General features: G+C 63.4%; 44 protein-coding genes and 2 pseudogenes (1 of these 46 running past the window's edge). 24 read left to right on the top strand and 22 right to left on the bottom strand.

From position 1 onward, the window contains the following. The 4 genes from Q2941_RS18245 to Q2941_RS18230 form a co-directional block, all read left to right on the top strand. A protein-coding gene (locus Q2941_RS18245) for an ethanolamine ammonia-lyase subunit EutB (protein ID WP_458193324.1) crosses the window boundary here: on the top strand, positions 1 to 541 show its final stretch. The gene continues 842 nt to the left of window position 1, outside the view; only the last 541 of its 1383 coding nucleotides appear in the window; its start codon lies off the left edge, out of view; its stop codon occupies positions 539 to 541. Between the two features lie 174 nt (positions 542 to 715). Then, entirely contained in the window at positions 716 to 2302 is a 1587-nt protein-coding gene (locus tag Q2941_RS18240; RefSeq protein ID WP_027528203.1) for a B12-binding domain-containing radical SAM protein, read from the top strand. 6 nt (positions 2303 to 2308) lie between these two features. After that, positions 2309 to 3091: an ethanolamine ammonia-lyase subunit EutC gene (gene eutC, locus Q2941_RS18235; RefSeq protein WP_027528202.1), complete on the top strand. Its 783-nt coding sequence runs from the start codon at positions 2309 to 2311 to the stop codon at positions 3089 to 3091. 205 nt (positions 3092 to 3296) lie between these two features. After that, the gene (locus Q2941_RS18230; protein ID WP_027528201.1) at positions 3297 to 5663 is read left to right on the top strand and encodes an efflux RND transporter permease subunit; all 2367 of its coding nucleotides are present in this window, start codon (positions 3297 to 3299) and stop codon (positions 5661 to 5663) included. 27 nt (positions 5664 to 5690) lie between these two features. Here Q2941_RS18230 and Q2941_RS18225 read toward each other — a convergent pair whose 3' ends face one another. Together Q2941_RS18225 and Q2941_RS18220 are read right to left on the bottom strand one after the other, a co-directional pair. Next, positions 5691 to 6524: a hypothetical protein gene (locus tag Q2941_RS18225; protein ID WP_027528200.1), complete on the bottom strand. Its 834-nt coding sequence runs from the start codon at positions 6522 to 6524 to the stop codon at positions 5691 to 5693. Positions 6525 to 6593: 69 nt separating this feature from the next. Next, the gene (locus Q2941_RS18220; RefSeq protein WP_027528199.1) at positions 6594 to 7091 is read right to left on the bottom strand and encodes a hypothetical protein; all 498 of its coding nucleotides are present in this window, start codon (positions 7089 to 7091) and stop codon (positions 6594 to 6596) included. A 459-nt stretch (positions 7092 to 7550) separates the two neighbouring features. On the opposite strand from Q2941_RS18220, the gene Q2941_RS18215 reads away from it, so the two are divergent. The 6 genes from Q2941_RS18215 (at position 7551) to Q2941_RS18190 (ending at position 13688) form a co-directional block, all read left to right on the top strand. Next, entirely contained in the window at positions 7551 to 7793 is a 243-nt protein-coding gene (locus Q2941_RS18215) for a hypothetical protein (RefSeq protein WP_027528198.1), read from the top strand. A gap of 182 nt (positions 7794 to 7975) precedes the next feature. Next, the gene (hpnC, locus tag Q2941_RS18210; RefSeq protein ID WP_027528197.1) at positions 7976 to 8860 is read left to right on the top strand and encodes a squalene synthase HpnC; all 885 of its coding nucleotides are present in this window, start codon (positions 7976 to 7978) and stop codon (positions 8858 to 8860) included. Further along, the gene (gene hpnD / locus Q2941_RS18205; protein ID WP_027528196.1) at positions 8850 to 9689 is read left to right on the top strand and encodes a presqualene diphosphate synthase HpnD; all 840 of its coding nucleotides are present in this window, start codon (positions 8850 to 8852) and stop codon (positions 9687 to 9689) included. The genes hpnC and hpnD overlap by 11 nt, the downstream gene beginning before the upstream one ends. Continuing rightward, complete coding sequence (hpnE, locus tag Q2941_RS18200; protein WP_027528195.1) at positions 9689 to 10945, top strand: hydroxysqualene dehydroxylase HpnE; 1257 nt, start codon at positions 9689 to 9691, stop codon at positions 10943 to 10945. Before hpnD ends, hpnE begins: the two co-directional genes overlap by 1 nt. 53 nt (positions 10946 to 10998) lie before the next feature. Continuing rightward, the gene (shc, locus tag Q2941_RS18195; RefSeq protein WP_458193323.1) at positions 10999 to 12957 is read left to right on the top strand and encodes a squalene--hopene cyclase; all 1959 of its coding nucleotides are present in this window, start codon (positions 10999 to 11001) and stop codon (positions 12955 to 12957) included. Next, positions 12954 to 13688 (top strand): phosphorylase, encoded by a 735-nt coding sequence (locus Q2941_RS18190; protein ID WP_027528193.1) that lies wholly within the window; start codon positions 12954 to 12956, stop codon positions 13686 to 13688. Before shc ends, Q2941_RS18190 begins: the two co-directional genes overlap by 4 nt. A gap of 97 nt (positions 13689 to 13785) precedes the next feature. Here Q2941_RS18190 and hpnH read toward each other — a convergent pair whose 3' ends face one another. Both hpnH and ispH read right to left on the bottom strand, forming a co-directional pair. After that, a complete protein-coding gene (hpnH, locus tag Q2941_RS18185) occupies positions 13786 to 14934 on the bottom strand; it encodes an adenosyl-hopene transferase HpnH (RefSeq protein WP_254106952.1) in 1149 nt (382 codons plus the stop codon). A gap of 35 nt (positions 14935 to 14969) precedes the next feature. Further along, positions 14970 to 15896, bottom strand: coding sequence for a 4-hydroxy-3-methylbut-2-enyl diphosphate reductase (gene ispH, locus Q2941_RS18180; RefSeq protein ID WP_027528191.1), 927 nt, complete (start codon positions 15894 to 15896; stop codon positions 14970 to 14972). 430 nt (positions 15897 to 16326) lie between these two features. Between ispH and hpnN the strand changes: the two genes are divergently transcribed. Further along, positions 16327 to 18915, top strand: a complete 2589-nt coding sequence (hpnN, locus tag Q2941_RS18175) for a hopanoid transporter HpnN (protein WP_027528190.1) — start codon at positions 16327 to 16329, stop codon at positions 18913 to 18915. Here the strand turns inward: hpnN and Q2941_RS18170 are convergent. Next, complete coding sequence (locus tag Q2941_RS18170; RefSeq protein ID WP_027528189.1) at positions 18883 to 19488, bottom strand: DUF2147 domain-containing protein; 606 nt, start codon at positions 19486 to 19488, stop codon at positions 18883 to 18885. The two genes, hpnN and Q2941_RS18170, sit on opposite strands and share 33 nt — an antisense overlap. A gap of 124 nt (positions 19489 to 19612) precedes the next feature. Here Q2941_RS18170 and hpnO point away from each other — a divergent pair, with 124 nt between their 5' ends. Both hpnO and Q2941_RS18160 read left to right on the top strand, forming a co-directional pair. Then, a complete protein-coding gene (gene hpnO / locus Q2941_RS18165; RefSeq protein ID WP_458193322.1) occupies positions 19613 to 21004 on the top strand; it encodes an aminobacteriohopanetriol synthase HpnO in 1392 nt (463 codons plus the stop codon). A 29-nt stretch (positions 21005 to 21033) separates the two neighbouring features. Further along, positions 21034 to 21768 (top strand): DUF1444 domain-containing protein, encoded by a 735-nt coding sequence (locus Q2941_RS18160; RefSeq protein ID WP_458193321.1) that lies wholly within the window; start codon positions 21034 to 21036, stop codon positions 21766 to 21768. A gap of 51 nt (positions 21769 to 21819) precedes the next feature. Here Q2941_RS18160 and Q2941_RS18155 read toward each other — a convergent pair whose 3' ends face one another. The 8 genes from Q2941_RS18155 to Q2941_RS18120 form a co-directional block, all read right to left on the bottom strand. Beyond that, a complete protein-coding gene (locus tag Q2941_RS18155; RefSeq protein ID WP_458193320.1) occupies positions 21820 to 22125 on the bottom strand; it encodes a HigA family addiction module antitoxin in 306 nt (101 codons plus the stop codon). A 14-nt stretch (positions 22126 to 22139) separates the two neighbouring features. Further along, complete coding sequence (locus Q2941_RS18150; protein WP_458193319.1) at positions 22140 to 22421, bottom strand: type II toxin-antitoxin system RelE/ParE family toxin; 282 nt, start codon at positions 22419 to 22421, stop codon at positions 22140 to 22142. A 61-nt stretch (positions 22422 to 22482) separates the two neighbouring features. Next, complete coding sequence (locus Q2941_RS18145) at positions 22483 to 23250, bottom strand: anti-sigma factor family protein (protein WP_458193318.1); 768 nt, start codon at positions 23248 to 23250, stop codon at positions 22483 to 22485. Beyond that, positions 23247 to 23798, bottom strand: coding sequence for a sigma-70 family RNA polymerase sigma factor (locus tag Q2941_RS18140; protein ID WP_458193347.1), 552 nt, complete (start codon positions 23796 to 23798; stop codon positions 23247 to 23249). The genes Q2941_RS18145 and Q2941_RS18140 overlap by 4 nt, the downstream gene beginning before the upstream one ends. Positions 23799 to 23901: 103 nt before the next feature. Next, on the bottom strand, positions 23902 to 24225 hold the full coding sequence (locus Q2941_RS18135) for a cupredoxin domain-containing protein (RefSeq protein WP_027528185.1): 324 nt from the start codon (positions 24223 to 24225) through the stop codon (positions 23902 to 23904). A 24-nt stretch (positions 24226 to 24249) separates the two neighbouring features. Then, positions 24250 to 25188 (bottom strand): metallophosphoesterase family protein, encoded by a 939-nt coding sequence (locus Q2941_RS18130; RefSeq protein WP_027528184.1) that lies wholly within the window; start codon positions 25186 to 25188, stop codon positions 24250 to 24252. A gap of 236 nt (positions 25189 to 25424) precedes the next feature. Continuing rightward, positions 25425 to 26303 (bottom strand): alpha/beta fold hydrolase, encoded by an 879-nt coding sequence (locus tag Q2941_RS18125; RefSeq protein WP_458193317.1) that lies wholly within the window; start codon positions 26301 to 26303, stop codon positions 25425 to 25427. 12 nt (positions 26304 to 26315) lie between these two features. Next, entirely contained in the window at positions 26316 to 27935 is a 1620-nt protein-coding gene (locus tag Q2941_RS18120; RefSeq protein WP_458193316.1) for a GMC family oxidoreductase, read from the bottom strand. Between the two features lie 209 nt (positions 27936 to 28144). Here Q2941_RS18120 and Q2941_RS18115 point away from each other — a divergent pair, with 209 nt between their 5' ends. Then, positions 28145 to 29317: a M20 aminoacylase family protein gene (locus Q2941_RS18115; protein ID WP_254106949.1), complete on the top strand. Its 1173-nt coding sequence runs from the start codon at positions 28145 to 28147 to the stop codon at positions 29315 to 29317. 76 nt (positions 29318 to 29393) lie between these two features. On the opposite strand, the gene Q2941_RS18110 is transcribed toward Q2941_RS18115, so the two are convergent. After that, positions 29394 to 31016: an inorganic phosphate transporter gene (locus tag Q2941_RS18110; protein WP_458193315.1), complete on the bottom strand. Its 1623-nt coding sequence runs from the start codon at positions 31014 to 31016 to the stop codon at positions 29394 to 29396. A gap of 108 nt (positions 31017 to 31124) precedes the next feature. Further along, positions 31125 to 32522: a UdgX family uracil-DNA binding protein gene (locus Q2941_RS18105; protein WP_458193314.1), complete on the bottom strand. Its 1398-nt coding sequence runs from the start codon at positions 32520 to 32522 to the stop codon at positions 31125 to 31127. Between the two features lie 167 nt (positions 32523 to 32689). Between Q2941_RS18105 and Q2941_RS18100 the strand changes: the two genes are divergently transcribed. From Q2941_RS18100 to Q2941_RS18090, 3 genes are read left to right on the top strand one after another with little or no spacing between them, the layout of a single operon-like run. Then, a complete protein-coding gene (locus Q2941_RS18100; protein WP_254106947.1) occupies positions 32690 to 33481 on the top strand; it encodes an ImuA family protein in 792 nt (263 codons plus the stop codon). Beyond that, the gene (locus Q2941_RS18095) at positions 33372 to 35024 is read left to right on the top strand and encodes a Y-family DNA polymerase (RefSeq protein WP_458193313.1); all 1653 of its coding nucleotides are present in this window, start codon (positions 33372 to 33374) and stop codon (positions 35022 to 35024) included. Before Q2941_RS18100 ends, Q2941_RS18095 begins: the two co-directional genes overlap by 110 nt. Then, positions 35021 to 38506 carry an error-prone DNA polymerase gene (locus Q2941_RS18090; protein WP_458193312.1) on the top strand — a complete coding sequence of 1162 codons (3486 nt, stop codon included), beginning with the start codon at positions 35021 to 35023 and terminating at the stop codon, positions 38504 to 38506. The genes Q2941_RS18095 and Q2941_RS18090 overlap by 4 nt, the downstream gene beginning before the upstream one ends. Positions 38507 to 38588: 82 nt before the next feature. Here Q2941_RS18090 and Q2941_RS18085 read toward each other — a convergent pair whose 3' ends face one another. After that, positions 38589 to 39359: an SDR family NAD(P)-dependent oxidoreductase gene (locus Q2941_RS18085; RefSeq protein ID WP_458193311.1), complete on the bottom strand. Its 771-nt coding sequence runs from the start codon at positions 39357 to 39359 to the stop codon at positions 38589 to 38591. Between the two features lie 165 nt (positions 39360 to 39524). Continuing rightward, positions 39525 to 39812: a hypothetical protein gene (locus Q2941_RS18080; RefSeq protein ID WP_027528174.1), complete on the bottom strand. Its 288-nt coding sequence runs from the start codon at positions 39810 to 39812 to the stop codon at positions 39525 to 39527. Positions 39813 to 39868: 56 nt separating this feature from the next. Here Q2941_RS18080 and Q2941_RS18075 point away from each other — a divergent pair, with 56 nt between their 5' ends. From Q2941_RS18075 to Q2941_RS18055, 5 genes are all read left to right on the top strand, one after another. Further along, entirely contained in the window at positions 39869 to 41269 is a 1401-nt protein-coding gene (locus Q2941_RS18075) for a CoA transferase (protein ID WP_254106943.1), read from the top strand. A gap of 155 nt (positions 41270 to 41424) precedes the next feature. Further along, positions 41425 to 42666 (top strand): efflux RND transporter periplasmic adaptor subunit, encoded by a 1242-nt coding sequence (locus Q2941_RS18070; protein ID WP_254106942.1) that lies wholly within the window; start codon positions 41425 to 41427, stop codon positions 42664 to 42666. Between the two features lie 57 nt (positions 42667 to 42723). Continuing rightward, positions 42724 to 45840, top strand: coding sequence for an efflux RND transporter permease subunit (locus Q2941_RS18065; RefSeq protein WP_027528171.1), 3117 nt, complete (start codon positions 42724 to 42726; stop codon positions 45838 to 45840). A gap of 113 nt (positions 45841 to 45953) precedes the next feature. Further along, entirely contained in the window at positions 45954 to 47366 is a 1413-nt protein-coding gene (locus Q2941_RS18060) for a hypothetical protein (RefSeq protein ID WP_458193310.1), read from the top strand. A gap of 16 nt (positions 47367 to 47382) precedes the next feature. Beyond that, positions 47383 to 48267, top strand: a complete 885-nt coding sequence (locus Q2941_RS18055) for a methylenetetrahydrofolate reductase (RefSeq protein ID WP_458193309.1) — start codon at positions 47383 to 47385, stop codon at positions 48265 to 48267. On the opposite strand, the pseudogene Q2941_RS18050 reads toward Q2941_RS18055, so the two are convergent. Together Q2941_RS18050 and Q2941_RS18045 are read right to left on the bottom strand one after the other, a co-directional pair. Continuing rightward, positions 48255 to 49210 (bottom strand): annotated as a pseudogene (locus tag Q2941_RS18050) (amidohydrolase family protein). The gene Q2941_RS18055 and the pseudogene Q2941_RS18050 overlap by 13 nt on opposite strands. A 51-nt stretch (positions 49211 to 49261) precedes the next feature. Continuing rightward, positions 49262 to 49819, bottom strand: coding sequence for a P-loop NTPase family protein (locus Q2941_RS18045; protein ID WP_458193308.1), 558 nt, complete (start codon positions 49817 to 49819; stop codon positions 49262 to 49264). Positions 49820 to 49912: 93 nt separating this feature from the next. On the opposite strand from Q2941_RS18045, the gene Q2941_RS18040 reads away from it, so the two are divergent. Continuing rightward, a complete protein-coding gene (locus Q2941_RS18040) occupies positions 49913 to 51511 on the top strand; it encodes an FAD-binding oxidoreductase (protein WP_458193307.1) in 1599 nt (532 codons plus the stop codon). A 426-nt stretch (positions 51512 to 51937) separates the two neighbouring features. Here Q2941_RS18040 and Q2941_RS18035 read toward each other — a convergent pair whose 3' ends face one another. The 3 genes from Q2941_RS18035 to Q2941_RS18025 are packed head-to-tail and all read right to left on the bottom strand — an operon-like array spanning position 51938 to position 56436. Beyond that, a complete protein-coding gene (locus tag Q2941_RS18035) occupies positions 51938 to 53083 on the bottom strand; it encodes a tetratricopeptide repeat protein (RefSeq protein ID WP_458193306.1) in 1146 nt (381 codons plus the stop codon). Then, the gene (locus Q2941_RS18030; protein WP_458193305.1) at positions 53080 to 54588 is read right to left on the bottom strand and encodes a DUF4331 family protein; all 1509 of its coding nucleotides are present in this window, start codon (positions 54586 to 54588) and stop codon (positions 53080 to 53082) included. Before Q2941_RS18030 ends, Q2941_RS18035 begins: the two co-directional genes overlap by 4 nt. Positions 54589 to 54648: 60 nt before the next feature. Further along, positions 54649 to 56436, bottom strand: a complete 1788-nt coding sequence (locus Q2941_RS18025; RefSeq protein ID WP_458193304.1) for a di-heme-cytochrome C peroxidase — start codon at positions 56434 to 56436, stop codon at positions 54649 to 54651. Positions 56437 to 57198: 762 nt separating this feature from the next. On the opposite strand from Q2941_RS18025, the pseudogene Q2941_RS18020 reads away from it, so the two are divergent. Next, positions 57199 to 57671: pseudogene (locus Q2941_RS18020) on the top strand (hypothetical protein); the annotation flags it as partial.

The raw sequence follows: 57671 nt of genomic DNA, 5'->3' as shown, positions 1-57671 counted from the left end.
GCAGAACGTGATGTATTTCGAGACCGGCCAGGGCTCGGCGTTGTCGGCCAATGCCCATCACGGCGTCGACCAGCAGACCTGCGAGGCGCGGGCCTATGCGGTCGCCCGCGCGTATCAGCCCCTGCTGGTCAACAGCGTGGTCGGCTTCATTGGCCCGGAATATCTCTATGACGGCAAGGAGATCATCCGCGCCGGGCTCGAGGATCATTTCTGCGGCAAGCTGCTCGGCCTGCCGCTCGGGGTCGACATCTGCTACACCAACCATGCCGAAGCGGACCAGGACGACATGGACAATCTCCTGACGCTGCTGGCTGCCGCCGGCGTCACCTTCATCATGGGGGTGCCGGGCGCCGACGACGTCATGCTGAACTATCAGTCGACCTCCTTCCATGACGCGCTTTATGTCCGCGACGTCTTCGGCCTGCACCGCGCGCCGGAGTTCGACGACTGGCTGGCGAAGAGCGGGATTGCGGGTGCCGATTTCCGGCTTGCTCGTGATGCGGGGCTGCTACCCGATTTTGCCTCACGCCTGATTGCTTGAAGCCGGCCCGAATTTCGCATGATCACGGACAATCAGCGTGAACCGGGGAAACCATTGCGGCGTCTCATGAATTAGGCCCATGCCACAATATTGAGGAATTTCGGGCCCAGCGTTACGTTATGTGTCTCTATGTCTGTTCTGCACGGTTTGTAGAAGGTCGTTGGGGGAAGTTCGATGCGCGCTGAAAGCAACGGAACGGTCCGGCACATTCTCTGCGTCTTTCCGCGCTACACATCGTCTTTCGGCACATTCGAGCACGCCTATCCCCTGACCGATGGCGTCAAGGCCTTCATGCCGCCGCAGGGGCTGCTGCTGATCTCCGCCTATCTGCCCAGGGAGTGGCAGGTGAAGTTCGTCGACGAGAACCTCCGTCCGGCGACGAAGGAGGAGTTCGAATGGGCGGAGGCGGTCTTCGTCAGCGGCATGCACATCCAGCGCCAGCAGATGAACGACATCTGCCGCCGCGCCCATGAGTACGATCTGCCGGTCGCGCTCGGCGGCCCATCGGTCAGCGCCTGCCCGGATTACTATCCGTCCTTCGACTATCTCCATGTCGGCGAGCTCGGCGATGCCACCAATGAGCTGATCGCGATCCTGTCGCGCGACATCGCGCGCCCGGCGCAGCAGGTGGTGCTGACGACCAACGACCGCGTGCCGATGGCGGAGTTTCCGATACCCGCCTACGAGCTTGCGGAGGTGAAGAAATACTTCCTCGGCAGCATCCAGTATTCCAGCGGCTGTCCCTACCAGTGCGAGTTCTGCGACATCCCCGGCCTCTACGGCCGCAACCCGCGCATCAAGACGCCGCAGCAGATCATCGCCGAGCTCGACCGCCTGCGCGAATGCGGCATGACCGACACGGTCTATTTCGTCGACGACAATTTCATCGGCAACCGCAAGGCGGCGATGGACCTGTTGCCGCATCTGATCGAGTGGCAGAAGAAGACCGGCTATGTGATGCGGCTCGCCTGCGAGGCGACGCTCAACATCGCCAAGCGCCCGGAAATCCTCGAGAAGATGCGCGAGGCCTATTTCATCACCATCTTCTGCGGCATCGAGACGCCCGATCCCGACGCGTTGCACGCGATGCAGAAGGACCACAACATGATGGTCCCGATCCTTGAGGGCGTGCGTACCATCAACTCCTACGGCATGGAGGTGGTGTCCGGCATCATCATGGGGCTCGACACCGACAAGCCGAACACGTCGGATGCGCTGCTTTCGTTCGTCGAGGAATCCCGCATTCCGCTGCTCACGATCAACCTGCTCCAGGCGCTGCCGAAGACGCCGCTGTGGGACCGGCTCGAGCGTGAGGGCCGGTTGATCAACGATGAAGGCCGCGATTCCAACGTCAACTTCCTGTTGCCCTATGACGATGTCGTGGCGTCCTGGAAGTTCTGCATGGAGCGGGCCTACGCGCCCGAGAAGGTCTATGCGCGCTATCAGCACCAGTGTGACTACACCTATGCCAACCGCATCAAGGTGCCGGTGCCTGCGGAGATGAAGACCTGGCCCAACATCAGGCGCGGTCTCGTCATGTTGCGCAACATCTTCTGGAAGGTCGGCGTGCTCGGCGACTACAAACGCGTGTTCTGGAAGTTTGCGCTGGGCCGGATCAGGCGCGGCGATCTCGAAGGCCTGATCGGGTGCACCATGATCGCGCACCATCTCATCACCTTTGCGCGCGCGGCATCGAGCGGCCAGCAGAACGCGTCGAACTACTCGCTGCGGCTGCGCGAGGCGTCCGTTCCCGCTGAATGATGCGACATGTCTAGCCCTGCCGTTCCGAGCCGCCCGACCCTGGACCTGCGGACGTTGACGCCCGCGCGCGTGGCGCTCGGGCGCAGCGGGGCGAGCCTGCCGACCAAGCCGCTGCTCGACTTCACGCTCGATCACGCGCGCGCCCGCGACGCCGTGCATGCCGTCTTCGATGTCGAGCGGATGATCGCCGAACTCGCCGAGTTCGGCGTTCCCGCTGTTGCGACGAGGAGCCGCGCCGCCGATCGCGGCGACTATCTGCGGCGGCCGGATCTCGGACGCCAGCTCGAGCCGACATGCGCCGAGCATCTCGCGTCGCGCGCCGCGGATCCCGGCCGGCTTGTAATCGTGATCGGCGACGGATTGTCGCCGACGGCGGTGCATGCGCACGCGATTGGGTTGTTGCGCGCGCTGCTGCCGGACCTCGCCGATACGCCGCCTGTCGCAGTTGACCACATCGTTGTCGCCTCAGGCGCACGTGTGGCGCTGGGCGACGAAATCGGCGCTATTCTCGGCGCAGCCATGGTCGTGATGCTGATTGGCGAGCGGCCGGGCCTGTCGGCCCCCGACAGTCTCGGGGCCTATCTGACCTTTGCGCCAAAACCCGGCCGTACCGATGCCGAGCGCAATTGCGTCTCCAACATCCATCGGGCTGGGCTCAGTTGTGACGAGGCAGCCTTCAAGATCGCCTGGCTGGTCCGCGCAGGCCTGTCGCGGGACGTGACCGGCGTGGCGCTGAAGGACGAGAGCGGCGATCTGCCGGCGCGAATCGGCACAGCGCTGCCAGAATGAGCCATCAAGGGCCGAAATTGCCGCATCTTGATCGATTTTGTTGCCCAGCGCGCGCTTGCGAGGGGGCGTGCCGACCTGCTAAACCCCTCGCGGCGATTTCCCGCGCTTTTTCAAAGGGCAAGCCTCCCATCTGTGTGGCGTTTTCCAGCCGATATGCGGGGCGCATAAGCTCACCAACCGAGCCGATTTAGGAACTGGACAAGGCATGCTCGAAAAGCACAGCGAGAGTGAGGTTCATGTCGACAAGGTCGAGCAGGGACCTTCGTCCTCCATCGCTTTTGGACTTGAACGCATCGGGCTGATTGCCGTCCGCGCGCCGGTCCTGTCCTGCCTGATCCTGATCGCACTGATCGTCGGTGCCGTCTTCGGCATCGAGCGGATCAAGATCGACGATTCGCTGTCGCAGCTGTTCCGCTCCAACACGCGGGAATTCCGCCAGTACGAAGAGGTGACGAAGAAGTTCCCGGCCGAGGAGTTCGACGTCCTCGTCGTGGTCGAGGGCAAGACCTTGCTGGCGCGCAACAACCTCGAGAAACTGCGTGACTTCGTCACCGACATGCAGCTGGTCGAGGGCACGCGCGGCCTGGTCTCGCTGTTCTCGGCACGCCAGGCGCCGGCGCCGGGCAAGCTGCCGGCGGCGCTGTTCCCGGCCGAGCTGCCCGAGGGCGCGGCCTATGACCAGTTCATCGAGACCGTCAAAAACAACGAGATCATCCGCGGCAAGCTCTTGTCCGAGGACGGCACGCTCGCGCTGATCGTGCTCTCGCTCGATCCCGAAGTGGTCGCCTCCAGCAAGCTGACCAAGACCGTCGGCGACATCCGCGCGCTGATGAAGGAGGATCTCGGCGACACCGGCCTCAGCGTGCAGCTTTCTGGCGTGCCGGTGATGCAGCTCGAAATCCGCAACGCGGTCGAGCGCGACGGCCTCACCTACAACATCCTCGGCATTCTCGCCGGCTGCATCATCGCGATCATCTTCTTCCGCAAGATCTCGTTCATGGTGGTGGCGGCATTCCCGCCGATGATCGCGATCCTGATCGCGCTCGGCGCGCTCGGCTGGGCCAACTTCAATCTCAACATGTTCCTGAACGTGATGACGCCGCTCATCATGGTCATCAGCTTCTCGGACTCGATGCAGCTCACCTTCGCCGCGCGCGACCGGCTGATCGCGGGCCAGGACAAGTTCACCGCGTTCAAGAACGCGGTGCTGGTGGTGGGCCCGGCCTGCGTGCTGACGCACGGCACCGCCGGCATTTCCTTCATCGCGCTGCAGTTCTCCGACTCCGACCTGATCCGCAAGTTCGGCGAGGCCGGCCTTGCCGCCACCATCATCGCGCTGGTCACGGTGCTGTCGCTGGTGCCGGTGTTCGGCGTTCTCTTCGTGCGCAACGAGAAGATCTTTGCGGTCAAGTTCCAGAGCGCTGATGCCGGTGTGCAGGCGCTGCGCAATTTCTGCTACTGGATCGCGGTGCGCATGGTCGGCCGGCCCGGCCTGTTCAGCCTGATTGCGCTGCTGTTCGTCGCCAGCCTCGGCGTCATCTACGCCAATCTGCAGCCGCGCTACCGGCTCGCCGACCAGGTGCCGGACAAGCGCCAGGCGGTTGCCGCCAGCAACCGGCTCGACGCCAAGCTGACCGGCGCCAACCCGGTCAACGTGCTGATCACGTTCCCCAAGGGTGAATCGCTCTATTCGCCGGAGACGCTGCAAACCATCGCGGATGTGCACGCGACCGTCGAGAAGGCGGCGGGTGTCGGCAACGTCTGGTCGCTGGAGACGCTCCGCCGATGGCTGGCGGAAAAGGCCGGCAGCGACGATGTCGCGACCCTGAAGGAATACGTCAACGTCATCCCCGAGCATCTGGTGCGGCGTTTCATCGACGCCGAGCAGGATGCGGTGGTCGTGGCCGGCCGCGTGCCGGACAAGGACTCCAGCCAGCTCTTGCCGATCGTCGACAAGCTCGATGCCGAGCTCGACGCCGTCCGCAAGAAGCATCCCGGCTACGAGGTCGCCGTCACGGGTCTCGCCGCCATCGCCGCGCGCAACTCGGCCGGTATGATCGAGAAGCTGAACCGCGGCCTCACTGTCGAATTCGCGCTGGTCGCGATCTTCATTGGTCTCGCCTTCCGCTCCTGGGTGGTGATGTTCGCCTGCATCCTGCCGGGCATCTTCCCGGTCGTGATGTCCGGAACGGTGCTGTGGGCGATGGGCGAGGGGCTGCAATTCGCCAGCGTCGTCGCGCTCACCGTCTCATTCGGCCTTGGCCTCTCCGCAACCATCCACTTCCTCAACCGCTTGCGATTGGAGAGCAAGCCGGGCGTCGGTTCGGCGCTCGCGGTGGAGCGCGCGACCGTGCTGGTCGGCCCGGCGCTGATCCTGACCACGGTGGTGCTGGCCTGCGGCCTCGTCGTCACCGTGTTCTCGGACCTGCCGTCGCTGCGGCTATTCGGCTGGCTCAGCGCCTTCTCGATGGTTGCAGCGCTCGTTGCCGACCTCTTCATCCTGCGCCCGACGGCGATGTGGCTGATCAACCTGCACGAGAAGCTGCAAGGGCCGGACAAGCGCGCGATCTGAGCGAGGCGGCTTCATGCCGCCTCTTGCTCACGCCTCGATACGGACGATCCCGTACGGATTGAACTTGAAGTCGTCCTCGCGGTATTTCGTCTCGTGTGAGACCGCGAGCTTGCGCGCCTCGAGCGTCGCCTCGATGCCGCGTTCGGCCATCTCGTTGGCGATCTCCTCCATAATCATCACGGTGCCCCAATCGCCGTCGCCGGCTCTGGCGACATAGACCTCGGGCAGGCCGACGAGGTGGTAACCGACCGTCTCGTTGTAGCGCTCGCCGCTGAGCGGGCGCTTGGCGAAGGCGAGGCGGCACGCTTTGGCCAAAGCGGGAGTCACGGCAAGACCCTGGCCGGTTGTCGCGCCCTTGCGCGCCTGATCAGCCAGGTTTCGCCAACGCTCGAGGCCATGCGCGACCCCCGCGCTCTCGCCTTTCACGGCCGTCGCGCCCGCTTCGATCATCTCCTCGACGATGCGCAGGGCCGCCGCTGAATAGGCAACCGTCTTCTGCTGATCCATCGGAGGACTCAGCACGTAGAGCACCGACTTGTGGTTGACCACGGCCTGCTCATCGGCGGCCGTCCAGGCCAGCGGAAACACGCGATCCCAGCAGACAGAAAACGACCGTGGCATATGCGGATCGGGCTTGGCTTGCGAATAGGTGCGGTCGATCTCGAAGCCAAAATCCTCGATCGTCTTCACGACGTCCTTCGGCGGATGCAGCAGGCTTTCGTCCTTGCCGAGAAAGCAGAGCACGTGACGCGGCTTGACTGCGGGCGCTTGCATTTCCGTCACCGGCGCATCACCCGCGAAGGCGGCATGCGGGGCGAGGAAGCCGACCGCCTTGAGCAGGGTTCTGCGAATAGGGTCCACGTCATGAAAAACCCCCGGCTCGCGAGAACCAGGGGCCATGTTGTCCAGTCAACGGGTGAGGGAAGCGCTTCAGCTCTTCACCATGGTGATGTTGACGCCGCGGATCTCGCCCTTGGAGCTGATCTGCACCGTTTGCTTGTTGCCGTTGGTGCGCAGCGTCAGGTTAGCGGCAAAACCGTTGGCCTCGACGAACACGTCGATCTGGCCGCCGCCGGCGGTGCCCTGCAGATTGCCGAAGATGTTGCGGCTGGCTTCGCTCCAATTGCCCGAAATGCGGTCGCCCTGGCTCGTCACGTCGCTGGTGAGGTCGAACTTGTAGCTGTCGCTAGCACAGTGCAGCGCCTGCTTCAGGCCGAGACCGCTGGCCGCGACCTTGTAGTCCGCCTTGCAGCGGATGCGCTCGGTCGAGCCGTCGGACAGCGCCACGGTGCCGGTGCCCGACCACGCGCCGTCAAAGCCGGCAAAGGGTCCGGACGACTGAGCATGGCTCGCCGAAACCGAGAAGAGCAGCGCGGCGCCAATGCCTGCCGCCTTGATCGCCAGTCCAGACCGTCCAAAGAATTTCATGTTCGAATATCCCGTTTTTTGAATGACGTTCGCTCCTAACAGAACGTCTCGCCGCATCGAAGGTTTAGTGTCCCCATCTGCTGGCAGGTTCAAACCATAACCCTGCGAGGTGTCAGGACGGCGAACGATTGCGGCCGTTTTCGCCGTTCCGCGCAGGGTTTCAGCTGTGCCTTTTCGATGACGTGTGCAAGGGCTTGCGATGCATGTCTGCAACAGGTCCATGGCAAAACACCGGCTGCCTAAATAATCGCATAGTATCAATCCCTTACATCTGCCAATGAAGGCCGTGCGAAGGTGCGATCTGGTGGATTTGGTGCCAATTTGGCCGCATTTACCAGTGCTTGTGCTGTCTCCACTGCTGCGCGCTCCGCGGCAACGCCATCAGAACAATCCGTTCCGGTCGTCCGCCCTGTGCTGTCCGGGAACGGAGAGATTCTGCCGCCAGAATGAAGGACTACAATGCGTAAATATCTCCTCGCTCTCACCCTGCTGTCGGCATCCCTTTCGACCGCGGCGTTCGCCCAGCAGCCCCAGCAGGGGCGCGGCACCGCCGAAGAGCAGAAGGCCTGCACGCGCGACGTGCAGAAATTCTGCCGTCCGGTCATCGATCAGGGCGATTTCACGATTCTGGCCTGCTTGAAGGAGAATCGGGCCAAGATCTCGCAGGCTTGCGATCAGGTCCTGAAGACCCACAACCAGTAAGCTTTCGCGGGGCCCGTGGAGCGTTCACGGGCCCGCCTTTGCGGCGGCCTCGATTCGTGAGGGCAGGGACCCGCGAGACAGGTTGGTTTTGCGGGCATATTCCCCTATATGGGGGCCGCGACGGCTCGGCCGGGCGCGCCTAAAAAAGCCTTCCTGTTCAGACGATTGTTAACCAGTCCTCGATGACCTCTGCGAGCGAATTGCGATCCGGCAAGGGTGACCGCGACGAGAATTTTCCCGTCGCGTCGTGGATTATTCATCCGCGTCACCGCGCGCTGATCCTCGCCTTCTACAATTTCGTCCGCACCGCCGACGATATCGCCGACCATGCGACGTTGCCGCCTGAGGAGAAGCTCGCCTATCTCGACCTGCTCGAGGCCGAGCTCAACGGCAACGGCGACACGCAGGCCGAGGCCGTCGTTCTCCGCCGTGCGCTGGCCGAGCGCGGTATGCCGCCGCGTCATGCGCTCGACGTGTTGATCGCCTTCCGCATGGACGTGACGAAGCTGCGCTACGAGACCTGGGACGAGGTCATCCACTACTGCCGCTATTCGGCGATGCCGGTCGGCCGCTTCATGCTGGACGTGCACGGCGAGGCGACCTCGACCTGGGTCGCTTCGGATGCGCTCTGCGCCGCCTTGCAGATCAACAATCACCTCCAGGATTGCGGCAAGGATTTTCGCGCGCTCAACCGCGTCTATCTGCCGCGCGATGCGCTGGCCGCAAGCGGCGCCTCGGTCGAGCAGCTCGGCGGCGATCATTCGCCGCCGCAGATGCTGGCCTGCCTCCAGGCACTCGCCGCACGCAACGAAGAGCTCCTGAACGAGAGCAAGTCGCTTTCCGCGGAAGTGCGGGACTTCCGCCTGGGCGTCGATATCTCGGTGATCCAGGCCTATGCCGACCGCATCGTGCGCCTGCTCAAGGTGCGCGATCCCCTGCGCGAGCGTGTGCATCTGAACAAGCTCGAGCTCCTTACCTTCAGCCTCGCTGGCATCGCCGGTGAAATCGGCCGCCGCGCCTTAGGGCGCAGGCCAATCTCCAATCCGGGGCCGGCGCATGACGCTTGAGGCGACCACGCCCGGCGCCAGTTATGGCTCGACCGCATCCGGCAGCTCGTTCTACGCCGCGATGCGGATCCTGCCGCGCGACCAGCGCGAGGCGATGTTCCAGATCTACAGCTTCTGCCGCCAGGTCGACGACATCGCCGATTCCAACGGCCCGCGCGATGAACGTCTCGCCGCGCTTCAGGAATGGCGCAACGACATCGATGCGCTCTATCAGGGCCATCCGCCGGCGCGGCTCTCCGACTACGTCGCTTCCGTGAAGACCTTCGGACTGAAGCGGGAGGATTTCCTCGCCATCGTCGATGGCATGGAGATGGACGTGCCGCAGGACATCCGCGCGCCGGACATGGCAGTCCTCGATCTTTACTGCGATCGCGTCGCAAGTGCCGTGGGACGCCTGTCGGTGCGGGTGTTCGGCATGCCGGAAGAGGATGGCATCCTGCTCGCCTATCATCTCGGCCGCGCGCTCCAGCTCACCAACATCCTGCGCGACATCGACGAGGACGCCGGCCTCGGCCGGCTCTATCTGCCGCGCGAAGGCCTGCTGCATGCCGGCATCACCTCCAATGATCCGCAGCGCGTGATCGCCGAGCGCGCCCTGCCAAAGGTCTGCCTGCCGCTCGCCCAGCGCGCGAAAGCGCATTTCGAGAAGTCGGACGAGATCATGGCGCGCAACAAGCGCCGCGCGGTGCGTGCGCCGCGGATCATGTCGAAATATTATCACGCCATTCTGGACCTCTTGCTCGAACGCGGCTTTGCCGCGCCCCGCACGCCGGTGCGTGTATCCAAGATCACACGTATCGCCATCCTACTCCGCTACGCAATTTTCTGATGTCAAAGACAGCTCACATCATCGGCGCCGGAATTTCCGGCCTCTCTGCCGCCGTGCGGCTCGCCAATGCCGGCTTCAAGGTCGCCGTGCACGAGGCGACGCAGCAGGCCGGCGGCCGCTGCCGCTCCTATTTCGACGGCGCGACCAATCTCGTCATCGACAACGGCAACCATCTCCTGTTGTCGGGCAATCGCCACGCGCTCGCCTATGCGCGCTCGATCGGCACCGAAGCGGGGCTGGTGGGCCCGGCGCGCGCGCAGTTTCCCTTCGTTGATCTGAAGACGGGGCAGCGCTGGCAGCTCGATCTCGGCGACAGCCGCCTGCCGGGCTGGGTGTTCGACGAGAGCCGCCGTGTCCCCGACACCGGACTGACCGACTATCTCAAGCTCGCGCCGCTGATCTGGGCGTCGGAGGAGACGCTGGTCGGCAAGTCGATCCCCTGCGAGGGCGTGCTGTATCAGCGCCTGGTGCAGCCGCTGTTGCTCGCGGCGCTCAACGTCGATCCGCCCGAGGGTTCGGCGGGGCTTGCCGGCGCGATCGTGCGCGAGACGTTGCTCGCCGGCGGCCAGGCCTGCCGCCCGCTGATCGCGCGCGACGGTCTGAGCGCTGTGCTGATCGAGCCCGCGGTGAAGTTCTTGACCGAGCGCGGTCACTCCGTGCAGCTCGGCCACGAGCTGCGCTCGTTCACGACCACGGACGGCAAGGTCAGCGCGCTCAATTTCGGCGGCGAGGACGTCGTCGCGATCGCGCCAGACGATGTGATCGTGATGGCGGTGCCGCCACGTGCCGCCGCTTCGCTGCTGCCGGGTGTGAAAACGCCGACGCAATTCCGCGCCATCGTGAATGCGCATTTCCGCTTTGAGCCGCCGCCGGGCTCGGCCCCCATCCTGGGCGTCATCGGCGGGGTCGTAGAGTGGCTGTTCGCGTTCCCGAACCGGCTGTCCGTCACCATCAGCAATGGCGACCGGCTGGTCGAGATGCCGCGCGAAGAACTCGCGCAGACGATCTGGAACGATGTCTGCATGGCGGGCGGCGTTGCCGGCGAGCTGCCACCCTGGCAGATCGTGCGCGAGCGCCGCGCCACCTTTGCCGCCACGCCCGAGCAGAATGCCTTGCGTCCCGGGCCGGTCACCGCGCTGAAAAACCTGTTTCTTGCCGGCGACTGGACTGCTACGGGATTGCCAGCAACCATTGAGGGATCGGTCCGGTCCGGCGATCGCGCCGCCGATTTGGTCCTGGCCGCACAGCGGACCTGACGGGCTTTGGTCCCGGTCAATTATCCAGACAACTATCGGAGATATCGAGCGAGATGCATTCCGTGAACAAGAGCGCGACTACCCGCGAAGTCTTGGAATCGAGCATTGCTTCGGCCACGCAAGGGTTGCTCGGCTTCCAGCAATCCGACGGCCATTGGGTGTTCGAGCTCGAGGCCGATTGCACCATTCCGGCCGAATATGTCCTGTTGCGGCATCATCTTGCCGAGCCGGTCGATGCCGCGCTCGAGGCCAAGATCGGCAACTATCTACGCCGTGTGCAGGGCGCCCATGGCGGCTGGCCCTTGGTGCATGACGGTGAGTTCGACATGAGCGCGAGCGTGAAGGCCTACTTTGCGCTCAAGATGATCGGCGATTCCATCGATGCGCCGCACATGGTACGGGCCCGCGAGGCGATCCGTTCGCGCGGCGGTGCGATTCATAGCAACGTCTTCACCCGCTTCACGCTGGCGATGTTCGGCGTGGTGAGCTGGCGCGCAGTGCCGGTGCTGCCGGTCGAGATCGTGCTGTTGCCGTTCTGGTCGCCGTTCCACCTCAACAAGATCTCCTATTGGGCGCGCACCACCATGGTGCCGCTGATGGTGCTTGCGGCGCTCAAGCCGCGCGCGCGGAATCCGAAAGGCGTGGGCATCGACGAGCTGTTCCTTCAGGATCCGCGCTCGATCGGCATGACCGCCAAGGCGCCGCACCAGAGCATGGCCTGGTTCGTGCTGTTCCGCTCGCTCGATGCCATCTTGCGCGTCATCGAGCCGATGTTTCCCAAGAGCCTGCGCAAGCGCGCGATCGATGCGGCGCTCGCCTTCACCGAGGAGCGGCTGAACGGCGAGGATGGCATGGGCGCGATCTATCCGCCGATGGCCAACATCGTCATGATGTATGACGCGCTCGGCAAGGACGAGAGCTATCCGCCGCGCGCGACCACGCGCCGGGGCATCGACAAGCTGCTCGTGATCAGGGACGACGAAGCCTATTGCCAGCCCTGCGTTTCGCCGATCTGGGATACGACGCTCAGCGCTCACGCGCTGCTCGAGGCCGGCGGCACACAAGCCGTACCGGCCGCGAAGCACGGCCTCGACTGGCTGATCCCAAAGCAGGAGCTCGATGTGAAGGGCGACTGGGCGGTGAAGCGGCCCGAGACGCGTCCCGGGGGCTGGGCCTTCCAGTACAACAATGCCCACTATCCCGATCTCGACGACACCGCCGTCGTGGTGATGTCGATGGACCGCATGCGCAAGGAGCACGGCACCGCCGGCTATGACGCCGCGATCGACCGCGGCCGGGAATGGATCGAGGGCATGCAGAGCGACGATGGCGGCTGGGCTGCCTTCGACGTGAACAACCTCGAATATTACTTGAACAACATCCCGTTCTCCGACCACGGCGCGCTGCTCGATCCGCCGACCGAGGACGTTACCGCGCGCTGCATCTCGATGCTGGCCCAGCTGGGCGAGACCGAGAAGACCAGCAAGCACGTGGCCGATGGGGTCGCCTATCTCCGGCGGACCCAGCACCCGGAGGGCTCCTGGTACGGCCGCTGGGGCATGAATTTCATCTACGGTACCTGGTCGGTGCTGTGCGCGCTGAATGCGGTCGGTGTCGGCCACACCGACCCGATGATTCGCAGAGCCGCCGACTGGCTGGTCTCGATCCAGAACAAGGACGGCGGCTGGGGCGAGGACGCCGTCAGCTACCGGCTCGACTACAAGGGCTGGGAGGCCGCTCCCTCGACCGCCTCGCAAACGGCATGGGCCTTGCTTGCTCTCATGGCGGCAGGCGAGGTTGATCACCCGGCCGTCGCCCGTGGGGTGGAGTACCTGATTGCAACACAGAACGAAAAAGGACTGTGGGACGAGCAGCGGTATACCGCCACAGGCTTCCCCCGCGTGTTCTATCTACGTTATCATGGTTACCCGAAGTTCTTCCCGCTGTGGGCGCTGGCGCGGTATCGGAACTTGCGGAACACCAACAGCAGGGTGGTAGGGGTCGGAATGTGACTTTGGGGACGGGGGACGGGGGCTCCGCGGGTAATGCAATAGACCTGCGGCCGATACTTATTGTGACCGGTCTGGTTCAGGAGGCCCGCATCGCGGCCGGCCCTGGCATGGCCGTTATCTGCTCTTCCAGCAGCCCGACGCAGCTGCGGGCGCTTCTCACGGTGGTGGATCCCGAGAGCATCCGGGGCGTGATCTCGTTCGGCGTGGCCGGTGGGCTCGATCCCACGCTCCGCTCGGGCGACGTCGTGGTCGCGACCGAGGTGCTGGCGGGCGATGCCCGCTGGGCCGCCGGCCTGTCGCTCAGCGAAGACCTCATCGACCGCCTGACCTCCGGACGGCGCCGCGTTGTGCGCGGCAGCCTCGCCGGTGCCGAGGAAGTGGTCACGGGCAGCTCCTGCAAGGCGGCGCTGCACTCCGAGACCGGGGCGGCCGCCGTCGACATGGAGAGCCATATCGCGGCTGCCTACGCCGCCGAGGCAGACCTGCCGTTCGCCGCACTCCGGGTCATCAGCGATCCCGCCCACCGCGCCTTGCCGGCGCTGGCGCGCGAGGCGATCAAGCCGAATGGCCAGATCGACGTGGCGACGATCTTGCGCGGCCTCGTGCGCAATCCGGGCACGCTGCGCGCGCTGGTCTCCACCGGCATCGACTTCAACCGAGCACTGCGTTCCCTGCGCGTCAGCCGCGATTTCCTGATCGGCAGCGATGGGCCTGTTCCCGAGACCGTCTGAGCGGTTTTGAATCGGACAAACTATTCGAAGCGGACAAACAAAAAAGGCCCGATCGCAACGCAATCGGGCCTTTTTGTTGCCGTCGATGTCCAGCCGCTTACGCGGCGGTCGAGGCCTTCTCCTGGGCGGCGAGCGCCTCGTCGCGGCGGATCTCGGAGAGCTTCTTCTGGACCTGCTCCGAGAAGATGTACTGCGCCGGACGCTGCTTGGAGAGGTCGATCTCAGGCGCCATCGGACCCGAGGTCTTGACGCCGCGCATTGCGACCCAGGCCGCCTTGATCGGGTTCGTCAGCGCCGCCGTCGCCGCCGTCGGCTCGTAGCCGCAATGCGCCATGCAGTCGGCGCACTTCTCATACTTGCCGGTGCCGTAGGAATCCCAGTCGGTGGTCTCCATCAGCTCCTTGAAGGTCTTGGCATAGCCTTCGCCGAGCAGATAGCAGGGCTTCTGCCAGCCGAAGATGTTGCGCGCGGGCATGCCCCAGGGCGTGCACTCGTATTCCTGGTTGCCGGCGAGGAAGTCGAGGAACAGGCCGGAATGCATGAAGTTCCACTTCTTGCCCTTGCCCATCGCGAAGACGTCGCGGAACAGCTTCTTGGTCTTGGTGCGGTTGAGGAAGTGCTCCTGGTCCGGCGCGCGCTCATAGGCGTAGCCGGGCGACATCGAGACGCCGACGCCGAGCTCGGTGGTGAAGTCCAGGAACTTTGCGATCTCTTCCGCCGGATGGCCATCGAAGATGGTCGCATTGACGTTGACCGTGAAGCCGCGCGCCTTCGCCGCCTTGATCGCGGACACGGCGCGGTCGAACACGCCCTTCTGCGACACCGCCTTGTCGTGGTGATCCTTCAACCCGTCGAGATGCACCGAGAAGAACAGGTACGGGGAGGGTTCGAACAGGTCTAGCTTCTTTTCGAGCAGAAGCGCGTTGGTGCAGAGCGAGACGAACTTCTTGCGCGCCACCAGGCCGCGTACGATCTCGCCGATCTCCTTGTGGATCAGCGGCTCGCCGCCGGGGATCGCCACCATCGGCGCGCCGCATTCGTCCGCGGCGTCCCAGCACTCCTGCGCCGTCATGCGGCGGTTGAGGATCGCGTCCGGATAGTCGATCTTGCCGCAGCCGACGCAGGCGAGATTGCAGCGAAACAGCGGCTCCAGCATCAACACGAGCGGATAGCGTTTGCGGCCAAGCAGTTTCTGCTTGACCAAATAGCCGCCGATACGCATTTCCTTGAAGAAGGGTATTGCCATCACACGTTTCTTTCTGGGCTTGGAATTCAGGTAGGTCAGCTTGCGGCGAGTTCCGCCGGAAGCCGAAATTCGATGTTTTCCTCGCGCCCTGGCAGCACCGAGACCGAAACCGGTCCGATCCGTCGCAGGGCTTCGATCACGTCATCCACGAGAACCTCAGGTGCCGAGGCGCCGGCTGTGATGCCGACGGTCTTGGCGTCTTTCAACCATTCCGGATTGAGCTCGCGGCCATCGGCGACCAGATAACTCGCCACGCCGGCCTCAGTGCCGATTTCGCGGAGCCGGTTCGAGTTGGAACTATTGGCAGCGCCCACCACCAAGATCACGTCGACCAGCTTACTTAAATCCCTTACCGCAGATTGGCGGTTCTGTGTCGCATAGCAGATATCCCGGATGTCAGGGCCTTGAATATCTGTAAATCGGGCCTGGAGGGCCGCAATAATGTCCCTGGTGTCGTCCACCGACAGCGTGGTCTGGGTGATGTAGGCCACTGGCCGATCGGCCGGCAGCATCAGGGCCTTAACCTCTTCGACGCTCTGGACCAGCAGCACGGGGCCCGGAACCTGGCCCATGGTTCCCTCGACCTCGGGATGGCCGGCATGGCCGATCAGTATCAGGGTACGGCCCTTGGAGATGTAGCGTTTCCCCTGATTGTGAACTTTCGTGACCAAGGGGCAGGTCGCGTTCAGCACAGGAAGGTCGCGCGCGGCAGCCTCTTCCTCGACGCTGCGCGCCACGCCGTGGGCGCTGAAAACAGTCATTGCCTTCGGCGGAACCTCGGACAGCTCCTCGACGAAGATCGCGCCCTTCTGCTTCAGGCTCTCGACGACGTATTTGTTGTGTACGATCTCGTGGCGCACATAGACGGGCGGGCCGTACTTCTCCAGCGCCCGCTCCACGATCTCGATGGCACGCACCACGCCGGCACAAAAGCCGCGCGGCTGCGCTAGATAAATTTCCATAGGGTGTCCATCACGCAAGTTGCACCAAATCCGTTCAGTTGTCCCCGGCGGCACCCCGATACTCACCAATAGTGCAATATCCGCACCATTGGTTCCGCACCGGTGGTAGCCGCCCACCCGTCCGTTTGGCCCCAAGCGCATGGAGGCACAGGGCCTTGTGTCAAAAAAACGGCCGCGAGGGAAGGCGGATCGCGTCCTCGGTTCCATTAACGGTACTATGATGCGGCAAGGTTAAGGCAGGTCCTCACCCCTTCGTCACTTTACCGCCTCAACTGGCCGTCTATACCCGCCCGCGCGATCGTTGACTTCCGTCAATTCCTCGAACCTCCCGACGGGTCAAACCGCCCAAAACAGCGATAGGTTTCGCCGGGGAACTCCGATAAACAGCGGGCGTTTCCGGCAAGCTGTTTGAAAGCCAGAAAGAATAGATGTGCTGCAAACTATAGTCGTTGCGATCGTCCGAGCCTGCACCCGATTTGCCACCCTCGTCGTTATCGCCGGGCTCCTGCTGGCGGTGGGCGCGGGCTACTACGCGGCGCGCCATTTCGCCATCAACACCGATATCAACTCGCTGATCGCGCAAAATCTCGACTGGCGGCAGCGCGACCAGGCCTTCGATCGTGCCTTCGATCGCGACGCCACCATTCTGGCCGTCGTCGAGGCGGCGACGCCCGAGATGACGACGGCTGCGGCCGACGCGCTCTACGCCAAGCTGAGGGACGACAAGACCAATTTCGTGTCGATGCAGCAGCTCGGCACCGGCGAATTCTTCGAGAAGAACGGGCTGCTGTTCCTGCCGACCGAAGAGGTCGGCAAGATCACCGGCCAGTTCGAGTCGGCAGCGCCCCTGATCGAGATCATGGCGGGCGATCCCTCGATCCGCGGCCTCACCGGCGCGCTGGAGACCGGGCTTGCCGGCGTCAAACGGGGCCAGGTGAAGCTCGACAACACCGAGCGTCCCTTCAACCTGATCGCGCAGACGGTTGAGACGGTCCTGAACAAGGGCAACGCAATCTTCTCCTGGCGCGAGCTCGTCAGCGACAAGCCGCTCTCCGACTCGGACAAGCGCGCCTTCATCGAGTTCAAGCCGGTCCTCGATTACAACGCGCTCGAGCCCGGCAAGGGCGCGACGGATGCGATCCGCAAGGCCGCGGCCGACCTTGATTTCCCGACCAAGTACCAGGCGCGGGTGCGCCTGACCGGTCCGGTCCCCATCGCCAATGAGGAATACGCCACGGTGCAGGAAGGCGTCGTCGTTAACGGCATCGGCACCGTCCTGGTGGTGTTGCTGATCCTCTGGCTCGCGCTGCATTCGGCGAAGATCATCTTCGCCGTGTTCGTGAACCTGTTCGTCGGGCTCGCGATCACGACGGCCGCAGGCCTGATGATGGTCGGCTCGCTCAACCTGCTTTCGATTGCCTTCGCCGTGCTGTTCGTCGGTCTCGGCGTCGATTTCGGCATCCAGTACAGCGTCCGCTATCGCTCGGAACGCTACAAGGTCAATGATCTCACTTCTGCGCTCGTGCTGGGCGCCAAGCGTTCGGCGATCCCGCTGTCGCTGGCCGCGATGGCGACTGCCGCAGGCTTCCTCTGCTTCATGCCGACCGATTACAAGGGTATTTCCGAGCTCGGCCAGATCGCCGGTGTCGGCATGCTGGTGGCGTTCCTCTCCTCGATCACCGTGCTGCCGGCACTGTTGAAGCTCTTGAACCCGCCTGGCGAGAAGGAGCCGGTCGGCTACGCCTTCCTGGCGCCGCTCGATCACTTCCTGGAGAAGCACCGCGTGGTGATCGTGGGCGGCACGCTGCTCCTCGCCGTCGGCGGCCTGCCGCTGCTCTACTACATGAAATTCGACTTCAATCCGATGAACCTGCGCAACCCCAGGGCGGAGTCGATCGCGACCTTCCTTGACCTGCGCAAGGATCCGAACACCGGCGCCAACGCCATCAACGTGCTGACCAATTCGGAAGAGCAGGCGACGCAGATCGAGGCGAGGCTCGAGAAGCTGCCGGAGGTGCTGCGGGTGATGTCCCTCGACAGCTTCGTGCCATCGGATCAGGCACCGAAGCTGAAGCTGATCGCGCAGGGCGCCAAGGTGATCAATCCCGCGCTCAACCCGGATCAGGTCGACGCTGCGCCTTCGGACCAGGAAAATGTCGACTCGCTGAAATCCTCGGTCGAGGCCTTGCGCAGGACTGCAGGCAACGACAAGGGACCCGGTGCTACCGCCTCGCGGCGGCTTGCGGATGGGCTCGAGAAGCTGGCCAACGCGGACGAGGCGACCCGCAACAAGGCACAGGACGTCTTCATTACGCCGATGAAGATCGTGTTCGATCAGCTCAGGAACGCGATGCAGGCCGAGCCGGTCACGCTGAAGTCGCTTCCGTCTGATCTGGTCAATGCCTGGAAGAGCAAGGACGGCGTGATCCGCGTCGAGGCGCTGCCGCGCGGCGATCCCAACGACAACGACACCTTGCGCAAGTTCGCCGCGGCGGTGCTCGCAGCGGAGCCGATGGCGATCGGCGGTCCGGTGTCGATCCTGAAATCGGGCGATACGGTCGTGCGCGCCTTCATCATGGCGGGCATCTATGCGCTGGTCGTCATCAGCCTGCTCTTGTGGATCACCTTGCGGCGCTTCACCGACGTGCTGATGACGCTGGTGCCGCTCCTGGTTGCGGGAGCCGTGACGCTCGAGATCTGCGTGTTGATCGGGTTGCCGCTCAACTTCGCCAATATCGTCGCCTTCCCGTTGCTGCTCGGCGTCGGCGTCGCCTTCAAGATCTACTATGTCGTGGCTTGGCGCTCCGGCAGGACAAACCTGCTGCAGACCAGCCTGACGCGGGCGATCTTTTTCAGCGCGCTGACGACGGCGACCGCGTTCGGCAGCCTGTGGCTGTCGAGCCATCCCGGCACGTCCAGCATGGGCAAGCTGCTCGCGCTTTCGCTGGTGACGACGCTCGCCGCCGTGCTGCTGTTTCAGCCGGCCCTAATGGGCAAACCCCGCAATCTCAGGGAGTAGGCAGATGTCGCCAACGGGATCGGCGGCAGCCTTCTGACCGGGTTTTGCGCTCGCGCCGGTGCTCTTGGGAGCGGCAGGCGCTGCCATCTTGGGCGCGGCGCCGGTGGTCTTCGGCGCGCCCTTGGCCATGCTGTTGGCGGGGCTCGACGGGATCGGCGGCCCGACCCGGGTCCAGGTCTCGCCGCCACAGAGAAAGCCGAGCACGCAGCCCTTGATCTCGAGCTGGTCCGTGCCAGCGGGTGTGATGGTCGACGCGTAGAGCTGGCCATCCTTGGCGTTGTAGACTTGGCCCTCCCACTGGTCGGCGCCGGCCTTCTTCTTCATGTCGATCAGGATCGCCATGCCCAGGGTCGGCCTGCTCTTTTTTGAGACATCCGGGTTGTTCTCATCGCGGCCGCCGGGGGTCTTCTCCCAGGACACCGCGCCCCACATGCTGCCATTGCATTGCGCCACGCGGATGTTGGCGACGCCGTCGGCGACCCGCCAGTCGCCGGTCGGATCGGCCGCGAAGGCCGGGTTCAAACAGCTGAAACCGCTAACCAGTATTATTCCGGAGTAAAGGGCCAAACGCATGATAGTTCCTTGGCAGTGCAACATGATTTAAAGCTGTGCTTGCGAAGATGGTCCGAAAAAGGGCAAAAGGCCGCAACGACCGTTTTCTGTTGACGACACGACCATCAACCGAAGTATGTAGCGGATGCACACTCCAAATCCAGACATGGCCCAGCTCTTTGCTGACCGCGAGGCGCAACGCAGCTCCCTGCATACGCGTCACCTGAACGAGCAGTTCGTTCGGGTGCTCAAGACCATCGGTTATGACGTCGGCTTCCAGAAGGGGCAGGGGCAGTACCTCTACGACCGCGATGGCGCGCGCTATCTCGACCTGCTGTCCGGCTTTGGTGTGTTCGCGATCGGCCGCAACCATCCCGTGATGCGCGAGGCGCTGAAGAGCGTGCTCGACGCCGATCTGCCCAATCTCGTTCAGTTCGACGTCTCGACGCTCGCCGGCGTGCTCGCCGAGCGGCTGCTCAAATATGTGCCCTATCTCGACAAGGCGTTCTTTGCCAATTCGGGTGCGGAGAGTGTGGAAGCGGCGATCAAGTTTGCGCGCGGTGCCACCGGGCGCCCAGGCATCGTCTATTGCGCCCACGCCTATCACGGCCTGACCTACGGCGCGCTGTCGCTGACGGGGGACTCGAATTTCCGCAGCGGCTTCGAGCCGTTGCTGCCCGGCTGCACCTCGATCCCGTTCAACGATCTCGCCGCGCTGGAAAAGGCGCTGTCCTCGCGCGAGGTCGCAGGCTTCATCGTCGAGCCGATCCAAGGCAAGGGCGTCAACATGCCCACCGACGAGTTCCTGCCGGGCGCGGCTGCGCTCTGCAAGAAATACGGCACGCTGTTCATCGCCGACGAGATCCAGACCGGCATGGGCCGCACCGGCCGCTTCCTCGCGGTCGAGCACTGGAATGTCGAGCCCGACATGGTGCTGCTGTCGAAGTCGCTCTCGGGCGGCCACGTGCCGGTCGGCGCGGTGCTGACGCGGAAAAGCATCTTCGACAAGATCTTCAACCAGATGGACCGTGCGGTGGTGCACGGCTCGACCTTCTCCAAGAACGACCTTGCGATGGCCGCCGGCATCGCCACGCTGGACGTGATGGAATCCGAGAAGCTCATCGAGGCTGCCGCCAAGCGCGGTGCCGAGCTTCGCCTCGCGCTCACCCGCATGGTGCCCGGCTATGAGCTGATGAAGGAAGTGCGCGGCAAGGGCCTCATGATCGGCATCGAATTCGGCCCGCCGAAATCGCTGCGCTTGAGGGCGTCCTGGAACGTGCTGGAGACGGCGAACAAGGGCCTGTTCTGCCAGCTCATCACCGTGCCGCTGTTCAAGGACCACAAGATCCTGACGCAAGTCGCCGGCCACGGCAGCCACACCATCAAGCTGCTGCCGCCGCTCACCATCACCGAAGAAGACTGCAACTGGATCGAGAAGGCGTTCGACGACGTCATCGCCGGCAGCCACAAGGTCCCCGGCGCGATCTGGTCGCTCGGCAAGACGCTGGTGGACAATGCGGTGAGGCGGTCGGCGTAGGTGCCGGCTTCCAATCAAGTGACATCGCCATGTCCTTGCATTCGGTTCTTCGTTCAAAGCAGCGTCGGGCCCTGACGGCCTATCTCTGTCTGTGCGTCGTCGCGCTATTGGATGGATCGCTCGCGCCAAGGAGCGCCGCAGCGCAGACAGGCCCGCCCGCCGACAAGAGTGCTGAAAATCTGATGGTCGTCATCAGAGAGATGCCCGGCGCTAACAAGCAGGACGAGGCGTTGGAGCCGTTCGGCAAACTGCGCGCCCGACTGGCCGATGGCAAGGAGGTCGAATTTGAATTGGCGACCTTCAAATTTCTCGGGGACATGCAAATCAGGTTCGTGTTTGACGGACCGGTTTCCATGCTGAACGCAACTCCCCAGGATCTCGCGCGACTGCGCCTGAATCCCGAGCAAGCGCTTCGATTGGCGGTCGGCAATATCAAGCGCGTTTACGGTGATCCCGTCGCCCGGCCCTGGACCGGAGGCCTGACGCAGGTTCAGGGGAAATCCTCTGATCTCGATAGTAGCTATTTTCTCGATCGGGATTTTTGGAGAGACTTGGCTCGACAGTATCCGGAGGGAATTGTGGTTGCCATGCCCAAGCGCGGCGGCCTGCTATTCACGCCGCTAAGTAACAGTGAAGCCGTTGACGGATTGCGCAGAGGTGTCGGCTATCTCCATTCGAGCAGCGAGCAGATGCGGGTCTCGTCAGGCCTCTATCTCTTCAGGGATGACCACTGGACCGTCTTCCAGCCGCCGCGTACCCAATGAGATCGCGGTGATACTCGGTCAGGTCGTCGCGAGCGACGGCACCGTTCGGTCTCAGGCCGCCTTGGGTTTGTTCACCGTTTCGATACGATCGAGCGCCTTGCCCAGATCGCGCTTCGCGATCTGGATGTCGTAATCATTCTGAAGATTGAGCCAAAGCTCGGCGGTCGTGCCGAGCGCCTTGGCTAGCCGAAGTGCGGTGTCGGCGGTGATCCCGGTCTGCTCACTCGCAATCCGCTCGATACGCGTGCGCGGCAGGCCGCATGTCTTGGCGAGCGCTCCAGCGGACATGTCCAGCGGGATCAGAAACTCCTCCCGCAAAACCTCGCCAGGATGCATGGGCTTGAGTTTCTTGGCCATCGTTGCGTTCTCTCCTAGTGATAGTCCACGATCTCGACTTCATCGGGACCTTGTGCTGTCCAGACGAAGCACACCCGGAACTGGTCGTTGATCCTGATCGAGTGCTGACCTTTGCGATCGCCCGCGAGGGCCTCCAGGCGGTTGCCGGGTGGCGCCCTTAAGTCGCTGAGTTCACTTGCAGCGTGAAGATAGCGCAATTTCCGGCGCGCGACCTTCACCAGGTCGGCCGGAAAGCCTTTGGGACTTTCGCCGTTAAAGACCGCCTCAGTCGTTTTGTTCCGAAACGTTCTGATCACTGAAGCAGTGTATCATTGTCTGATACATATGCAAGTGATTGTATCATTGCATGATACATTCTCAGAAGCTACCCTCCGCATTCGCCTTCATCGCCGTTTCGAGCTTGTCGACGAACTCGGAGAGCTCGTCGGCGCCGAGATCGCTCACGGCCCAGAAGTTCAGGCCGCGGTCGCCCCAGCGGCGGCAGTTGAAGCCCTGCATGGTCTGGGTCTTCGGCGGGCGGTGCTCGGCGCTTGCGGTCTGCGACACGAACAGGTTGATGATGTGCTGGCGGCGCCGGTAGATCACAGCGCCGATCGCGCGGGCGTCGATATAATCGAGCCGGCCGCCGACCAGCGTAAAGCCCTGCGCGGTCAGGTCGATCACGGGCGGGGCAACGTCGAGCTTGCCGTTGAACCACGGTTTTACGGTGTGCTGGTCGGTGGAGACGACGTCGGTCAAATGACCGGCCTGAAGCGAGCGCAGATGCGCGGAAACGACCTCGGACAGGATGCGCTGCTGGTCATCCTGGCGCAGCACGATGGCCACGAGGCCGGTGGCGGCGAGCGCCGAGACCGCCGAGCCCATCGCAAAGCCGCGCAGCACCGCGCGGCGGCTCTGCTGACGCGGCTGCGGCAGCGAGGCCTCGATGCGGGCACGCAAGTTTGCCGGCGCGGTGTAGCGCAAATCGGTATCGGCGAGCACGTGCTTCATCTCGCGCTGGGCGGCGAGCTCGGCCGCACAAACCGGGCAGGCCGCGATGTGCGCCTCGACCTCGCTGGTATGGCCGGCGTCGAGCTCGCCGTCGATCAGTGCGTGAAGCAGAAGCTTTGCCTCGTCGCAGGTCATTTCGGTTGCTCCTCTTCCGCCATCCAGGCTGCGCGCAGCATGGCGCGGGCGCGGGCAAGGCGGGACATCACGGTGCCGATCGGCGCGCCGACGGCGTCTGCGATTTCGCGATAGGACAGGTTGTTGATCTCCCGCAGCACAAAAGTTTCCTTGAACGGTTCGGCCAAAGCCTCGATGAGTTTTCTGATCGCCGTCGCGTCACGCGTGCGCAGCATGTCAATTTCGGGATTTGCTTCGGTCTCGCGCCAGATCGGCGGCTGCTCGGCCGCTTCGGGAATATCCTCGATCGCCGCGGGCGCATGCGCCCGACGCGCATATTCGGCATTGCAGACGTTGCGCAGGATTGCGAACAGCCACGGCTTCATCGCCGGGCCGCGATAGCTGTCGAAATGCTTCAGCGCGCGCAGGTAGCACTCCTGCACGGCATCCTCAGCATCCGAGGCGTCACGCAGCAGATAGCGCGCGAGCGTATAGACGTCGTCCAGATGCGGCAGCGCCGCTTCACGGAAGCGCCGCGCCTTGTCGGGATCGTCGCTGGTGGAGGGCATCGCCGCTCGCTTTGCCTTGTCGCCGGTGCCGGCTTTCGACGCGCGCGCCCGGCCAGCGTCAATCCACTGGCCGGGCAGGATGGTGATGCCTTGGTTTGAGCCGTTACTCAACCTTGATCAACCCCGTCATGTGGGGATGCAGCGAACAAAAATACTTGTAATCGCCGGCCGCCGTGAAGGTGAACGCGAATTTGTCGTCGGTGTCGAGCGTCTTCGACCTGAACTTGCCGGCCGAGACGATGGTGTGGGGGATATCGTCCCGGTTGATCCAGGTGATGGTGGTGCCGGTTTTCACCGTGAGCTCGGCCGGCTGGAAGGTGAAATTGTCGATATGCACCTCCATGTCGTCGGCGCGGGCGTTGGTGATGGGCAGCAGCACGGCCGCGGCCACGGCGACACCGAAGTCGCGGCGATTGAGAGTCTTCATGGTCAGCTTCCGTTCAGCCTTGAATCAACCTTGGAGCGGCGTGTCGATGATGGCGAGGCGCTGATCGCCTTGCTTGAAGTTGATGCTGGCGACCCCGAGCATGGAGCGCAGCTTTGCGTCCTCGACCTTCATCGGGCCGGGTGAGGGGGCCGCTCCGGGCGCGGGCTGCGGGAAGGCGGTGGAGCGTGCGGTGTGGAAGGTGACGTTGCCCTCGACCTTCTGCATCACCTGGTGGATGTGGCCGTTGAGCACGGTGACCGAGCCGAAGCCCTTGACGTATTCGAGCGCGCGCGCGCCGTCCTCGGTGCCCCAGCCCCATTGCGGATAGACGGTCCAGAGCGGGATGTGGGCGAACAGCACGACCGGCGTGGATTTCGATTTGCCGCGCAGATCGTCCTCGAGCCATGCGAGCTGCTCGGTGCCGAGATTGCCGAGCCCGCCGGCCTTGAGGTCGACGACGTTGACGAGGCCGACGAAATGCACGCCGCCGGCATCGAACGAATACCAGCCCTGGCCCTTGGTGCCGCGACCATAGCGATCGCGATAGAACTTCACCTCCTCGTCGAGGAAATCATGCTCGCCCGGCACGTAGTGCACGTCGAGCTTGGTCTGCGAGATGATGCGCTCGGCATTGTCGAACTCGGCGGCTTTCGACAGGTGGGTGATGTCGCCGGTGTGGATCATGAAGGACGGCTTTGCCGGCATCGCATTGATCTTGTTGACGGCCTCCTCCAGCGTGCCGAGCGCGTTGGGATTGGCCGGCTTGTCGAAGCCGACATGGCTGTCGCTGATCTGGAGGAAGGTCATGCCGGGCGCTTCTGCGGCCTGGACGGAATCGACGATGCCGAGCGAGCGCGGCACGCCGCCCGTGATGGTCCAGAGCACCCCGGTGCCGGCCCAGGTCATGCATTCGAGCACCTTGCGGCGGTTGACGCCGTCGTCCCCGTGGTCGTGTCCGCTCATCACGCCTCTCCTTGCGCCCGGAATTGGGCTTCGGAGGAGGTGATCGGGGGAGGGGCGGGTTTATTCCTGGATGGGATGACGATTTCGTGAAGTGTGGGGTCTCGTGTCCCGGACGCGCTGCAACGCGCAGCGTTGCTGCGCAGAGCCGGGACTCAGAGGCCGCACGGCAAGCGGTGAGATGGGCCCCGGCTCAGCAGCGCATCACTGCGTGCTGTGCTGCGTCCGGGGCACGAGACTTACTCTGCGAATTCCCGTACGGCGTCCACCACGGCCGCCGGCACTTCCTGCGCGACGCAATGCCCGGCCCCCTCAAAGACCATCGTGCTGACGCGCGGAATCAGCGACACCGCGCGTCGCGCCATCTCCCAGTAGATCGGCCCCGAATTCGCGGCAGTCGCAAGGCGCACCTCGCAATCGATCTCGGCGAGCGAGGTAAACGGATTACCGCGGGCATCGCCAACGTAAACCTGCGTCATCGCCTCGTAGATCGGATGCAGCATCGCCGACTCGATCTCCGGCGTGCAGCAGAGCCGGACCCGGCCATCGTCGAGCGGCACGAAACCATGGCGCACATAGGCCCGCAGCGAGGTCTCGGTCCAATCTGCGAATGTCGGCGATGTGCGGTAGCGCTCGAACACGGCGTCGGCGCTGTCGAACTCGGCCCGACGGCGTAGCGCGCCCTGCACGCGGGACCGGGAGTCTTCGTCCAATCCTCCGGAGCGCGCCGCGCGCGGATCCATGATGGTGGGCTCCATCACGAACAGCCGCGCGAAACGTCCAGGCAAGAGTTTTGCCGCCAGCAACAGGTCGGTCGCACCTGCGCTGTGGCCGATCCCGTAGACATTGCGCAGCCCAAGCGCCTCGATCACCCGGCAGACGTCGTCGGCATAGTCCAGGAAGTGAAAGGTGCCGGGCTTGTGGCTCGCGCCGTGGCCGCGGCGGTCGTGCGCGTAGACGGTGTAGGTCGATGCAAGCTCGCGTGCAACCTCGTCCCAGACATCGGAGACGAAGCCGGTGCCGTGCACGAGCAGGGCGGGCGGGTTACCGCTCTCGCCCCATTGCAGTATGGCGATCTCTGCGCCGGCGGGGCCGATTGAAAAGCGCTGACTGATCATGATGGCGGGATGCTATTTCGCATCTTCCAAAATCATCGTCGCACCCTTTTCGGCGATCATCGCAGTCGGCGTGTTGGTATTGCCTGACGTGATCGTCGGCATGATCGAGGCATCGACGATGCGCAGGCCGCCGAGGCCGTAGAAGCGCAGGCGTTCGTCGACGACGGCCATCGGATCGTTGGCCGTGCCCATCTTCGCCGTGCCGACGGGATGAAAGATGGTGGTGCCGATATCACCGGCGGCTTTGGCGAGCGAGGCATCGTCATCGCCGACGGAGGGGCCGGGCAGATATTCGCTCGGGTGATATTTTGCCAGCGCCTTCTGCTGCATCAGGCGGCGCGTGGTGCGGATGGCGTCGGCGGCGACCTGGCGGTCGTCTTCGGTCGAGAGGTAATTCGGCGCGATGATCGGCTTCTCGTCCGGCGTCGCTGCGCGCAGGCGTACGGAGCCGCGCGAGGTCGGCTGGAGATTGCAGGCGCTGACCGTGATCGCGGGGAAGCGGTGCAGGGGATCGCCGAACTTGTCGAGCGAGAGCGGCTGCACGTGGAACTGGATGTTGGCGCGCGAGCGCGTCGCATCGGAACGGGTGAAGATGCCGAGTTGCGACGGCGCCATGGTGAGGGGACCGCGGCGGCGGAAAGCATAGTCGAGCCCCATCAGGCCGCGGCGGAACAGATTGTAGTAGGTTTCGTTCAGCGTGCGCACGCCCTCGACCTTGTAGATCGCGCGCTGTTGCAGATGGTCCTGCAAATTGCGTCCCACCCCGGGCCGGTCCATCACGATGTCGATGCCGAGCGGCGACAGCCAGTCGGCAGGTCCGATGCCGGTGCGATGCAGGACCTGGATCGAGCCGATCGCGCCGGCCGAGAGTATCACCTCGCGCCTGGCGCGCGCCTCGATGGTCTCGCCATTCTGGATGAAGCGCACGCCGACGGCGCGGCCCTGGTCGATGATGAGACGATCGACGAGCACGTGCTTCTCGAGCCGCAAATTGGGCCGGTTCAGCGCGGGCTTGAGGAAGCCGCGCGCCGAGGACCAGCGGCGGCCGCGCTTCTGGTTGACGTGGAAATAGCTCGTGCCCTCATTGTCGCCGGTGTTGAAATCCGGGATGCGCTTGATGCCCATCTCCTCTGCGGCATCTCCGACCGCGTCGAGAATGGTCCAGGACAGCCGCGCCGCCTCGATGCGCCAGCCGCCGCCGACACCGTGATGCTCGCTCGGCCCAAGAAAGTGATCCTCCAGCCGCTTGAACAGCGGCTGCACGTCATCATAGCCCCAGCCGGTGAGCCCGAGCTGGCGCCAATGGTCGTAGTCGGCGGCTTGTCCCCGCATCGAGATCATGGCGTTGATCGCCGAGCAGCCGCCGATCACCTTGCCGCGGGGATAGGCGAGCGCGCGGCCGTTCAGCCCGGGCTCGGCCTCGGTCTTGAACATCCAGTCCGAGCGCGGGTTGCCGATAGCGAAGAGATAGCCGACGGGGATGTGGAACCAGATCCAGTTGTCGTCGCCGCCGGCCTCGAGAATGAGGACGCGGTTCTTCGGATCAGCCGAGAGCCGGTTGGCGACGATGCAGCCCGCCGTGCCGGCCCCGACGACAATGTAGTCAAACTCACCTTCGAGCCGCCTTGGCATTCTGCTTCCACCCAGATGGTCGACATGCCCAGGCTCGGTCTTTGGCTTGTCCCGGGCATTCACGCGCTTGCCGTCCTAATAGTCGGTCGTGGATGTCCGGGACAAGCCCAAGCATGACGGCGGGCAAGGCCATGTCCGAAGCAGTTAGGTGGACCGCCGCTTGCATGGTAGACAGTCCTGTATTCCCAACTGAAAGCTTGAGATCCTCCATGCCCATCGTGAACCGCGTCGCCGACCTTCAACCTGACATCCAGGCCTGGCGGCGGGACATCCATCAGCACCCGGAGCTGCTGTACGACGTTCACCGCACCGCAGCATTCGTTGCGGACCGCCTGCGCGAGTTCGGCTGTGATGAGGTTGTCACCGGCATGGGTCAGACCGGCGTGGTCGGGCTGATCAAGGGCAAGAAGCCGGCGGGCGAGGGCATCAAGACCATTGGCCTCCGCGCCGACATGGATGCGCTGCCGATCGAGGAACAGACCAACCTGCCTTACGCCTCGAAGAATCCGGGCAAGATGCATGCTTGCGGCCATGACGGCCACACCGCGATGCTGCTCGGCGCGGCGCGCTATCTCGCCGAGACCCGCAATTTCGCCGGCGATGCGGTCGTGATCTTTCAGCCAGCCGAGGAGGGCGGCGCGGGTGGCGCGGCCATGGTCAAGGACGGGCTGATGGAGCGTTTTGCCATCGACCAGGTCTACGGCATGCATAACGGCCCCGGCATTCCCATCGGCTCGTTCGCGATCCGGCAGGGGCCGATCATGGCGGCGACTGACGAGGTTGACATCAAGATCGAGGGTCTCGGCGGCCACGCCGCGCGCCCGCACAAATGCGTCGATTCCGTTCTGGTCGGCGCGCAGGTCATCACGGCGCTGCAGTCGATCGTCGCGCGCAGCATCGATCCCCTGGATTCGGCCGTGATCTCGATATGCGAATTCCACGCCGGCAATGCCCGCAACGTCATTCCGCAGACGGCTGAGCTCAAGGGCACGATCCGCACGCTGACGCCCGAGGTGCGCGCTCTCGTCGAGAAGCGCGTGCGCGAAGTGGTGGCGGGCGTGGCACAGATCACCGGCGCGAAAATCGATCTGCACTACAAGAGGAATTATCCCGTGGTGAACAACCATGCCGCGCAGACCGAGATCGCGCGGACGGTTGCCAAACAGGTCGCGGGCGATGCCAACGTGCACGAGATGCCGCCGCTGATGGGCGGCGAGGATTTTGCCTACATGCTGGAAGCGCGCCCCGGCGCCTTCATCTTCTGCGGCAACGGCGACAGCGCGGGTCTCCATCACCCCGCATATAATTTCAACGACGAGGCGATCGTCTACGGCACGTCCTACTGGATCAAGTTGGTGGAAAGCTCGCTGGCGGCCTCGTAAGCACACACAAGCCAGGGTGAAATGGAAAAAGGGCCCGCGCGATGCGCGGGCCCTTTGTCGTTGAGTGGCGTAGCGCTCAGAACACCCGCGAGAACACGTAGTAGAGCACGCCGGAGATGATCATCGCGGCCGGCAGGGTGAGCACCCAGGCCATCGCGATGTTGCGGATCGTCGCCCATTGCAGGCCCGAGCCGTTGGCCGCCATCGTGCCGGCGATGCCGGACGACAGCACGTGCGTGGTCGAGACCGGCAGGCCGTAGACGTCGGCGGCGGCAATGGTGGCGGCTGCGGTGATCTCGGCGCAGGCGCCTTGCGCGTAGGTCAGGTGCGTCTTGCCGATCTTTTCGCCGACCGTGACGACGATGCGCTTCCAGCCGACCATGGTGCCGAGCCCAAGTGCGATGGCGACCACGATCTTCACCCAGCCGGGGATGAACTTCGTGGCGCTGTCGAGCGAGCCCTTGTAGGCGGTGAGCACGGCGACGTCGTTGGCGCTGAGCTCGGCCTCCTTGTCCTTCATCAGGAAGCGGATTGCTTCCGAGACGAGGTACATGTCATTGCGGGTGTTGCCGACGACTTCGGCCGGCACCTTCGCCAGCGATCCGTAGGTGGTGACCTGCTTTGCGATGTCACGCACGAGCACGGCGAGCGACGGGAACGTGCCGCCGTTGACCTCGTGTTGAGCGACGTAGTTGGTCACTGCGGGCCGCGGATTGCCGATGACGTTGTAGCCGGCGGCCTTGGCCTCGATCACCTTGCTCGCGGCCTCCGAGTTCGCGACGAACGCCTCGATCTGGCTCGCCGGCAGTGCGCGATTGAGCGCATAGGCCGTCGGCACGGTGCCGATCAGGATCAGCATGATCAGGCCCATGCCCTTCTGGCCGTCATTGGAGCCGTGGAAGAAGCTCACCAGCGTGCAGGTGAGGATCAGGATGCCGCGGATCCACCACGGCGGCGGCTGGTCGCCCTTCGGCTCGCCGAACAAAGCGGGCGTGGCGCGCAGCAGCACGGTACGCAGGATCAGGAGCAGGCCGGCGGCGAGCGCGAACCCGAACAGCGGCGACAGCAGCAAAGCCTTGCCGATATTGGTGGCCTGGGTCCAGTCGACGCCCGAGGTGCCGCTGCGGCCGTGCAGGACCGCATTCATGATGCCGACGCCCATGATCGAGCCGATCAGCGTATGCGAGCTCGACGCCGGCAGGCCGAAATACCAGGTGCCGACGTTCCAGATGATCGCCGCGATCAACAGCGCGAACACCATGGCAAAGCCCGCGCTGGAGCCGACCTGGAGGATCAACTCCACCGGCAGCAGCGAGACGATGCCGAACGCGACCGCGCCACTCGAGAGCAGCACGCCGAACAGGTTGAACATGCCGGACCAGACCACGGCGATGTGGGCCGGCAGCGAGCGGGTGTAGATGACGGTTGCGACCGCATTGGCGGTGTCGTGGAAGCCGTTCACGAACTCGAAGCCGAGCGCGATCAGCAGCGCGACGAAGAGCATGAGGAAGGGCGCAATGCTCTTGACCTGCGTGCCGGTCGCATCGACGTCGACCCAGATGCTGTAGGCGACGAAGAGCAGCGCCGCGGCGATGACCCCCATGTAGATAATGCCGGTCAGCGGATGAAAACCGCGGTCGAGGTCGGGGCCCCTCCGCAAGGCCGGCTCGATGGAGCCGGGTAAAGCAAGGTCACTCATTGAAAACTCTCCTGTCCCTGTGCCCCGACTTTGCGCGCGGCATGTGACAGGCAGTTGAAATGATGACGTTTCTCCACGGGTATCCGCTGCGGCGCAGCGTGAGTTACATCACGCTGCCCGTGCTGATTTTTCCCGGAATCCGGCTGCGATCTTCAGGTCGTCGACAAAACGCTGATATTCCAGCTCCTTGGCCTTGGGGTCCGGCAGCCGCAGCAGATAGGACGGGTGCACCGTCACCAGCGCCTTGCGGCCGTCGGCAAGATCGATCAGCCGGCCTCGGTTCTTGCCGATCGGCGTGATCTTGCCGAACACGCTTTGCGCGGCGGTCGCGCCCATCGCGACGACGAGGCTGGGCTGGAGGGCCGACAGTTCCCGTTCATACCATTGCCGGCAGGCGCGGATCTCCGGCGTGTTCGGCTTCTGGTGCAGGCGGATTTTTCCGCGCGGTACAAACTTGAAATGCTTCACCGCGTTGGTGACATAGACCTTCCTGCGATCGACGCCGGCCTCTTCCAGCGCGCGATCGAGCATCATTCCAGCGGGCCCGACAAAGGGGTGGCCAGCGAGGTCTTCCTTGTCGCCGGGCTGTTCGCCGACCAGCATGATGGTGGCGCTCTTCGGGCCTTCACCGAACACGGTCTGCGTCGCATCCTTGTAGAGAGGGCAGGCGCGACAATGCGCGGCTTCCTCGCGCAGCGTTTCGAGATCATCGGCGGCGGGCTTGCGTGGCATGGCTGCCTCCGGACGCGGCGTGCTCCGTCCGCCGGTCCAGCGTTCGGCATCGGCGAGCAGAGGTTCAAGTATCGAGGCTTCCGGGAGGTTCCTCGCGCGCTTTTTTGGCGCTTCCGGTGCGATCGGCCGGTCGGTGCGGAAGTGGCGGCGCCAGGTTTCCTCCAGGCGGCTTGGTGCGGGCATCTCCGTCTGGCTGATTCCCGGGGTGAACGAGATCACGTGGCCGTCCCAATGGGCGCAAATGTCGGGCGTGAGGATCGACCAGGGCATGTCCGCATAGCGGCGCGCGAAGAAGGGCGCCGCGAATTCGACGATGTGATGCTCCGGCACGAACCAGGCGGCGTAATGCGCCTTCTGCTCGCGTCCGATCTCGCGAAAACGGATGACATCGCGCATCCGCTGCACGTCGCGATGCACGCTGTTTGCCATCGCGGTGGCCAGCGCCACATCAGGGTCAGTCATCCGTCCCAAGAGGTCATGATCGGCCTTCAACCGCCACAGCAGGCGATAGAGCAGCGCAAAGCGTTCGCTGTCGCGATTGAGGATCGCGACGCGCGCAAGCTCGATGAAATTGGCCGGCACGTTGAAGGTGCTTTCGATCTCGATCGGCGGCAGGCTCGGCGCTTCGGACAGGCCGGGCGGCATTTGATCTTTGATCTGGCCTTGCACGCCCCACGTCACGTCCACGGGGGCGATGTGATGCAGTGCCAGCGCGCGCGCGGCTTTGCGCCAGCCGTCGAAATCCGTCTCATGATCGAGGGTGATGAGGTACATGGCACTTGAATCCTCTTGATTTCGCTCATGAATCCGAGAGCCCGCCAATTCGATTGACTCCAGCGGCGCTGTTAGCTTTATATTAGAACATATCATGAACAAATGAGCCAGCCGATCGTTTGTCTTTCTGACGATCCTGGCGACCATCACGAGAAGGAGCGGCGAGCATGAGCGCACGCACAAGCGCGCTTGCGGCTTTGCGCGGCCAGATCGAGCGCATCGAGACGTCGGATGCCGCGCATCATCGCGATCGCGTGGCGCTCGGCCACCCCCAGGCAGATCTGGCCTTGCAGGGTGGGCTGGCACGTGCGGCGATCCACGAAGTGTTTTGCGAGGGACGCCAGGGCACGGCCGCGACGGGTTTTGTCACCGGACTTGCGGGGCGCGTGATGGCGCATCGCCCGCTGCTGTGGGTGCGGCAGGATTTTTCGGAAATCGAGGCAGGCGCACTGTCGATGAGCGGGCTTGCCGAACTCGGCCTCGATCCGCGCCGCGTGGTGATGGTGCGCGCTGCCGATATCGAGAGCGCGCTGCGGACGTCAGCCGATGCGCTTGCCTGCGATGCGCTGGGCGCCGTCGTGCTCGAGCTCTGGGGCGAGACGAAACAGTTCGATCTCGTGGCGAGCCGCAAGCTGACGCTTGCAGCCCAGGCTTCCGGCGTGACCGGGCTGCTGCTGCGGATGGCAGCAAACCCTCTGCCGTCGACCGCGGAAACCAGATGGATGTTGCGGGCGGCGCATTCACCGCCGGGACCTCAGTGGAGCGCCTGGGGCGCGCCTTGCTTCGATGCCGAGCTCGTTCGCAATCGTCATGGCCCGGTCGGCCGGTGGATCATGGAATGGAAAAGTGATGAGTGCCTGTTCAGTGAATCGTCGGCGTATCCTCAGCCTGTGGCTGCCGCGCCTGCCCATCGATCGCATCAAGCGGGTGCTTTCGCTCATCAGCGAAAGGCCGGATAAAGCGTTTTCAAGCGAAGTGGACACCGGTTCGCGTGAAGAAAACGCGTTAAAACGAAAAGATGGGCCGAGCATCGTCGTTGCGAAGGAAAACAACGCGCTTTCGATCTACGCGCTCGATGAAGCGGCTGGACACTTCGGCCTGCATATCGGCCAGCCGCTGGCGAACGCCCGCGCCATCTGTCCGGAATTAAAGGTGTTCGACGCCGATGTCGCGGCGGATGCCAGGACGCTCGAGGATATCGCCGACTGGTGCGACCGCTTCACGCCGCTGGTGGCGCTCGATCCCCCGCATGGCCTCTTCCTCGACATCACCGGCTGCGCGCATCTGTTCGGCGGCGAGGCCAACCTGTTGCAGGCGCTCGTCCGTACACTGGTGCGACAGGGTTTTGCGGTCAGCGCGGCGATCGCTTCGACCTCGATCTGTGCGCGCACGCTGACGCGGCAGGCACCTAGCACCATCGTCGCCGATGGCGCGGAGGCGGAAGCGATCAGTGCCTTGCCGGTCTCCGCGCTCGGCGCGGATGACGCCATCACCACGGGTCTACGCCGCGCCGGCCTGAAGACCATCGGCGATGTCGCTTCGCGCAGCCCCCATGAGATCACGGCGCGCTTCGGTGCGCGCTTCTCGACGCTGCTCGCGCATGCGCTGGGGCAGGGCGATGCGCCGATCAGCCCGCGAAAGCCGCTGCCTGACTACATCGTGGAAAAATGCTTCGCCGAGCCGATCGCGACCGACACCATGATCGCGATGACGCTGTCGCGGCTCGCGGATACGCTGATCGCCTCAATGGAGAAGCAAGGCAAGGGCGCGCGGCGGCTGGAGGCGTCCTTCTTCCGCACCGACGGCATGGTGCGCGCGATCATGGTCGAGACAGGGCGGCCGGTGACGCGAAGCGCAGTCGTCGACCGTCTCTTTCGCGAACGGCTAGATGCGCTCGCCGATCCCCTCAATCCCGGTTTCGGCTTCGACATGGTCCGTCTCTCGGCGAGCCGCACCGAGATTGTGGTGCAGGAGCAGCGCGATCTCGATGCGCACGTCCATGACAATGACGAACTCGCCGCGCTGATCGACCGCATCGCCGCGAGGATCGGCGGAAAGCGCGTCGTCGTACACTTGCCGCAGGATACGCATATTCCCGAGTGCGCGGTGCTCGCCGCGCCTGCGCAGCATCATCTCGCCGCTGCCGCGCAGACTGAATGGCCATCGCGCGTTGAGAGCGAGCCGCCGCTACGCCCGTTGCGGCTGTTCGATAAGCCGGAACCGATCAAGGTGCCGTTCGCGACCGTGCCGGACGGAGCGCCACATCAATTCACCTGGCGGCGCGCGCTGCATGCGGTGGTGCGGGTGGAAGGGCCCGAGCGCATCGCGATGGAATGGTGGCGGCAGGACGGCAAGCAGCTCACGCGGGACTACTTTCGTGTCGAGGATGCCGAAGGCCTGCGGTTCTGGATCTTTCGCGATGGTCTCTACGACAGCGAGCTCGTGGACGAGGAGGGCAGGTCCGTTCCCGCCAACTGGTATGTGCACGGTCTCTTCGCATGAATACGCCAGCCTATGCCGAGATCGGCATCACCACCAACTTCTCCTTCCTGCACGGCGGGTCGGATCCGCGCGCCTATGTGCATCAGGCTAGCATTTTGGGCATTCCCGCGATCGGGATTGCCGATCACAATACGCTCGCCGGCGTCGTCCGCGCCTACAAAGAGCTCGACAATACGGAAGTGCTGCACAAGCCAAAACTCCTGATCGGCGCGCGCATCGTCTTCATCGATGATACGCCCGACATCCTGGTCTATCCGCGCGATCGCGCGGCCTATGGTCGGCTCTGCCAGCTTCTCACCAGGGGCAAGCGTGGCGATGACATCACGCGGATCGAGAAAGGCGAGTGCCATCTCACCTTCGCCGATCTCCTGGAGTTTGCCGAAGGCCAGCTTTTGGTCCTGACGCTGCCGCATCGCTTTGACGCGGGGCAAGCGTTAAATGTTCTGGGAAAGCTGAAGACAAGCCGCGCCGAGGGCGTGTGGCTGGCGGCGAGCCTGCTCCATCGCGGCGACGACCGGCGTCGCCTCGCGCGGCTCGATGCTCTCGCAGTGAAGGCAAAAGTGCCGCTGCTCGCGACCAACGAGGTGCTCTATCACCATCCCGCGCGCCGCCCCTTGCAGGACGTGCTGACCTGCATCCGGGAAAAGACCACGATCGAGGCGATCGGGAGGAAGCTTGAGGCCAATGCCGAACGGTTTTTGAAAACACCCCGAGAAATGGCGCGGCTGTTCCGCGATTTCCCTGCGGCGATCGCAGAAACCATGCGCTTTGCAGGCGCCATCGACTTCTCGCTCGACCAGCTCAAATACCAATATCCGGACGAGCCGGTGCCGCCGGGCAAGACCGCGCAAGGGCATCTGGAGGACCTGACCTGGGCCGGCGTGCAGACTTATTTCGGCGGCAAGATCGACGACAAGCTCCGCGCCACTCTGCACAAGGAGCTCGCGCTGATCGCCGAGCTGAAATACGCGCATTATTTTCTCACCGTGCATGACATTGTCCACTATGCGCGCAGCCAGAACATTTTGTGCCAGGGCCGCGGCTCGGCGGCGAATTCGGCCGTGTGTTACGTGCTCGGCATCACCTCGGTCGATCCGACCAAGGTCGATCTGTTGTTCGAGCGCTTCATCTCCAAGGAACGGCTGGAGCCGCCTGATATCGACGTCGATTTCGAACATTCGCGGCGCGAGGAGGTGATGCAATATGTCTATCGCCGCTACGGCCGCCATCGCGCCGCGATCATCGCGACCGTCATCCACTACCGTCCACGCAGCGCCATCCGCGATGTCGGCAAGGCGCTGGGCCTGACGGAGGACGTCACGGCGGCGCTCGCCGACACGGTATGGGGGAGCTGGGGCAAGGGCCTCAACGACATGCAGGTCAAGCAGGCCGGGCTTGATCCCAACAATCCCATGATCAGCCTCGCGGTCGAGCTTGCGACCGAGTTGATCGAATTCCCGCGCCATCTCTCGCAGCATGTCGGCGGCTATGTGCTCACGCAAGACCGGCTCGACACCTATGTGCCGATCGGCAATGCCGCGATGGACGACCGCACCTTCATCGAATGGGACAAGGACGACGTCGACGCGCTCAACATGATGAAGGTCGACGTGCTGGCGCTGGGCATGCTGACCTGCATCCGCAAGAGTTTTGACTTGATCGACCAGCACAAAGGTCAGCGGTGGGTTTTGGCGAGCGTCCCGCAGGACGATCCCAAGGTTTACGACATGCTGTGCCTCGGAGAATCGCTCGGCGTATTCCAGGTCGAGAGTCGCGCGCAGATGAATATGCTGCCGCGCCTGAAGCCGCGGACCTTCTACGATCTCGTCATCGAGGTCGCGATCGTGCGTCCGGGGCCGATCCAGGGCGACATGGTGCATCCTTACCTGCGGCGGCGGAACGGCCAGGAAAAAGTGAGCTATCCATCTCCGTCACCGGAGCATGGCGACAAGGATGAGCTCTACAAGGTGCTGCACAAGACGATGGGCGTGCCCCTGTTCCAGGAGCAGGCGATGCGGATCGCGATCGAGGCGGCAAAATTCACCTCCGAGGAAGCCAACGGCCTGCGCCGCTCGATGGCAACCTTCCGCAATGTCGGCACCATCGGCAAGTACGAGGACAAGCTGATCGGCAACATGGTCGCGCGCGGCTATGACCCCGACTTCGCCCGGAGCTGTTTCGACCAGATCAAGGGCTTTGGCTCCTACGGCTTTCCGGAGAGCCATGCCGCGAGCTTCGCCCAGCTCGTCTACATCTCGTCCTGGCTGAAGCATTATCATCCGGACGCGTTCTGCTGCGCGCTATTGAACTCGCAGCCGATGGGCTTTTATGCCCCGGCACAGATCGTCGGCGACGCCCGCAAGAACGGCGTCGAGGTGCGCGAGATCGACGTGTCCTTTAGCTTTGCGCAGAACACGCTGGAGAACACCGACGGCAAATATTGCGCCGTGCGCTTGGGCTTCCGCCAGATCGACGGCTTCCATTGGCTTGATGAGGATGAGGAGAGGCTGAAACATTCTCAGCTGTCATTCCACATTGCGCAAGTTCGCAATGGGGGCGCGCCCACAACACCGTCATTCCGGGATGGTGCGTTAGCACCAGACCCGGAATCTCGAGATTCCGGGTTCACGCTCCGCGTGCCCCGGAATGACAACGTGGAGAGAGTTCAAGACTGGGCCGACCGCATCGTCGCCGCGCGCAACCGCCGGCCCTTCACCTCGCTCGAAGACTTCGCCCGCGACACCGGTCTGCCCAAGCGCGCGCTGATCCTGCTGGCGGATGCCGACGCCTTCCGCTCGCTCGGGCTCGACCGCCGCGAGGCGCTGTGGCAGGTGCGGCGCCTGCCCGATGACGTGCCGCTGCCGCTGTTCGAGGCGGCCACCGCGCGCGAGCAGCCGGACGAGCACGCAAAACCGCTGCCGGTGATGCCGCGTCCGGAGCAGGTCGTCGCCGACTACCAGACCATCCGCCTGTCGCTGAAGGGCCACCCGATGGAGTTCCTGCGCGAGATGTTCACGCGCGAGCGCGTCATCGCCTGCAAGGATGTCTGTCATGAGAACGAGCGGCGCCGAGTCCGCTGCGCCGGCGTGGTGCTGGTCCGGCAGCGGCCGGGCAGCGCCAGCGGCGTCGTGTTCATGACACTGGAGGACGAAACCGGCATCGCCAATGTCGTGGTATGGCCCAAGATCATGGAGCAATACCGCAAGGAGGTGATGGGTGCGCGCCTCATCCTGGTCGAGGGCTATATCCAGAGCAGCCCCGAAAAGGTGACGCATCTCATCGCCCAGCGGATGGTCGACCGCTCGCACGATCTGGTCGGGCTCGCCAATGATGCGTTAAGCCGCAAGCACCCGGTGCCAGCGGGCGCCGCCCTGATCGAGCCCCTCAACGACGACCGCCGCGACCACCTTGATGCGCCTGCGCAGAAAATCCGCCACCCCCGCGATGTCCGCATCCTGCCGCCGTCGCGGGATTTTCATTGAGGTTCATCCGCTCTCTCCCCAACGTCGTCCTGGCTTTCGCCAGGATGACATCGAATGCGTGTGAGCGCTCTCGCGCCAGCCCCTAGAAATTCACCCGATTCGAGATTCCGCCATCGACGACGAGATTGGAGCCGGTTGTGAACGACGACACCGGGCTTGCCAAAAACACCGCGGCGTTCGCGATTTCCTGCGGCGTGGCCATGCGCCCGGTCGGATTGCGGGCGAGGGCGTCCTCGTAGCGCTTGGGCATATTCTGCTCGACCATGTTCCAGACGCCGCCCTTGAAATAGACGGTGCCGGGCGACACCACGTTGACGCGGATCTTCTTCTTCGCGTGTTGCCGCGCCAGCCCCTTGGCCATGTGGATCAGCGCCGCCTTGATCGGGCCGTAGGAGCCGGCCGCATCGGCTTGCGCTGCTGAAATCGACGAGATGATGACAAAGGCTGCATCGCCAGCCTTCTCGCCGCTCGCCTCGAGGAACGGCCGCGCCGCTTCGAATGCATGCACCGCGCCGACCACATCGAGCCGGAAATTCTGCTCCCATGAGGCGACGTCGTTGCCTTGCGCCATGGCCCCGGCGTTTGAGAACATCATGTCGATGCCGCCGAGCTCCCCGGCGACGCCGTCGATCCAGGATTTCAGGGCCGCGCCATCGGTCACATCGACTGCGCTACCTGTCGCGCGCACGCCGGTCGCTTTCAATTCGGTCACGGTGGCTGCGACCTGCTCGGCGTTGCGGGCGCACACCGCGACGTTGGCGCCTTCACCGGCCAGCGTCGCGGCAATCGCCCGCCCGATGCCGCGCGTGCCACCCAGCACGACGGCGCTTTTCCCTTTGAGACCGAGATCCATTGTTGGCTCCTTTTTGTTGGTCGCGTGGACTGTAGCTGCTTCATCTCGCGAGTTGTAGAGTGGGCAAAGGCGCGCTTGCGCCGTGCCCACCATCTTCAATCCGCACGAAAGCGGTGGGCACGCTTCGCTTTGCCCACCCAACGATTTCCGAATGGGTTTTGACCGTCACTCCGGCGCCGCGCCCACGGGCGGGCCGCCGGGCGGGCGGTGCAGAAAGGTGAGTGACGCGAAGGCGCCGACCCAGGAGCCGATCGCGGCGAAGACGACGTAGGTGGCGTTCTCGGTGTAGCTGATCACGGCGTAGGAGGAGAGCAGGTACCAGATCGCGCTCCAGGTCGCCGCAGGCACGCGCTTGCGCGCGACCACGGCGGAGGTGAACATGACGTAGACCGCGTCGGTGGCGGCGGTGGCGAGCAACACGGCACCCGCGGTGAGGGGATCGATGGCAGCCATTGCAGTCCTTTCCGTGCTAATGCGATGTTGCCGAAATTATCGGGAGAGCAATGGCCATGCAAAGCCCCGCCGACATCCTGAAGGACATCTGGACCTCCGCCGGCGGCGAGGCCGCTGTGGTCGAGCGCGTGCGGCTGAGCGGCGAGGAGCCGCAAATCCCGTCCTCATTCCGGGTCGCCGCTGCGGCGCAGGCCAGCATTGCTGCGGCGGGACTCGCTGCCGCCGAGATATGGAAGTTGCGCGCGGGCGAAGCGCAGGATGTCATTGTGGACATGCGCCATGCCGTCGTCGAATGCCGCTCCGAACGTTACTTGCGTGTCGACGACAAGCCGCCGCCACCGGCATGGGACGCGATCGCAGGAATCTACAAGGCCGGTGACGGCCGCTTTGTCCGCTGCCACACCAATTTCCCGCACCATCGCGACGCCGTCTGCAAGGTGCTCGGTTGCGAGGCTGAGCGCGAAAAGGTGCAGGCCGCGCTGATGCAATGGAAAGGTGAGGACTTCGAAACCGCGGTTTATGCGGCGGGCGGCGTCGTTGCCTTGATGCGCTCTTATGACGAATGGATGGCGCTGCCGCAGGCGCGCGCGCTGGCCGAGCTGCCGCTCGTCTCGATCGAGAAGATCGGCGAGGCATCGCCGAAGCCTTGGCCCAAAGGCGATCGTCCGCTCGCTGGACTGCGCGTGCTCGATCTGTCCCGAGTCATCGCGGGCCCCGTTGCGGGCCGTACGCTTGCCGTCCATGGCGCGGATGTGCTGCTGGTGTCTGGCCCCGAGCTTCCCGCCATTCCCTGGCTCACCATCGACACCGGGCGCGGCAAGCTCACGACCTTCATCGAGCTCAAGAGCGATGCGGGGCGCAAGCAGCTGCGCGCGCTGCTCGCGGAGGCCGACATCTTTTCGCAGGGCTATCGTCCACGATCACTCGCCACCCTCGGCTTCGCGCCGGAAGATGCGGCAAAGATCAATCCCGGCATCGTCTATGTCACGCTGTCGGCCTACGGCCATGCCGGTCCCTGGGCGGAGCGGCGCGGCTTCGACTCGCTGGTGCAGACCGCAACCGGCTTCAACCACGCAGAGGGGCAGGCCGCGGAGGTCGAAGGACCGAAGGAATTGCCCGCGCAGATGCTCGACCACGCCACCGGCTATCTGATGGCCTTCGGCGCGATGATGGCGAAGGCACGTCAGGCCCGCGAGGGCGGTAGCTGGCACGTGCGCGTGTCGCTGGCGCAAACCGGGCGCTGGTTGTGGAATCTCGGCCGACTCGCGGACGGCCTGAAGACCCCGGATCTTACGGGGCCGGCCATACATCCTGCGTTCATCAAGACCATGCCATCCGGTTTCGGAACGTTGAAAGCGGTCAGCCATTCGGCGATGCTGTCGAAAACCCCGGCCGATTGGCTGCGCCCGGCAATGCCGCTCGGCAGCCACCCGCCGGAATGGCCGAGCCTTAGCTGACACGAAGCTGACATAGAACTGACGTGGCAAAATTTTAACGCAAACCGAAAGGCGACCCGCGTTTTTTAGGTTGTCTGAAATCGCAAATCGGCACTATTAGCGCGACCGATGAGGCAGGTATCTTGCTGAAATCATCGCGAGAATGACCGGGGCCCATGTTAGTCAAAAATACCAAGCAATTGCAGGTATTTACAAAGCAACGGCTGATCGCGTCCGTAGTTTTACTGATGCTCGCCGCTGGCGGCGCCGCTTACCTCTACGCGGGGGGCAAGGAAAAGAACCACTCGGAAGTCTCCAGCCAGTCGCGCAAGAACGCGCAGAACTTCACGCCGACGCCGTCCGAATGGGCAACGCTGTCGATCGAGCCGGTGAAGCAGAAGGCCTTCCGCGCCGAATATGTCACCGAGGGCAAGGTCGCGGTCGACGAGGACCGTTCGACGCCGGTGTTCTCGCCCTATGCCGGGCGGGTCACCAAGCTGCTCGTGAAGCCCGGCGAGAGCGTCAAGCAGGGCCAGCCGCTATTCCTGATCGAGGCCGCCGACACCGTGCAGGCCCAGAACGATTTCATCACGGCGATCACCTCGCAGAACAAGGCAAAATCGGCGCTCGAGCTCGCCGACATCCAGTTCAAGCGCGCCAAGGATCTCTATGAAGGCCACGCCGTTCCGCTGAAGGATTATCAGCAGGCGGAAGCGACGCAGGTGCAGGCGCAGAACGACATGCGCTCGTCGGTGACGGCGCTGGAAGCCGCGCGCAACAAGCTGCGCATCCTCGGCTTCACCGACGAATCGATCAAGGCGTTTCAGGACAAGGGCAGCATCAATCCGGAGATCACGATCTACGCACCGATCTCGGGCACGGTCGTGCAGCGCAAGATCGGCCCCGGGCAGTATGTCAGCGCCGGCGCCAGCGATCCGGTGTTCGTGATCGGCGATCTCTCGACCGTGTGGCTCACGGCGTTCGTGCGCGAGAGCGATGCGGCCGCCGTCTGTGTCGGGCAGGACATTACCGTGAATGTGATGGCACTGCCGGGCCGTCCCTTCACCGCCAAGATCAATTACGTCGCCGCCGCGATCGATCCCAACACCCGCCGTCTTCTGGTCCGCGCCACCATCGACAACAAGGAAAATCTGCTGAAGCCGGAGATGTTCGCCAACGTGACGATCTATTCGGCCGGCGATCGCGCGGCGCCTGCGGTGCCGAAGCAGGCCCTGATTTATGAGGGCGACCAGGTCCGCATCTGGGTCGCGCGCGAGGACAAGTCGGTCGAGCTGCGCCAGATCAAGATCGGACTCGTCAACGGCGATCTCGTCGAAGTCACAAGCAATCTGAAACCGGGCGAACAGATTGTAACCAAGGGCAGCCTGTTCATCGATCGCGCGGCCTCGGGCAGCTAGCGCATGATCATGCGCCATCAAAACTGCCGTTAGCGCACAGCGAAAAACTGACCTGTAATGGATCGCCTCGTCGCCCTTGCCGTCAATCGCCGCTACCTGATGGTCGGCCTGTTCGTCGCCGTGCTGATCGGCGGCCTGATCGCGTTCAACCAGCTCAATATCGAGGCCTATCCCGACCCGACGCCGCCGATGGTCGACATCGTGACGCAGAGTCCGGGCCTGTCGGCGGAGGAGATCGAGCGCTACATCACGATCCCGATCGAGACCCAGGTCGCAGGCCTGAAGAACCTGACGACTATCCGCACCATCTCGCTCTACGGACTGTCCGACGTCAAACTCCAGTTCTCCTTTGCCTACACCTATGACGAGGCGCTCCAGCAGGTCTTGAACCGCCTGGCGCAGCTCGCGCCGCTCCCCGGCAACGTGCAGCCGCAAATCTCGCCGCTCAGCCCGATCGGCGAAATCTTCCGCTATCGCCTGGTCGGCCCGCCGAACTACAGCGTGCTCGATCTGAAGACGATCCAGGACTGGATCCTCCAGCGCCGCTTCCGCGCCGTGCCCGGAGTGATCGACGTCACCGGGTGGGGTGGCAAGACCAAGACCTACGAGCTCCAGGTCGATTTCAACAAGCTGATGGCCAACGGCCTGACGTTGCCGCAGCTGCTCCAGGCGGTGAGCAATTCCAACGTCAATGTCGGCGGCAACACCGTCAATATCGGCTCGCAATCCGCCGTGGTGCGCGGCGTCGGCCTGATCCGCTCGATCGACGACCTCGCCAACACCATGGTGGCGCAGACTGGCGGCAACCCGGTGCTGGTCAAGGACGTCGCGACCGTCACGGTCGGCGAGAAGCCGCGGCTCGGCATCGCCGGCCTCGACGACAGCGACGACATCGTGCAGGGCATCGTGCTGATGCGCCGCGGCGAGCAGAGCACGCCAACCATCAAGCGCGTCGAGCAGCTCGTCGCGCAGATCAACAACTCGACCATCCTGCCGCCCGGCGTGCGCATCGAGCGCATCTACGACCGCAAGGACCTGATCGACCTCACCACCCACACCGTGCTGCACAACATGGTGGTCGGCATTTTGCTGATCGTGCTGTTGCAGTGGATCTTCCTGGGGGATCTGCGCAGCGCGCTGATCGTCGGCGCCACGATTCCGTTCGCGCTGTTCTTTGCCGTGATCATCCTGGTGCTGCGCGGGGAGTCCGCCAACCTGCTGTCGGTCGGCGCCATCGATTTCGGCCTGATCGTGGACGCAACCGTCATCATGGTGGAGGCCATCTTCCGCCGCCTGACGCAGACCACGCCGCTTTCCGAGCTCGAGCATGCCTCGCCGGAGACGCTGTTCGGCATGAAGAGCCATGCCATTCTGTCGGCCGCGGCCGACGTTTCGCGCTCGATCTTCTTTGCCGCGGCCATCATCATCGCGGCGTTCCTGCCGCTGTTCACGCTCTCCGGCGTCGAGGGCAACATTTTCGGCCCGATGGCGCGCACCTATGCCTATGCGCTCGCCGGCGGCCTGCTTGCGACCTTCACGGTAACGCCGGCGCTGTCGGCGATCATCCTGCCTGCGCATGTCGAGGAGACCGAGACCAGGATCATGCTGTTCCTGCACCGGATCTACACGCCGGTGCTGCATTGGGCGGTCAGCAACCGCAACATCGTGCTGGGTGCCGCCATCGGCCTCGTCGTCATGACGCTGGCGCTCGGCCGCCTGCTCGGCCTCGAATTCCTGCCGAAGCTCGAGGAAGGCAACCTCTGGATCCGCGCCACGCTGCCGCCGACCATCTCGCTCCAGGAGGGCAACACCTACGTCAACGAGATGCGCAAGCTGATCCGCGCCCGGCCGGAGGTCGAGTCCGTCGTGTCGCAGCACGGCCGTCCCGACGACGGCACGGATGCCGCCGGCTTCTTCAACGCCGAGTTCTTCGCGCCGCTCAAGCCGGCAAGCGAATGGCCCGGCACCCATGACAAGGAAGTGCTGACCGCGGAGTTGCTCAAGCAACTCGACGACCACTTCCCCGGCGTCGAGTTCAACTTCTCGCAATATCTGCAGGACAACGTGTCGGAAGCCGTCTCCGGCGTGAAGGGCGAGAACTCGATCAAGCTATTCGGTAGCGACCTGAAGGCGCTGACCGACACTGCCAACAAGATCAAATCGGTGCTGTCGACGGTGCAGGGCGTGACCGACCTTGCGGTGTTCACCTCGCTCGGACAGCCGACGATCCAGATCGATATCGATCGCGCCAAGGCCGCGCGCTATGGCCTGGCGCCCGGCGACATCAACGCGACCATCAAGGTCGCGATCGGCGGCGACACTGCGGGCGATCTCTACGAGCCGGGCTCGGACCGCCATTTCCCGATCATCGTTCGCCTGGCGCCGGAATACCGCAAGAGCGCCGAGGCGATCCAGAATCTGCGCATCGGCGCGCCCGGGCCGAACGGCACCGTCACGCAGATTCCCTTGAGCGAGGTTGCCACGATCAGCCTCGTCTCGGGCGCGGCCTATATCTACCGCGAGCAGCAGGAGCGCTATTTGCCGATCAAGTTCTCGGTGCGCGAGCGCGACCTCGGCAGCGCGATCCGCGAGGCGCAGCAGAAGATCGCCGAGCAGGTCCAACTGCCGCCGGGATCGCACATGGAATGGGTCGGCGAGTACGGCAACCTCCAGGACGCTATTCGGCGGCTGTCGATCGTGGTGCCGATCTCGCTGGCGCTGATCGGCATCCTGCTTTGGTTCAATTTCGGCTCGATGACCGACACGCTGCTCGCCATGAGCGTGATCCCGATGGCGATCTTCGGCGGCGTGCTGGGTCTGCTGATTACCGGCACGGCGTTCAGCGTCTCCGCGGCGATCGGCTTCATCGCGCTGTTCGGCATCGCCGTGATGGACGGCATCATCATCATCTCGCAGTTCAACCAGCTCATCGAGGAGGGCCTTGACCGCATGACAGCGGTGGTGCGCACCGGTGAGTTGCAGCTCCGCCCGGTGCTGATGACCTGCGTGGTCGCCGGCGTCGGGCTGCTGCCGGCCGCGCTGTCCGAAGGCATCGGCTCGCAGGTGCAAAAGCCGCTCGCGGTCGTCGTCGTCACCGGCATGATGCTGGCGCCGATCGTCATCCTGGTGACGCTGCCGGTCCTGATCTCCTTCTTCTCGCGCCGCGCCCGCTAGTTTAATCCCCCTGTGGGCACACGCCCACAATTCCTGCCCACTCGGTTTGTGGTTGACGAACTCCCCCAGCGTTCCTTGATTAGAGGCAAGGGAAATCGCGGGAGAGACCAGCCATGCGGATGGAGGAACAGGCGGGCAGGGGGGCCGCCACGGCGGAGCAGATCCTGGGCGAGATCCGGGACTATTGCCGTGCGACCCGAACGACGGAATCGACCTTCGGCCGGCTCGTCGTCAATGACGGCAAGCTGGTATCCCGGCTGCGCGACGGTGCCAGGATCACGACAGGCACGCTCGACAAGGTGCGCGCCTATCTCAGCGAGCACCGGCCGGAGCCATCAGGCAGCCCCGCGACCGTCGCGCTGAAGGCGGCCGATGGCGTGGCGCCCGTGGTCGAGGCCGCGCCGCCGGGCTTCCGCTTCTTCGACAACCGGCAAAAATATCTCCTGTTCGTCTCGACCTGCAGCGAGAAGACCGAGGTCGCCAACCGCATCTCGCTGGAGATCTCCAATCTCCAGCCGTCGCCGCCGGCGCTCAGGCTGTTCGACGCCGGCTCCGGTGACGGCACCGTGCTGTCGCGGGTGATGCGTGCGCTGCATGCGCGCTTCCCCGCAATGCCACTTTATGTCGTGGCCAAGGAGATCTCCTACGAAGACGTCCGCATGATGCTGGAGAAGATGGCGGACCGCCTGTTCGAGCATCCCGCAACCGTGCTGGTCGTGACCAACCTCTATTACGGCGAAGCGCCCTGGCTGACGCCGCGCTCGGCGACCGCGGCGCAAGGCCTCCTGTGGAAGGACGTCGCGCTCGCGGGCAACACCGCGCACGGCTTTGCCGAGCAGATCGGCGAGCTCGAACCGTTCCTCGCCGAGAACTGGCGCGCCGGCATCAGCCAGAAGACCGGCAATCCCGTCTATATGCGGCCGGTGATCCTGACGCTCAGGCGCGAGGACCATTCCTTCCTGCTCGATCCGATCATGCCGCGGCCGGGGCGGGTGATGGCCGACTACGATCTCGTTATCGCCTCACAGCCCTACCGGGCGCGCGCCAGCGTCGAATTCAAGGCCTCGAAGGTGGTGACGCCGCTGGTGCGGTCCTTGCGTCCCGGCGGTCGTCTGATCGGCATCCATTCCCATGGCCGCGATCCCGGCATGGAGATCATCGACCAGGTCTGGCCCGGCGATGATCCCTTTGGCACCGACCGTTATGCGATCCTGCGCGAGGTCAAGCGCGAGCTCGGCTCGGCGGCGCGGCACTACAATTTCAATGCGTCGTCGGATGCGCGCGCGATCTTCCGCTACCGCATGCACACGCTGCCCGATGAAGTCTCCGGCCCGATCGGCACCTCGACACTGTTCGCGGCCTGGAACGCTGCGATCTATGTCGCGCAGATCGAGGACGACAGGCTGTCCGAGGTCGTGCGTGACGGCCGCTATCTCGAGGCGACCGATCGCGTGGTGAGAAAACACGGCGGGCTCTGGTTCAACGACGAGACCTATGTGATCTCGCGTCGCCGGGCGCCGGCGTAAACGATCGGAGCGCGCGATGACGATGACGCTCGAACAGTCTCTCTCCGGCGATCTCGCTGCACTTCTGCCGAAGGCGTCGGTGGAAATCTCCTCGCGCGGGCATCAGCTCGACGAGCTGCACGAGCATTTTTCGCCCGACATCGATGTCAGCATCACCTTCCTGCCGGGCGACCACTACCAGCACAATGTCGAGACTGCCGCCGCGCTGCGCCGCGCCGGCTTCAACCCCGTCCCGCACATCGCGGCGCGCGAGGTCACCTCGCGCGAAGCGCTGGACGATTTCTTCCGCCGGCTACGCGGCGAGGCCGACGTCCACCGCATCCTCCTGATTGCCGGCGACCTCGCCATCGCCAAAGGGCCGTTCAAGTCGAGCCGCGATGTCGCCGCAAGCGGCCTGATCGAGGCGCACGGCTTCTCGCGCGTCAGCGTCGCCGGCCATCCTGAGGGACATCCCTATCTCGATACGGCGCAGACGATGAAGTCGCTCGCCGCATCGCGCGACTGGGGCAGGGAGCGGCAAGTTGCCGTCGACATCGTCACGCAGTTCTGCTTCGAGGTCGCGCCGATCCTTAACTGGCTCGGCGAGCTTCGCATCGCAGCCATCGATCTTCCCGTGGTGATCGGCCTCGCGGGTCCTGCGAGTCCGGCCACGCTGATGAAATTCGCACTCCGCTGCGGCGTCGGCAATTCGATCCGCGCCGTGCGCAATAAGATCGGCCGCTATGGCCGGCTGCTCACCGAGACGGGGCCAGACGAGGTGGTGCGCGGGCTCGAGGCCGCACCGAAGTCCGCGACCTCGCAGATCATCGGCTTCCATTTGTTCCCGTTCGGTGGTCTCCGCAAATCCGCGCGCTGGCTGAACGAGCACGCCAGCGTGCCAGGCGCCCTTCAAAATCGGTAAAGCCGCGCTGGATTGTCGACCAGAATCTTCTTGCGGATGTCTGCATCCGGCGCCCACACCGGGAGCTGGTTGAGCAGGCGGCCGTCGTCGATTTGGTAGAGCGGGGCGATGTCCGTGGCCTTTCGTCCTTCGACATGGCTGGAGTCCGGATGCGGCCAGTCGGTGCCCCAGACGATACGGTCGGCATTGGTCGCGATCAGCGCACGGGCGAACGGGACCATGTCCTGGTAGTCGGGCGCGAGCTTTGACGAGCGATAGGCGCCCGAGATCTTCGCATAGGCCTTGCCTGACTTCACGAGTTCGAGGAGGTCGGAAAATCCGGGCTGGTCCATCCCTAGCGATGCCTCCAGGCCGCCGAAATGATCGAACACCGCCGGCACCGGCGCGGCCGTCACGAGGTCCTTGATCGCGGAGATCATCGGCAGCGTGGTGTAGAGCTGCACATGCCAGCCGCGCGACTTCATGCGTTCTACGGCTGCCGTGAAGCGTGCGCGCCCGACATTGGGATCGCTGATGCCGCCGGTTGCCAGATTAATGCGGATGCCGCGGAAGCCGTCCTCTCCCATCGCATCGAGCTGGGCCTCCGTCGTCTTGTCGTCGATCACGGCCACCCCGCGTGCGGTCGCGCCGCGGGCCTTCATGCCGAACAGGGTGGACGAATTGTCGGTTCCGTAGACGCTCGGCGTCACGATCACCACGCGCTCGATATGCAGCGCCTTGTGCAGCGCCACCATCTCCTCTGGTGACGCCGGCTCCGGCGTATAGACGCGGCCGGCGAAGAAGGGGAATTTCTCGGGATCGCCGTGGATGTGGGTGTGGCAGTCGCAGGCATGGGCCGGGACGTCGAAATTGACTGATGTCGACGGCTGCGACGCCCGGGCATGGGCTTTGCTGGTCATTCGGCAGCCAGGGAGGCGAGCAGAACGCTGCGTCGGGTGAGCATGGTTGTCTCCTTGCTTCGTTGTTCCGAGAACGTATCGGCGACGATATCACATCAGCCCGGCAGTCGCCGCACGTCGCGGCATAGCTGTTCGACAAGTTCTGCAAGGGGCCTCGCGCCGTCGACGCGCACGACCGGGCAGGGCAAGCCTGCGAGCCACGCCTCATGCTTTGCGAGATTGCGGCCTTCGCGGTCGCCGGCCTCGTAGTGCGAGGCCCATTCGATGAAGGCTTCGGTTTCCTCATGGCGCCAGCCATCGGGCGCGACTGCGGCTGCACCGAAATGCGTGGCCTCGCGGGCGCGCAGCCGTGTCAGCCGCACCTCGCGCGGCGTGACCACGAAGACGACGAGATCGAAATGCGCGACGAACTCGTCGCCCCAGCCGGTGACCGATCCGCTCAGCACCCAATCGAGGCGTGGCAGGAACATCTCGCGCATCAGACGCAGGCGCTCAGGGATGGGGCGAAGGGTCTGGTAGGGCGGCGCGGTCGGCAGCCAGAAATAATCGTCGCTGTCGTGATGCGGCAGTGCAAGCCGGTCCGCAAGCGCCCGGCCGAGCGTCGTCACGCCGGAGCCCGACGCTCCCATCAGATGAATGCGGCAGCTTTTCATGATCGCTTCCCGAGAATGACTTGAACCCAACGGCTGGCGGTTTGACTAATGATCCGCGCTCCCGGATCATCTCCCTCCCACCGGAATCACTTTATGCAAAAATCTTTTGGCAAGTTCAAAGCAGGCGTCTCGGCCGCCGCCGTCCTCGTCGCGCTGTTCGGTGTTTACGGCTTCCGCAAGCTTCAGGCGCTGGCGGCCGATCCGACCGGTCCGAAGGACTGCCGTGCTGCGGATGACATCGGCGAGCAGGGCAAGGTCGACCTGGAGAAGGTGAGGGCGATCGCGCCGCTTCAAGGCGTGAAGTGGTCGCAGCTCGGCGGCAGCATCAATGATGCGAGCTGCCTCAACCGCACCGAGGTCTACGGCGTGGTCGAGGTGCACAGCGTCGACGATATCGTAAAAACGCTGGCCTTTGCGCGCGCCAACAAGCTGCCCGTGACGACAGCCGGCGTGCGCCACTCCATGGGTGGTCAGGCGTTCCGCAAGGGCGGCATCGTGCTGGACATGCGCGGCTTCAACCGCATCACGCTCAACGAGGCGGCGCACAGCGTCACCGTGCAGCCGGGCGCGACCTGGCACGACATTCAGATCGCGCTGCATCCGCGCTTTGCTGTGCGCGCGATGCAATCGACCGACATCTTCAGCGTCGGCGGCTCGATCTCGGTCAATGCCCACGGCATGGACCACCAGGCCGGCGCGCTGGCCCGCTCGATCAAGGCGATGAAGGTGATGCTGGCCGACGGCTCGATCAAAAACGCCTCGCCGACGGAGAACCAGGAGCTGTTTAACCTTGTCGTCGGCGGCTACGGCCTGTTCGGCGTCATTGTCGAGGCCGAGCTCGATATCGCCGACAATGCGGTCTACCAGACCGGACGGCGCGTGCTGGACTACAAGGCGTTTCCGGCGCTGTTCGCAGGCGAGATCGAGAAGGACACCAACATCGGCCTGATGTACGGCCATCTCTCGACCGCGCCGAGCAGCTTTCTGCAAGAGATGCTGCTCTACACCTACACCAAGGTCGACGGCAGCGATTTCGCGATCGAGGAGCTCGGGGAGGTCAGCAGCACGAAGCTCCGGCGGCTCACCATCAACCTGTCCAAGCAGGGGCCATTCTTCCAGGAGCTGAAGTGGCTGTCCGAGAAGCACATCGAGCACCGGATGGAGACCTGCACGGTCACCCGCGCCAAAGCGATCGCCTCGGGCGAAGCCTGCCTCGTCAGCCGCAACAATCCCATGCACGACTCCGTGCCGTACTTGCGCAACGCCTTGCAGGACGAGACTGACATTCTCCACGAATACTTCATCCCGCGCAAAAACTTCGTCGCGTTCGTCGACGGCATGCGCAAGATCATGCTCGACAACAAGACCAACCTGCTGAACGCGTCGGTCCGCGTCGTGCACAAGGAGGAGAATTTCCTCACATACTCTCCGGAGCCGGCGTTCTCGCTGGTGCTCTACATCAACCAGCCGACGGATGATGAGGGCAACCTCCGCATGAAGAAGGTGACGGAAGAGCTGATCGATCTCACCATCGCCAATCAGGGACGCTTCTTCCTGCCGTACCAGCTCTATTATTCGCGCGATCAGCTCAAGAAGTCCTATCCGCAAATCGACGACTTCTTCGTGGCCAAGCGCAAGTACGACCCGGCCGGTCTCTTCACCAACACGATGCATCAGAAATACGCATCGTAAAGCATGATCCGGAAAAGTGTGCAGCGGTTTTCCCTCGCGACAAGCGCGGAACGCGTTTGCGCGGAGATCATGCTCGGCAAATAAAGCCTAAGCCTGTACCGACAACCGTCGGCCGGACCAACGAAGGCTACGTCCGCTTTTGCCCGGTGAGCGACCAAGTTCGTTTGGTAGCGCAATATGTCGCAAAGGGCCATTTACGGACATCAGAACACGCGGATCATCTCCAAGTTGTCCGCCACGCGTGACCTATCCTCATCCACGCAACATTGGCAGTTCCGCCACCGTCCTGAGGGCTCCAACCTTCAATCATGAAAGTTACGGGACTTAGTCCTGCTTCATCGGAAGTGACTAGGCGTGGCAACGGTTTGAGCGTCGGCACAATGGCAACGACGGCCGCACCAACAATGAGTTCTCGGCGGTCGATGATCATGCTGTTACCTCTGAGCACAGGCTTGCCATGGGCGAAGAACGAAAAGCAGCCGATGCACTGAGCCGTCTCGCCGCTTCGGCTAAGAGTTCGGTTGACGCACTAACATCACCAGCAATAACCGCGATTGCATGTGCTTGCTCGAAGGCACGCAAAGTCGGGCGGTTTGCAACGTTGAGACAAGCGAGATCGAGCGCTCGGCGCAGATCAATACCGCTTTCGGCGTAGAACTCCGCACCGTGGTCCGCAAATGCAAGGGAGTGTCGCTCAAGAAGGGAGTCGAAACCGCACCGGGCTGCCTCCATATGCGCCTCCGCATCCGCAAACTTTCCCTGACGAGCCATCACGTCGGAGAGCCGCCAGCGAATTTCCGGGTCGCCAGTGTTGAGCGCCGGAATTAGCAATGCCAGCGCTTCACTCAACTGCCCGCTGCGTGAATAGAGTTCAGCCAGATGCACGCGCGCTTTCGTGTAGCTTGGAAAATAGTCTATGGCTCTTTTATACCATTGGGCGGCACGAGCCGTGTCCGGCTCTGGCACGAGTTCTCCCCAAAGCAGGCCAAGTTGAAAGCAAACGCCGGCTGGAGGAAGTGGCGAAACGTCGCTAAGCTCGCGGAGGGCTTGCGTGTAGATCTGGTGGGCATCGATGAACTCGCGCAAGTCCGCCAATAGTGCCGCCAGTGTCACCAGGTCTTCGATTCGACCGGATTTTCGCGCGATCTCTCGCCGCTGATCCAGCACACTGTCGAGGTTTGCGCCGCACGCTTGATCGACATTCAATTTCAAAAGACGAATATCGTCTGTCGGCGCACCGCCGATCTCGGCCTGCGCGAGGCAGCGCCTCGCATCGGTAAAGCGGTGCGTCATCGAGGAAACCTGGGCCTGGATCAGCGCTGTGCGGGCGGATGACGGATGTGCTGCAAGAGTGTTCGCCAGCGATTCCAGGCGATCAAGCGCGCAGACATCGCCGACGAACTGCGCCGTAAGTTGTTCTTGCTCGACGACGGTCTCGGCAACCCCCACCCGCTGCGGGTCAGCAAAGAACCGGCTCCACGATCTCCGCCTCGCGCTCTCCAGATTGATGAGGGCGATTTCACCGTCCGTCGTCAGCGAGCGATCAGCATCGAGTTCAGCAGACGCTATCATTTGCCGGCTCCAAAGCGCGGTTTAAGGCTATCGAGGCCTGCTTTGAACAACGTGGAAATGATTGCCCTCACGACCACGTCTCCCTGGTCGTTAGCGAGGTACTCTGCGCGCCACTCAACGGAACTGCCGGCCCCATCGGGCTTGACCGCAAGGAACCCGCTGTAATTCGAGACTGGAAGTCCACTGATGTTTGAATAGCGATATGATCTGCTGGAATCATCGACAGCATCAAGACGTTCGATGATCTGCTTGCCATCGATCGTCTCGATAACACGTAGCGCTCCGACTCCCGTTCCGATGAGCTTGATATCGGCAATCAAGGGATGCCAATAACCGCCGAACTGTCCGATCAGCGCCCACACCTTGTCGGGTTCAGTTTTGAGATCGACCCTCTCCACTACACTTTGTAGCTCCGTGTTCGGCGCGGCGAAGTAAGGGAAATTCTTGGTGCCGGGCTTGGTGGCCTGTGTCGCGCCACCGCGGAGCTGTTCACGATCGCGATTCACAATCAAGGTCAACATGTCATCGATGACGTTGGCATCGACTGTGCGGCCGCCCCCAGTCCGGTAGGTGCGCCCGCTTAGCGTGCTTCTCTCGATCTCCGAATAACTGACATCTGTGATTGGCTTTGTGACATCAAACAGCAGGTAGTCGTCGAGACGAACATTGGCGTGGGCGGCAAGTGCCGACGGCGTCCAGTCCTGCTTGCCGTCGCGCGTGTCCCATTCCGTCAAGCTATCTTTCAACCGTTGCAGGAACAGGGGTCGCAGTTCTTGTGCGAGCGCAAATGGGGTCTGTTGGTTCCAAAGATCGCGAAGGTCGTCCACGTCTCCCATACCCTTATTGTCGAGAAGCATGTTGGTTTGCTCCGGGCGACCGATCCAGTCGATACGCGAGGGCTGTGAACCTACAAACTGGTTCATACGAGCGAGCGGGACTGTTTCGGCGATCACCCCGAACAATGAGCCTTGGTCCGGATTGAGAACGCGCTGAGTATCGAATTCAATGACGATGCAAAGAACATTGTCGTGCAGCAGAAGGTTTTGAGATTTCACCAGGCCACGGACGAATAACCACCCGAGGATAAAGGGGTCGGAACGCATGCCGGCAAACACGCGAAAAGTTCCGTCCGGTGTGGAGGCTCCCTGTTCGTCATTGACGGTAACGCGGAGCGTTTGGCCACCAGGCAGGGTGCAAGTACCACGTTGGACAGGCCTTTGGCCGGGGGAGCCTCGTTCGAGCGCATCGAATTTAGCGCTAAAGCGAATCTCCGGGTCGCTTGTTTCGAATTTGGCGTTATCGCCGAGACCCGCGACCTTCGCGCGACGAACCACGATCGAGTAAGTGATCGCGTTTGAGAAAATTGCCTCCTGCCCACAGGTCGGAAAAACGTCCGCCGCCAAAACTGTTCGGGCCGGATTTTCCGGGCTCGTAAACGCGAACAGATCGGTGAGGTCCGCCGAAGGATCGCCAATTTGTCTCGGCCCATCGATATGATCGGACATCGGAAGGCTCTCCTGTCGGACAGCAAAGCGGGCTACGGGCTTATCACTCAGGCGGATGGTTCATGGCTTCTGTGAACTGCTGGCTTCCGGCGGCCCTCCGAAGGGCGTCACCCTGCCAGCCTCCTCGGGGATCGATTTCAAGTACTCGACAAGTGCCCAGCGATCATCCTCCGTCAGCAATGGTCCGATTACACCGTTGCCAAGCGGACTATTTTCGAAGGAGTGACCAGCGTTTGAGTTCCCTGGTACGGATGTATCCATCAGAAATGTCCCCGACGTCGCCTTGGTGTCGAGCCCGACCTTGACCGGATCGAAGTCTCCGCCGAGGTAAAACTTCTTCGTGCGCTCGGCGGCTGGGATCAGCATCTCGTAGAGGTTGGGCACCGACCCATTGTGGACGAAGGGCGCCGTGGCCCAGACCCCGTCGCGCGGGCCCGCCTTGTAGACGGCCTCTGACGGCAACGTCGTAGAAAGGCCGCCCCCCCGCACCCGATAGCCGTGGAGGTCCAATTCTTGGGCTTCGGTCAGATTGAGTTTCCGCAGTGCCGTGTCCATAACCGTAAACGAAATCGCATTCATAAACTCGCCCGAGGGCAGCAGCGGCTTGCCGTAGGCCCCTGGGAGCAATTCTTTGCTCAAGGAATTGCCCAGTTCACCGGAAATCGAAAATGGGTGGAGAGTTTCAAACTGTCCTCTGTCGGTGCCGACATATGTTTGAGGAGTCAACCCGACGAGAACGTAACGTTTTCCGTTCTTGTTGGATTCGGTCCACCGGTAAGGCCAAACATTGTGGCAGCTTGCGCAATGCTCCACGAACAATGCTTTCCCTATCTTTGCTTTGTCCCGGTCGATTTTGCCGAACAGGTCCTCCGGCCAACTCGGAGGCGCCAATCGTTCCAATTGGTTCTCGGCCCGTTGCAGGTTAAGTATCGGGACGGTCGATTGGAACAGCCCCTCGGCGGGAGATTTGGAGCTCAGATCAAGGGGCAGGTAAACACCTATAGACTCCTGAACATTGCGCTTAATCGGGTCCTGCACAGTGCCCCTCCACTGCGTCCACAATCCGTGCGGAGCATTCCACAGGAAGGGAGGCTTGGTGGGCGCAACCGCGATGGTCGAGTTCTCGAGAATTCCCGGCAACGTGGCCAACGCGCGATTGAAAATCAGCGCGAGCGCATCCATGCGTCCTGGTCCCCAGAGGTACCGAGTGATCGTACTCCGGGTGGCATAATCGTGCACCCGCTCGTTCTCGCTCTCGGCTCGCTTGCGTAGCTTGTCCTTCGCATCCGGGCTCGATGCTCCAAGCCGTGTCGCCAAGCGGTCGAATTTTGCCGCGTCGGCAAGGGTCGTCCGCAGCGCGTCGTCGAGATCTCGAACCAAACCCTGCAGGTCTATAGCGTTGTTACCTCCGCCTTGAAGACGGATGAGCTTGCCCTTGTACTTCAATTGCCCTGAGTGACAGGCCGCGCAGGTCATGCCTACGTAGTCGCCGGCCGGCCAGCCTTTGATCGGCGTGGCCACGGTCTCCTTGCTCATCCCGATCGGCAATCCGTCCGGATTGTTCCAGTTGGCGGGGTCGGGAATCAGGCCATAGCGAACGCTGTTTGCATCAGAGCGGAAAAGGTCCTGGCTGCCGGCGATTTCCAGATTGAGGTAAATATCGTAGGCGAGAACGGCCGATCCTTGCGAAAAGTGATAGTACCACTCGCGATCCTCCTGCGACCAAGCCTGATTGAGATAGATTATATTGTCGCTCGTCTGCGCCCTCGCGGGAATTGAGGTGAGCGCCGTCAAAGTAGCGGAGACAACGAGTGCGGCTATCTTCATCGTCTGCAATCTCGCTGACATGATCGCTTCTCCGTAGTAGAGAGCGGTGACTGCACTTACGCGGAATAGGCTGCGAGCTGGCTTGCGAGTCCTGGGACTTCTATCGGACGACGACCATCAATCTGCGTGGACGCGACGCACGCGAGTTTTCGGAGTTATGTCGCGACCGCCGTGGCAACATAACCGGTTGACGTCCACCCTTGTCGTCGTTCCTGGTATCGGCTGAAGGAACTGGGTCTCCTCGCGGGCGTTTGCCCGAACATGTGAAAGCCTGAGACCGATGGTCGCGCCCGATCTTGATCTAGATCAAATGAGAGCCGCTTTGGGTCTTGGCTGTGTGAAAAGGCCAAGACGCTTAAGCCCGATAGAACAAGTCATTCGTCCAAGACCGCTCTAGCGCTCAAGCTCGCAAGCGATTTCAACTTAGATGACGAACTGCAGAATGTAATTCTAGCCGTGTTTCGATCCTTCGCGTTTTTACACACCCAGGGTCATAAGCTGCCATTGAAGACGAAGGCACATTTTTTACTCGATCCTGACCGGCTTTCTTCCCGCTGTCCTAAAGTCTATCTTGGTTGAAAAGACACGAGAGGCAGCGAAATGCCACCGGCACCAATCACATATTGCTTCTACCGTTGTCGCGGGCTCTGTCTTCACACCTGGGTCGTCGCGACTTTCGCAATCATGACGGCCTCCGCTCCACTGCAGGCTTCAACAGCACCAAAAACGTCAGCGTGCGGATACCTCGCTGGTCTAGTTGATAAGGCACCGCCATCAGGGCCGTTGTTCCTGCCCAGCTATCCGACCGTCGAATCGGGACCTCTGCATGGCGCCGCCTACCTCTATGACAATGCGGTAGCCGCCATCGCATTGATCGGTTGCGGTGAGCAAGACAAAGCGTATCGGATTGGCTCGGCGATTCTCTGGGCCATCGACAACGACCGCACCTGGCACGATGGACGGCTCAGGAACGCTTACGCCGCGGGTGTGGTGGCGAATGGCCCCGTCAAACTTCCAGGGTGGTGGGACAATACTCAGAACAAATGGTTAGAGGATCGATATCAGGTAGGCAGCGATGTTGGTAACATGGCATGGGCCATGTTGGCGTTGCTGTCGATTGATGATGTGAACACCGGCTCTCGGTTCCGCGATGGTGCAGCACGGCTTGGCGCCTGGGTCGCGCAATGGGCCGATACGCGCGGTACTGGCGGTTTCACGGGTGGTACGTTTGGGCACGAACCGACGCCGGAAGTGCG

The organism is Bradyrhizobium sp. UFLA05-153, assembly GCF_054185185.1.
The sequence above is the reverse complement of the archived record's forward strand: the minus strand, read 5'-3'. Positions and strand labels throughout refer to the sequence as shown.

Bases quoted from the DNA above. Each gene is read 5' to 3' on its own strand.
- Q2941_RS18080 (WP_027528174.1), bottom strand. From the start codon at position 39,812: ATGGCTGCCATCGATCCCCTCACCGCGGGTGCCGTGTTGCTCGCCACC.
- Q2941_RS18060 (WP_458193310.1), top strand. From the start codon at position 45,954: ATGCGGATGGAGGAACAGGCGGGCAGGGGGGCCGCCACGGCGGAGCAG.
- Q2941_RS18160 (WP_458193321.1), top strand. From the start codon at position 21,034: ATGTCCTTGCATTCGGTTCTTCGTTCAAAGCAGCGTCGGGCCCTGACG.
- Q2941_RS18085 (WP_458193311.1), bottom strand. From the start codon at position 39,359: ATGGATCTCGGTCTCAAAGGGAAAAGCGCCGTCGTGCTGGGTGGCACG.
- Q2941_RS18220 (WP_027528199.1), bottom strand. From the start codon at position 7,091: ATGAAATTCTTTGGACGGTCTGGACTGGCGATCAAGGCGGCAGGCATT.
- Q2941_RS18090 (WP_458193312.1), top strand. From the start codon at position 35,021: ATGAATACGCCAGCCTATGCCGAGATCGGCATCACCACCAACTTCTCC.
- Q2941_RS18100 (WP_254106947.1), top strand. From the start codon at position 32,690: ATGAGCGCACGCACAAGCGCGCTTGCGGCTTTGCGCGGCCAGATCGAG.
- Q2941_RS18155 (WP_458193320.1), bottom strand. From the start codon at position 22,125: ATGGCCAAGAAACTCAAGCCCATGCATCCTGGCGAGGTTTTGCGGGAG.
- hpnC (WP_027528197.1), top strand. From the start codon at position 7,976: ATGACCTCTGCGAGCGAATTGCGATCCGGCAAGGGTGACCGCGACGAG.
- Q2941_RS18215 (WP_027528198.1), top strand. From the start codon at position 7,551: ATGCGTAAATATCTCCTCGCTCTCACCCTGCTGTCGGCATCCCTTTCG.
- hpnH (WP_254106952.1), bottom strand. From the start codon at position 14,934: ATGGCAATACCCTTCTTCAAGGAAATGCGTATCGGCGGCTATTTGGTC.
- shc (WP_458193323.1), top strand. From the start codon at position 10,999: ATGCATTCCGTGAACAAGAGCGCGACTACCCGCGAAGTCTTGGAATCG.
- Q2941_RS18130 (WP_027528184.1), bottom strand. From the start codon at position 25,188: ATGAGCGGACACGACCACGGGGACGACGGCGTCAACCGCCGCAAGGTG.
- Q2941_RS18115 (WP_254106949.1), top strand. From the start codon at position 28,145: ATGCCCATCGTGAACCGCGTCGCCGACCTTCAACCTGACATCCAGGCC.
- Q2941_RS18035 (WP_458193306.1), bottom strand. From the start codon at position 53,083: ATGATAGCGTCTGCTGAACTCGATGCTGATCGCTCGCTGACGACGGAC.
- Q2941_RS18105 (WP_458193314.1), bottom strand. From the start codon at position 32,522: ATGTACCTCATCACCCTCGATCATGAGACGGATTTCGACGGCTGGCGC.
- Q2941_RS18070 (WP_254106942.1), top strand. From the start codon at position 41,425: ATGTTAGTCAAAAATACCAAGCAATTGCAGGTATTTACAAAGCAACGG.
- Q2941_RS18170 (WP_027528189.1), bottom strand. From the start codon at position 19,488: ATGCGTTTGGCCCTTTACTCCGGAATAATACTGGTTAGCGGTTTCAGC.
- Q2941_RS18040 (WP_458193307.1), top strand. From the start codon at position 49,913: ATGCAAAAATCTTTTGGCAAGTTCAAAGCAGGCGTCTCGGCCGCCGCC.
- hpnO (WP_458193322.1), top strand. From the start codon at position 19,613: ATGCACACTCCAAATCCAGACATGGCCCAGCTCTTTGCTGACCGCGAG.
- Q2941_RS18065 (WP_027528171.1), top strand. From the start codon at position 42,724: ATGGATCGCCTCGTCGCCCTTGCCGTCAATCGCCGCTACCTGATGGTC.
- Q2941_RS18125 (WP_458193317.1), bottom strand. From the start codon at position 26,303: ATGATCAGTCAGCGCTTTTCAATCGGCCCCGCCGGCGCAGAGATCGCC.
- Q2941_RS18045 (WP_458193308.1), bottom strand. From the start codon at position 49,819: ATGAAAAGCTGCCGCATTCATCTGATGGGAGCGTCGGGCTCCGGCGTG.
- Q2941_RS18095 (WP_458193313.1), top strand. From the start codon at position 33,372: ATGAGTGCCTGTTCAGTGAATCGTCGGCGTATCCTCAGCCTGTGGCTG.
- ispH (WP_027528191.1), bottom strand. From the start codon at position 15,896: ATGGAAATTTATCTAGCGCAGCCGCGCGGCTTTTGTGCCGGCGTGGTG.
- Q2941_RS18075 (WP_254106943.1), top strand. From the start codon at position 39,869: ATGCAAAGCCCCGCCGACATCCTGAAGGACATCTGGACCTCCGCCGGC.
- Q2941_RS18120 (WP_458193316.1), bottom strand. From the start codon at position 27,935: ATGCCAAGGCGGCTCGAAGGTGAGTTTGACTACATTGTCGTCGGGGCC.
- Q2941_RS18240 (WP_027528203.1), top strand. From the start codon at position 716: ATGCGCGCTGAAAGCAACGGAACGGTCCGGCACATTCTCTGCGTCTTT.
- Q2941_RS18145 (WP_458193318.1), bottom strand. From the start codon at position 23,250: ATGACCTGCGACGAGGCAAAGCTTCTGCTTCACGCACTGATCGACGGC.
- eutC (WP_027528202.1), top strand. From the start codon at position 2,309: ATGTCTAGCCCTGCCGTTCCGAGCCGCCCGACCCTGGACCTGCGGACG.
- hpnE (WP_027528195.1), top strand. From the start codon at position 9,689: ATGTCAAAGACAGCTCACATCATCGGCGCCGGAATTTCCGGCCTCTCT.
- Q2941_RS18110 (WP_458193315.1), bottom strand. From the start codon at position 31,016: ATGAGTGACCTTGCTTTACCCGGCTCCATCGAGCCGGCCTTGCGGAGG.
- Q2941_RS18030 (WP_458193305.1), bottom strand. From the start codon at position 54,588: ATGTCCGATCATATCGATGGGCCGAGACAAATTGGCGATCCTTCGGCG.
- Q2941_RS18135 (WP_027528185.1), bottom strand. From the start codon at position 24,225: ATGAAGACTCTCAATCGCCGCGACTTCGGTGTCGCCGTGGCCGCGGCC.
- Q2941_RS18055 (WP_458193309.1), top strand. From the start codon at position 47,383: ATGACGATGACGCTCGAACAGTCTCTCTCCGGCGATCTCGCTGCACTT.
- hpnD (WP_027528196.1), top strand. From the start codon at position 8,850: ATGACGCTTGAGGCGACCACGCCCGGCGCCAGTTATGGCTCGACCGCA.
- Q2941_RS18230 (WP_027528201.1), top strand. From the start codon at position 3,297: ATGCTCGAAAAGCACAGCGAGAGTGAGGTTCATGTCGACAAGGTCGAG.
- Q2941_RS18140 (WP_458193347.1), bottom strand. From the start codon at position 23,798: ATGCCCTCCACCAGCGACGATCCCGACAAGGCGCGGCGCTTCCGTGAA.
- Q2941_RS18025 (WP_458193304.1), bottom strand. From the start codon at position 56,436: ATGTCAGCGAGATTGCAGACGATGAAGATAGCCGCACTCGTTGTCTCC.